At 68.1% G+C, this 57671-nt stretch carries 32 protein-coding genes and 1 tRNA gene (2 of these 33 running past the window's edge); 14 read left to right on the forward strand and 19 right to left on the reverse strand.

What is annotated here, in order from left to right:
* Both G6N18_RS12530 and G6N18_RS12535 read left to right on the forward strand, forming a co-directional pair.
* Positions 1–857, forward strand: partial view of an FAD binding domain-containing protein gene (locus G6N18_RS12530; RefSeq protein ID WP_083003174.1) — the 3' portion only. It extends 130 nt beyond the left edge of the window; only the last 857 of its 987 coding nucleotides appear in the window; the start codon falls outside the window, past its left edge; the stop codon is at positions 855–857.
* Positions 854–2944, forward strand: a complete 2091-nt coding sequence (locus G6N18_RS12535; RefSeq protein WP_083003170.1) for a xanthine dehydrogenase family protein molybdopterin-binding subunit — start codon at positions 854–856, stop codon at positions 2942–2944. The genes G6N18_RS12530 and G6N18_RS12535 overlap by 4 nt, the downstream gene beginning before the upstream one ends.
* Here G6N18_RS12535 and G6N18_RS12540 read toward each other — a convergent pair.
* Both G6N18_RS12540 and G6N18_RS12545 read right to left on the reverse strand, forming a co-directional pair.
* Positions 2941–3870: an NAD(P)/FAD-dependent oxidoreductase gene (locus G6N18_RS12540; protein WP_083003167.1), complete on the reverse strand. Its 930-nt coding sequence runs from the start codon at positions 3868–3870 to the stop codon at positions 2941–2943. The two genes, G6N18_RS12535 and G6N18_RS12540, sit on opposite strands and share 4 nt — an antisense overlap.
* Positions 3871–3895: 25 nt before the next feature.
* Positions 3896–4510, reverse strand: a complete 615-nt coding sequence (locus G6N18_RS12545) for a rhomboid-like protein (RefSeq protein ID WP_083003164.1) — start codon at positions 4508–4510, stop codon at positions 3896–3898.
* A 71-nt stretch (positions 4511–4581) separates the two neighbouring features.
* Here G6N18_RS12545 and ppk2 point away from each other — a divergent pair, with 71 nt between their 5' ends.
* Positions 4582–5472 (forward strand): polyphosphate kinase 2, encoded by an 891-nt coding sequence (ppk2, locus tag G6N18_RS12550; RefSeq protein ID WP_083003161.1) that lies wholly within the window; start codon positions 4582–4584, stop codon positions 5470–5472.
* 74 nt (positions 5473–5546) lie between these two features.
* Here the strand turns inward: ppk2 and G6N18_RS12555 are convergent, their stop codons facing one another.
* Genes G6N18_RS12555 through fdh form a run of 4 tightly spaced genes read right to left on the reverse strand, consistent with a single transcriptional unit; the run spans position 5547 to position 11991 of the window.
* Positions 5547–6899 carry an MFS transporter gene (locus G6N18_RS12555; RefSeq protein ID WP_083003157.1) on the reverse strand — a complete coding sequence of 451 codons (1353 nt, stop codon included), beginning with the start codon at positions 6897–6899 and terminating at the stop codon, positions 5547–5549.
* 6 nt (positions 6900–6905) lie between these two features.
* Positions 6906–7859 (reverse strand): NrfD/PsrC family molybdoenzyme membrane anchor subunit, encoded by a 954-nt coding sequence (nrfD, locus tag G6N18_RS12560; RefSeq protein WP_083003154.1) that lies wholly within the window; start codon positions 7857–7859, stop codon positions 6906–6908.
* Positions 7859–8743, reverse strand: a complete 885-nt coding sequence (locus G6N18_RS12565) for a 4Fe-4S dicluster domain-containing protein (protein WP_083003150.1) — start codon at positions 8741–8743, stop codon at positions 7859–7861. Before G6N18_RS12565 ends, nrfD begins: the two co-directional genes overlap by 1 nt.
* On the reverse strand, positions 8740–11991 hold the full coding sequence (gene fdh / locus G6N18_RS12570; protein ID WP_179962303.1) for a formate dehydrogenase: 3252 nt from the start codon (positions 11989–11991) through the stop codon (positions 8740–8742). The genes G6N18_RS12565 and fdh overlap by 4 nt, the downstream gene beginning before the upstream one ends.
* A gap of 202 nt (positions 11992–12193) precedes the next feature.
* Here fdh and G6N18_RS12580 point away from each other — a divergent pair, with 202 nt between their 5' ends.
* On the forward strand, positions 12194–13039 hold the full coding sequence (locus G6N18_RS12580; RefSeq protein ID WP_083003245.1) for a glycoside hydrolase family 16 protein: 846 nt from the start codon (positions 12194–12196) through the stop codon (positions 13037–13039).
* Positions 13033–14550, forward strand: coding sequence for a glycosyltransferase family 39 protein (locus G6N18_RS12585; RefSeq protein ID WP_083003242.1), 1518 nt, complete (start codon positions 13033–13035; stop codon positions 14548–14550). Before G6N18_RS12580 ends, G6N18_RS12585 begins: the two co-directional genes overlap by 7 nt.
* 3 nt (positions 14551–14553) lie before the next feature.
* Here the strand turns inward: G6N18_RS12585 and G6N18_RS12590 are convergent, their stop codons facing one another.
* From G6N18_RS12590 to selA, 5 genes are all read right to left on the reverse strand, one after another.
* The gene (locus G6N18_RS12590) at positions 14554–15108 is read right to left on the reverse strand and encodes a hemerythrin domain-containing protein (RefSeq protein WP_083003141.1); all 555 of its coding nucleotides are present in this window, start codon (positions 15106–15108) and stop codon (positions 14554–14556) included.
* Between the two features lie 63 nt (positions 15109–15171).
* Positions 15172–16515 carry a permease prefix domain 1-containing protein gene (locus G6N18_RS12595; protein WP_083003239.1) on the reverse strand — a complete coding sequence of 448 codons (1344 nt, stop codon included), beginning with the start codon at positions 16513–16515 and terminating at the stop codon, positions 15172–15174.
* Positions 16515–16877 carry a PadR family transcriptional regulator gene (locus tag G6N18_RS12600; RefSeq protein ID WP_083003138.1) on the reverse strand — a complete coding sequence of 121 codons (363 nt, stop codon included), beginning with the start codon at positions 16875–16877 and terminating at the stop codon, positions 16515–16517. Before G6N18_RS12600 ends, G6N18_RS12595 begins: the two co-directional genes overlap by 1 nt.
* Before the next feature lie 21 nt (positions 16878–16898).
* Positions 16899–18584 carry a selenocysteine-specific translation elongation factor gene (locus tag G6N18_RS12605; RefSeq protein ID WP_083003135.1) on the reverse strand — a complete coding sequence of 562 codons (1686 nt, stop codon included), beginning with the start codon at positions 18582–18584 and terminating at the stop codon, positions 16899–16901.
* Entirely contained in the window at positions 18572–19852 is a 1281-nt protein-coding gene (gene selA / locus G6N18_RS12610) for an L-seryl-tRNA(Sec) selenium transferase (RefSeq protein ID WP_083003132.1), read from the reverse strand. Before selA ends, G6N18_RS12605 begins: the two co-directional genes overlap by 13 nt.
* Positions 19853–19984: 132 nt before the next feature.
* Here selA and G6N18_RS12615 point away from each other — a divergent pair, with 132 nt between their 5' ends.
* Positions 19985–20509 carry a DUF488 domain-containing protein gene (locus G6N18_RS12615; RefSeq protein ID WP_083003236.1) on the forward strand — a complete coding sequence of 175 codons (525 nt, stop codon included), beginning with the start codon at positions 19985–19987 and terminating at the stop codon, positions 20507–20509.
* A 59-nt stretch (positions 20510–20568) separates the two neighbouring features.
* Here G6N18_RS12615 and G6N18_RS12620 read toward each other — a convergent pair.
* A tRNA-Sec gene (locus G6N18_RS12620) sits at positions 20569–20663 on the reverse strand.
* A 30-nt stretch (positions 20664–20693) separates the two neighbouring features.
* Between G6N18_RS12620 and selD the strand changes: the two genes are divergently transcribed.
* Entirely contained in the window at positions 20694–21707 is a 1014-nt protein-coding gene (selD, locus tag G6N18_RS12625) for a selenide, water dikinase SelD (protein WP_083003129.1), read from the forward strand.
* Positions 21708–21713: 6 nt separating this feature from the next.
* Here the strand turns inward: selD and G6N18_RS12630 are convergent, their stop codons facing one another.
* The 3 genes from G6N18_RS12630 to G6N18_RS12635 are packed head-to-tail and all read right to left on the reverse strand — an operon-like array spanning position 21714 to position 22749.
* Positions 21714–22190, reverse strand: a complete 477-nt coding sequence (locus G6N18_RS12630) for a DUF5994 family protein (RefSeq protein ID WP_067224258.1) — start codon at positions 22188–22190, stop codon at positions 21714–21716.
* Positions 22187–22327, reverse strand: coding sequence for a hypothetical protein (locus G6N18_RS24250; protein WP_165606488.1), 141 nt, complete (start codon positions 22325–22327; stop codon positions 22187–22189). The genes G6N18_RS12630 and G6N18_RS24250 overlap by 4 nt, the downstream gene beginning before the upstream one ends.
* Before the next feature lie 56 nt (positions 22328–22383).
* Positions 22384–22749, reverse strand: coding sequence for a hypothetical protein (locus G6N18_RS12635; RefSeq protein ID WP_163689751.1), 366 nt, complete (start codon positions 22747–22749; stop codon positions 22384–22386).
* Between the two features lie 270 nt (positions 22750–23019).
* On the opposite strand from G6N18_RS12635, the gene G6N18_RS12640 reads away from it, so the two are divergent.
* Both G6N18_RS12640 and G6N18_RS12645 read left to right on the forward strand, forming a co-directional pair.
* Positions 23020–24117 (forward strand): DNA topoisomerase subunit B, encoded by a 1098-nt coding sequence (locus G6N18_RS12640; protein WP_133052466.1) that lies wholly within the window; start codon positions 23020–23022, stop codon positions 24115–24117.
* A 124-nt stretch (positions 24118–24241) separates the two neighbouring features.
* The gene (locus G6N18_RS12645; protein WP_083003118.1) at positions 24242–24760 is read left to right on the forward strand and encodes a hypothetical protein; all 519 of its coding nucleotides are present in this window, start codon (positions 24242–24244) and stop codon (positions 24758–24760) included.
* A gap of 6 nt (positions 24761–24766) precedes the next feature.
* Here G6N18_RS12645 and G6N18_RS12650 read toward each other — a convergent pair whose 3' ends face one another.
* Complete coding sequence (locus tag G6N18_RS12650) at positions 24767–26146, reverse strand: cytochrome P450 (protein WP_083003115.1); 1380 nt, start codon at positions 26144–26146, stop codon at positions 24767–24769.
* A gap of 118 nt (positions 26147–26264) precedes the next feature.
* Here G6N18_RS12650 and G6N18_RS12655 point away from each other — a divergent pair, with 118 nt between their 5' ends.
* From G6N18_RS12655 to G6N18_RS12665, 3 genes are all read left to right on the forward strand, one after another.
* Complete coding sequence (locus G6N18_RS12655; protein WP_083003111.1) at positions 26265–28640, forward strand: lysylphosphatidylglycerol synthase transmembrane domain-containing protein; 2376 nt, start codon at positions 26265–26267, stop codon at positions 28638–28640.
* Positions 28641–28763: 123 nt separating this feature from the next.
* On the forward strand, positions 28764–29708 hold the full coding sequence (locus G6N18_RS12660) for a cyclopropane mycolic acid synthase family methyltransferase (protein WP_083003108.1): 945 nt from the start codon (positions 28764–28766) through the stop codon (positions 29706–29708).
* Positions 29709–29794: 86 nt separating this feature from the next.
* Positions 29795–30676, forward strand: a complete 882-nt coding sequence (locus G6N18_RS12665; protein WP_165757344.1) for a cyclopropane mycolic acid synthase family methyltransferase — start codon at positions 29795–29797, stop codon at positions 30674–30676.
* Here G6N18_RS12665 and G6N18_RS12670 read toward each other — a convergent pair.
* Entirely contained in the window at positions 30670–31920 is a 1251-nt protein-coding gene (locus G6N18_RS12670) for a KasA/KasB family beta-ketoacyl-ACP synthase (RefSeq protein WP_083003102.1), read from the reverse strand. The two genes, G6N18_RS12665 and G6N18_RS12670, sit on opposite strands and share 7 nt — an antisense overlap.
* An 89-nt stretch (positions 31921–32009) precedes the next feature.
* Here G6N18_RS12670 and G6N18_RS12675 point away from each other — a divergent pair, with 89 nt between their 5' ends.
* Together G6N18_RS12675 and G6N18_RS12680 are read left to right on the forward strand one after the other, a co-directional pair.
* Positions 32010–32396 carry a DUF2237 family protein gene (locus G6N18_RS12675; RefSeq protein ID WP_067224235.1) on the forward strand — a complete coding sequence of 129 codons (387 nt, stop codon included), beginning with the start codon at positions 32010–32012 and terminating at the stop codon, positions 32394–32396.
* Positions 32397–32444: 48 nt separating this feature from the next.
* Positions 32445–32927: a hypothetical protein gene (locus G6N18_RS12680; protein ID WP_083003099.1), complete on the forward strand. Its 483-nt coding sequence runs from the start codon at positions 32445–32447 to the stop codon at positions 32925–32927.
* Here G6N18_RS12680 and G6N18_RS12685 read toward each other — a convergent pair.
* Together G6N18_RS12685 and G6N18_RS12690 are read right to left on the reverse strand one after the other, a co-directional pair.
* Complete coding sequence (locus G6N18_RS12685) at positions 32872–33681, reverse strand: class I SAM-dependent methyltransferase (protein ID WP_083003096.1); 810 nt, start codon at positions 33679–33681, stop codon at positions 32872–32874. The two genes, G6N18_RS12680 and G6N18_RS12685, sit on opposite strands and share 56 nt — an antisense overlap.
* A protein-coding gene (locus G6N18_RS12690; protein ID WP_163689880.1) for a non-ribosomal peptide synthase/polyketide synthase crosses the window boundary here: on the reverse strand, positions 33674–57671 show its 3' portion. The gene runs 6029 nt beyond the window's last position; the window shows 23998 of its 30027 coding nt (coding positions 6030–30027); its start codon lies off the right edge, out of view; the stop codon is at positions 33674–33676. The genes G6N18_RS12685 and G6N18_RS12690 overlap by 8 nt, the downstream gene beginning before the upstream one ends.

Consider the following 57671-nt stretch of genomic DNA (forward strand, 5'->3'; position numbering starts at 1 on the left):
AGCCGTCGCTGATCGTCGATGTGAGCCACCTGTCGCTCACCGACGTCGACCAGCTGCCCGACGGGTCGCTGCGCGTCGGCGCCGACGTCCGCAACAGCGACCTCGCGGCCCACCCCGTGGTCCGCAGCCGCTACCCCGTCCTCGCCCGCGCGCTGCTCTCGGCGGCCTCCGGTCAGCTGCGCAACCTCGCCACCACCGCGGGAAACCTGTTGCAGCGCACCCGGTGCGTCTACTTCCAGGACGTCACCACACCGTGCAACAAGCGCACCCCCGGCGAGGGCTGCTCGGCGATCGGCGGTTACGTCCGCTACCACGCCATCCTCGGCGCCTCGGAACACTGTGTCGCCGTGCATCCGTCGGACATGGCGGTCGCGATGGCAGCGCTCGACACGGTCGTAGTCTACGTAGATGCCGACGGTGAACATCGCCTGCCGCTCACCGACTTTCACCGGCTACCCGGCGACCGCCCCGACCGCGACACCGTGCTACCGCAAGGCGCGCTCATCACCGCGGTCGAGATCCCTGTGCCGCCGAAGGGTGCCCGCTCGACGTACCGCAAGGTGCGCGACCGCGCGTCGTACGCGTTCGCGTTGACGTCGGTGGCCGCCGAACTCGTCGTCGATGACGGCACCGTCGCCAGCGCCCGCGTCGCACTTGGTGGCGTCGCCCACAAACCATGGCGCGCATCCCGCGCCGAGCAGGAGCTCACTGGTGCACCGGCCACCGAGGACTCCTTCCGCCGGGCCGCGGACGCCGAACTCGAGAGCGCACAACCGTTGCCCGGCAACGAGTTCAAGGTCGAACTCACCCGCCGCGCCATCGTCGCCACCCTGGCCGAGCTGACGGAGCAGCGATGACCACCCTGCAACCCCGCGCCATCGGCACCGCCGTCACCCGTCTCGACGGGCCCGCCAAGGTCACCGGCACCGCGGACTACGCCTACGAGTACGCCGTCGACAACGCCACGTATCTGCACCCGGTCCAGGCCACCATCGCCAAAGGCCGGATCACGACGATGGACACCTCCGCCGCCGAGGCGGTCGATGGAGTCCTGGCCGTGCTCACCGCGTTCGACAAGCCCCGGCTGGCCGACACCTCGAACGGCGACCTCACGGTGCTGCAAGGCCCGCAAGTCAACTACCGCGGCCAGCTGATCGGCGGCGTGATCGCGGAGAGCGCCGAAACCGCCAGGCACGCAGCGGCACTCGTGCACGTCGAGTACGACGAGGCGCCGCACGACGTCGCGCTGAGCGCCGACCACCCGAAGCTGTACGCGCCCGACGAGGTCAACGCGGGTTATCCGACCGACACGTCCGAGGGCGACGTGGAAGCCGCGCTGCGGGACGCGCCGATCGTCGTCGATCAGACCTACAGCACGCCACACGAGCACAACAATCCGATGGAACCGCACGCCTGTATCGCGCTGTGGGACATCGACACCCTGACGCTGTGGGACTCGACCCAAGGTGTGCACGCAGTCCGTAAGGAGGTGGCGACCACGTTCGGCCTGCAACCCGAGCAGGTGCGGGTGATCGCGAAAAACGTCGGCGGAGGCTTCGGCTCCAAAGGTTCACCGCACTCGCACAACATCCTCGCCGTGATGGCCGCGCAACGGGTTCCCGGCCGGCCGGTGAAGCTGGCGGTGACGAGGCAGCAGATGTTCGACTTCGTCGGGTACCGCACGCCGACAATCCAGCACCTTCGCCTGGCCGCCGAACGCGACGGGACGTTGACGGCGATCAGCCACGAAGTCGTCACCCAGACCGCGACCGTCAAGGAGTTCGCCGAGCAGGCCGCGGTCCCGTCGCGCATGATGTATGCCGGCCCGAACCGCAAGACGTCACACCGGGTCGCGGCGCTCGACGTGCCCGTCCCGTTCTGGATGCGCGCCCCGGGCGAGTGTCCCGGCATGTACGCACTCGAGGTCGCGATGGACGAACTCGCCGTCGCCTGCGGCGTCGACCCGGTCGAGTTGCGCATCCGCAACGAACCCGACGTCGACCCCGAGACCGGCAACCCGTGGTCGGACCGCCGCCTTGTCGAATGCCTGCAGACGGGTGCGGAACGGTTCGGCTGGACATCGCGAGACCCCGAGCCCGGAACCCGCTGCGAGGGTGAATGGTTGGTCGGCACCGGTGTCGCGTCGTCGGTGTATCCGGCGATGAACATGCCGGGCAACGGCGCTCGCATCGAATGCGTCGCACCGGGCCGCTACGCCGTCGGCATCGGGGCGGTCGACATCGGCACCGGCACCTGGACGGCGCTTTCGCAGATCGCGGCGGACGCGCTGGGCTGTGAGCTGGACGCGATCGACCTGCAGATCGGCGACACGGACCTGCCCGCCGCTTCGGTGGAGGGCGGCTCGTCGGGCATCAGCTCGTGGGGCCGCGCGATCGTCGCTGCGGCACAACAGTTCCGGCGCGACCACGGTGACGACCCGGCCGTCGGCGTCGCGACCACCGCCGAGGCGCCGGAGAACGAGGAGGCGCAGAACTTCGGAATGTATTCGTTCGGCGCGCATTTCGTCGAGGCGAGGGTCAGCCGACATACCGGCGAGATCCGGGTGTCGCGGATGCTCGGGGTGTTCTCGGTCGGGCGGGTGATCAACCCGGTGACGTTGCGCTCGCAGCTTATCGGCGGCATGACGATGGGCCTGTCGATGGCGCTGCACGAGGAGAGCGTGCGCGACCCGCGGTTCGGCCATGTCGTCACCAGAGACCTGGCGACCTACCACATCAGCTCGCACGCCGACGTTCCCGCCGTCGAGGCGATGTGGCTCGACGACGTCGACAAGCACTCTAACCCGATGGGATCGCGCGGTGCGGGTGAGATCGGCATCGTGGGGTCGGCCGCTGCGGTGGTCAACGCGGTGTACCACGCGACCGGTATTCGGGTGCGCGATCTGCCGGTGATGTGCGACGCGGTGCTCGTTGCGGGCGCCTAGGTCGGCGGGTACGGCAGGCCGAACTCGTCGGCGAGCAGGCTCTGCACGATGATCATCGCCGCCTTCGAGCCGGCGGCGATCGCGCCTGCGACATAGGGTTGTTCGCTACAGACGTCGCCCGCGGCGAACACGCCGCCGGTGACTGTGCGGTGGATCTCGTCGATGTTGATGGTGTCGGCGGCCAGCGGGCCGGGTGTGCATTCCGCGCCCAATTGTTGGGCCAGCGGCGAGCGTTGGCGCAGCGGCGCCTCGACCAGCAGGCCGTCGCGGACCAGACGGTCGCCGTCGGCGAATGCGATTGCGGTCAATTGGCCGTTGTCGCTGTGCAATTCGACGACACGGCGGTCATCGATCGTGACGTTCGCCGATTGCAGGACGTTGACGTCGGCGGGTGACAGGTCGGTGCTGCCGTCGGTCAGTAGCACGACGTCGTCGCTCCAGCCGCGCAGCATCAGCGCCGAGTGCATGGCCTCCTCGCCGGCGGCCATGGTGGCGAGCCGCTTGTCGCGCATCTCCCAGCCGTGGCAGAACGGGCACTGGAACACCGAGGTGCCCCACAGTTCCGCGAGCCCGGGCAGCTCCGGCGGGCAGTACTGCATGCCGGTGGCGAGCAGGACGCGCTTGGTGAGAATCGGGTCGCCGTCGTCCGGTTCGAGGACGAACCCGCTGTCGACGGGACGGCCGCTGCGTACCGTGCCGTGCCGGTACTCGACGCTGGGGTACGACGCCAGCTCTCGGCGCCCGGCGGCGTAGAGCTCGGCCGGTGGCCGCTGGTCATAGCCGAGAAGACCGCCGATGACGCTCGACACGCGGTTGCTCTGCTCGTCGGCGTCGATCACGACCGTGCGCCGCCGCGCCCGGCCCAGGACGAGGGCGGCGCTCAGCCCGGCGGCTCCGGCCCCGACGACGGCGCATTCCCATTGCATGGCGACAAGTTTCCCCGGGTCGCAGTTATGAAACGTCGGGTAGCCGCGGATAGGGCTTGGACTCGCGATCCGGCGCCAGCGGGACGGCTGTCAGCCCGATGAGGAACGCGGTCAGGTGCCCGACTTCGGTGAAGGTCGGGCGTGCGGCGGCGTTACCCGCCAGCGCCAGCACCGCCGTGGCCTGCGCAGGTGATCGCCACGGCTTTCGGGTGTAGCCGGACAGCGCGCCGGCCACGCCGAGGACGAAGTAGCTCACCCCGACGTCGCGGGCGTTTTCCAGCCGCTGCGGCGCGCGTCCTTTGCCGATCAGCAGCCGCAGGTAGCTCTGGCCGACGTAGGTGCCGACGACGTGCGCGCCGAGACCGACGAGAAGCCAACGCCACCAACATAATCGGCGCTCTGCCGGTGCGACCACGCCGGCGAACACTGGCACGTACGGCCACCATCGGTGGTCGTCGAGCCAGAACAGGCTGGTCGTGAGGACGCGCGACGGTTCGGTGCGCAGCCGACGCAGGTTGGTGGAGTTTCTGCGCTGGATCCGCCGCGACCCTCGATGGCCGGCCGAGCGCTGCACGCGGGTGGTGATGAGCAGGACGACCAACCACGCGAACGTGAGCGGCGCGCCGCGGATGAGCTGCACAACGCGACAGTACTGCCGAGCAGGTTTGTCACCCGCCCCTAGTGGGGATAGTGATCGTGCAAGGAGCTGGGATGACGACCGCAGATTCTGAGATTGATCTCGACGCCCTGTCGACCGACGACCATGGCTACACGGTCAACGACGAGGACGAGGACGACCCGATCCTGCTCGACCGCGATGGCAAGCCGATCCAGACCTGGCGCGAGCGCTATCCGTACGACGAGCGGATGTCGCGCGACGATTACGAGCGGGTGAAACGGCGCCTGCAGATCGAACTGCTCAAACTGCAGAAGTGGAGTAAACGCACCGGCGCCCGGCACGTGATCCTGTTCGAGGGTCGCGACGCGGCGGGCAAGGGTGGATCCATCCAGCGGTTCATGGAGCACCTCAACCCGCGCGGCGCACGGGTGGTGGCGTTGGAGAAGCCGACCGAAGAAGAGAAGTCGCAGTGGTACTTCCAGCGATACGTCAGGCATCTGCCGACGGCCGGGGAGATGGTGTTGTTCGACCGGTCCTGGTACAACCGCGCGGGAGTCGAACGGGTGATGGGCTTCTGTACGCCCGAACAGCACGCCGAGTTCATGCGCCAGGCGCCGGCGTTCGAGGAGATGCTGGTCAACTCGGGACTGCACCTGACCAAGTTCTGGTTCTCGGTGTCGCCGGCCGAGCAGCGGACGCGGTTCGCGATCCGGCTCATTGATCCGTTGCGGCAGTGGAAGTTCTCGTCGGTGGACATGGAAGCGGTCAACCGGTGGGAGGACTACACCAGGGCCAAGGAGGAGATGTTCGTCGCGACCGACACCGACTATGCGCCGTGGATCGTGGTGAAGAGCAACGACAAGAAGCGCGGGCGCATCAACGCGATGCGGTATCTGCTGTCGCGGTTCGACTATGACGACAAGGACGACGAGGTGGTCGGCGAGCCGGATCCGTTGATCGTCGGCCGGGCGCTGGAGGACTAGTTCATCACGGGTGTAGCGCCGAGATTGCAGTGAGGGTCGTGGTCGGCGGTACAGCCGTCAGTGCAATCTCGAGGTTAGGGAGCCCGCACGAAAGATGAGCCGCGCTCGCGGTCGAGGAAGGTCTCGGACTTGTTCTTCAGGAAGAACAGGTACACCACGAGGGACACCGCGATGCAGACGGTGACGTAGCCGATGAACAACGGGACCTGATCGCGTTCCCTGAGCGCCTGATAGATCATCGGAGCGGTGCCGCCGAACATCGAGTTCGCCAGCGCGTAGCCGACACCCACGCCCAGCGCCCGCACCCGCGCCGGAAACAATTCCGACTTGACCAGCGCATTGATCGAGGTGTAGCCGGTGAGGATCACGTAGCCGATCGCCACCAGAAGGAAAGACGTTAACGGAGAGCGTGTTTCGGGCAAGTAGGTGATCAGCACATAGGTGTAGATCACCCCGCCGAAACCGAACCACAGCAGCAGCGGTTTGCGACCGACCTTATCGCTGATCATGCCGCCGACCGGCTGCAGCAGCATCAGGAAGATCAACCCGATAAGGTTGATCCACGTGCCCGTCATGCCCTCACCCTTGTAAGCGGTCTTGACGATCGCCGGCGCGTTGACGCTGTAGGTGTAGAACGCGATGGTGCCGCCCAATGTGATCAGGAAGCACATCAGCAGCGGCTTCGGGTAGTGGGTGAACAACTCGCGTATCGAGCCGGCTCCCTTGTCCTGCCCGGTCTTGGCCGCTTCGATGACGTCCTCGCTGAGCGACTCGTCCATGGTCCGGCGCAACCAGAACACCACCACCGCAGCGACGCCGCCGACGGCGAAGCCGATCCGCCAACCGAATTCGCGCATCTGTTCGTCGACGAGGAACGCGTCGACGATCAACAGCGTGAGCTGAGCCAGCACATGTCCGCCGACCAGCGTCACGTACTGGAACGACGAGAAGAAGCCACGTCGCTCACGCGTCGCCGCTTCGGACATGTACGTCGCCGACGTCCCATACTCGCCGCCGGTCGCGAAACCCTGCACCAATCGCGCCAGGATCAGGATGACCGCCGCGGCCGCGCCGATGCTGGCTTGTGAGGGCACCAGCGCGACGACCATCGAGCAGCCCGCCATCAGCGACACACTCACCGTGAGCGCGGCGCGGCGGCCCCGTCGGTCGGCGAACCGGCCGAAGAACCAGGAGCCGACCGGCCGCATCACGAAGGTCACCGCGAAGATCGCGTACACGTACACCGTCGAGTTCTTCTCGGATTCGTCGAAGAACTGCGCTTCGAAGTAGGGCGCGAACACCGTGTAGATGTAGACGTCGTACCACTCGACGAGGTTGCCCGACGAGCCGCGGATCGTGTTCCAGATCGCCCGCCGGGTTTCGGCAGGTGTCGACCGCGGCGGTGGCGCTTCCGTCGTCGTACTCATCGACGGTCACAATAGCCGCGGGTTGGCGGATTCTGCGTTCAATCGCTCCCGCTGCGGGACGACGACGTACTTCGGGTCGCGGGTCGACGCCACGCCTGCCTCGAAGACGCCGAACCTCTGCAGCGCACTCCCCACCAGCAGCGCCGCCCCCGACGCCGCGACCGTCGCCCGGTTCCGTCCGATTACGGCCCCGACCGCACCGCCGACCGTCAGCACCTCCGACAGCTGACGCAGCCGGTGCACCTTGCCCGTCGTGTACGCCTCACCGGACAGCCCCAGCTGCCGCTCCATCACCCGCGACGCCGCCACTTCCATGCCCGCGCCCAGCACCGCCATCCGCCGCGCCGGACTTGACTCGTCCAACGGCGCCAACAGCATTCCCAGGCCGGCGCCGCTCGCCGCCGCCGAACCCGTGAACACGAACGGCAGATACGGATGCGCCTCCCGCCAGGCCGGAACCGCCGTCTGCGACAACAGAACCGCCGTGTACGACGCCACCCCCGGCGCCGTGGCCGCCGCCCACAGTCCGGCCGGTCGAGCCGCCCGGTCCACCACCCGGCCCAGCCACGTCCGCCGTAGCCGGCCCGGCATCAACTCCGCCACCGCCGCCAGGCCCGCGCCCGGCCCGTACGCCGACAGGATCCAGGTGCCCACGCTCATCGGCGAACTCGGCTTCGCCACCCTCAGCATGTGGTGGAACCGCTCCGGTCGCCCGAGATCGGCGATCAGGAAGTACAGGCTCGCCAAAATGCTTGCCAGCGAACCGATTCGGGACACCTTCCGGAGGCCGGGCCGTCCCGTCAGGTCCGCACCCGCAGCCAGCATCGCCGCGCCCGCCGACACGCCACCGCAGAACAGGTACGCCGCGATCATCCAGTTCCACACCGGGGTCTTGAGGATCTGCTTGCCGTAGTAGGACCGGAACTCGGCTTGGGGCACCGCCAGCTGTTCGCGCGGCATCAGCTTCTCTTCCCGAGGAACGACGACACCGCGAGGCCGACCAAAGCCGACGCCGCCATTCCCGCGTAGCGCCACATCGCGCCGGCGTCGCGCGTCGGCACCACCGGGTCCGGCGGCAGCCCGTACACCTCGGGCTCGTCGAGCAAGAGGAAGAACGCTCCGTCGCCGCCGACGCCGTCGTTCGGGTCTTCGCCGTACAGGCGCGCCGATGTCTCGCCACGGTCGTGTAACTCGTTGACGCGCAATGCCGCCCGGTCCCGCAACTCGTCCAGGACACCGAACTGAATCGAGTCGGTCGGGCACGCCTTCGCACATGCCGGCTCCAGCCCGTCGAGCAGCCGGTCGTAGCACAGCGTGCACTTGAACGCTCGGCCGTCGCCCTCACGCCGCTCGATCACCCCGTACGGACAGGCCGACACGCAGTATCCGCAGCCGTTGCAGATATCCTGCTGCACAACGACGGTCGCGAACTCGGTGCGGAACAGCGCGCCGGTCGGGCAGACGTCCAGGCACCCGGCGTGCGTGCAGTGCTTGCACACGTCGCTGCTCATCAACCAGCGGAAGTCCGTGCGGGTTTCGGGACCCGAAGCGTCGCCGGGCCGTTCGAAGCCGGGCATACCGAGGTCCACCGAGGCGGGTTGCTCGACGAACGCGACATGCCGCCACGAGTTCGCGCCCAGCTCGCCGGTGTTGTCGAACGACATGCCCAGCAAGTTGAACCCGTCCTCGGGCACGCCGTTCCACTCCTTGCAGGCCACCTCGCATGCCTTGCAACCGATGCACACCGAGGTGTCGGTGAAAAAGCCCATCCGCGGCGGATGCTCGGCGTAGCCGGCGTCACCCGCCACGTCGGCCAGCGGGCCATAGAAGCTGTTGGGGCTCATGGCTTCTCCTCGGTGTGGTCTGTCGAAGCCTCGGTGGTGTCCAGGTTGGTGCCCGTCTCGGGGGTGATGCGCGCCCGCTCGCGGTACATCGCGATGTACTCCAGCAGCGCCGGTCCACGCGGCCGTCGACCGGGCTGGATGTCGCATGTCGCGACCTTGCTCTCTTGGATGAACACGTTCGGGTCGGCGACCACGCCCACCAGGTCGTTCACCACGTCGCCGTCGATCAGCCCGACACTGCCCCAGTGGTAGGGCATCCAGACCTGGTGCACGATCCGGTCCTCGATCCGCAGCGGCCGCATCCGGTCCGTCACGAACACCCGTGCATCGACCGCCGACCGGCTGGTCACCACGTGCGCCCATTCCATATGCGTCAGACCGCGTTCGGCCGCCAGCTGCGGCGACACCTCCACGAACAAACCCGGCTGAAGTTCGCTGAGATAGGGCAGGTGGCGGCTCATTCCGCCCGCGGTGTGGTGCTCGGTCAGCCGGGCCGCGGTGAAGACGAACGGGAACACCTCGCCGTGCAACTCCGGCGGCGACGGGTTCGACGGGTTGTCCGCACGTCCGTACACCTTGCGCGCCGGATTGCCCTGCTGCTTGTAGAACGCGTTGGGCACCGGTGACTCGTGCGGCTCGTAGTGCGTCGGCAACGGCCCGTCGAGCACCCCGTTCGGCGCGAACAGCCAGCCCTTGCCGTCGGCTTGCATGACGAACGCGTCGTCACCGCGCAGCGCATCGACACCGACTGCGTCCGACGGCGGTTCGTAGTCCGGCGGTTTGGTCTTCTCGAAGTCGGGGACGTCGTAACCGGTCCACTCGCCCTTCGAGGCGTCCCACCACACCAGCTTCTTGCGCTCGCTCCACGGCCTGCCCTGCGGGTCCGCCGACGCGCGGTTGTAGAGCACGCGCCGGTTCAGCGGCCACACCCAACCCCACTGCGCGTCGTCGTGCGGCGCGCGCCGGGCGGCCTGGTTGACCTCGTCGGCGTAGACGCCGCTGTAGATCCAGCACCCGCACATCGTGGTGCCGTCGGCCTTGAGTTCCAGATAGCCGTTCACCGCACGACCCGTCGTCAGGTCGACGCCGTTGATGCGCCGCAGCACATCCTCGGCGGACGGTTCGTCGCCCTCCAGTTCGTAGTCCCAGGAGAGGTCGAGCAGCGGGCGGTCGCGCTCATCTGTTGAGCCGGCGAGCTTTTCACGCAGGATACGGCCCAGGTGGTAGAAGAACCACAACTCGGAGCGGGCGTCGCCCGGCGGTTCGACCGCCTTCTCCCGCCACTGCAGTTTGCGCTGCGTCTGCGTGAACGTGCCCGCCTTCTCCACATGCGACGCGGCCGGGAACAGGAACACCTCGGTGCGGCACGTCTGCGGTTCGATCTCCCCCGTTTCGATTTCGGGGGAGTTCTTCCAGAGCGTCGCGCTCTCGATCTCGACGAGATCGCGCACCACCAGCCAGTCGAGGTTGGCCATGCCGAGGCGCTGCAACCGTCCGTGGGCCGACCCGACCGCCGGGTTCTGGCCGAGCAGGAAGTAGCCGAACACGTTGCCGTCGACCATGTCCATCACTGTGCGGTAGGTGCCGTGGTCGCCGTTGATGCGCGGCAGATAGTCGAAGCAGTAGTCGTTGTCGGCGGTAGCGTGCTCGCCCCAGTACTCCTTGAGCAGCGACACCATGTACGTATCGGCGTTGTGCCAGAAGCCTTTCTGATTGTGCCCGATGATGTCGTCGAGATACTCCGACAACGTCTCCTGACCTGCGTGCGGCATCGCCAGATAGCCGGGTAGCAGGTTGAACAACGTCGGCACGTCGGTCGAGCCCTGGATGCTGGCGTGCCCGCGCAGCGCGAACACGCCGCCACCGGGTCGGCCGATGTTGCCCAGCAGCAACTGGATGATCGCCCCGGCGCGGATGAACTGCGCGCCCATCGTGTGTTGCGTCCACCCGACGCTGTACACCAGGGCAGACGTGCGCTCGCGCCCGGAGTTGGCGGCCCACGTCCGCGCAATGTCGAGGAAGTCCGATGCCGGTATGCCGCACACGCGTTCCACCATCTCCGGCGTGTAGCGGGCGTAGTGCCGCTTGAGGATCTGATAGACGCAGCGGGGGTGTTGCAAGGTCGGGTCTGATGGAATACATTGCGCCCCAACCTCGATCGGTGCGCCGCCCGACCCGTGCTGATCGGGCGCGGCGTGCTCCTTGGCGCCGGCGCCGCCGTATTCGGGATCGGTGCGTTCGTACTGCCACGTCGACGGGTCGTAAGAGGCAGTGTCGCGGTCGTAGCCGGAGAACAACCCCTCGAGGTCCTCCGCGTCGCGGAAGCGTTCGTCGACGATGAACGATGCGTTGGTGTACGCGGTGACGTACTCGCGGAAGTCAAGGTCGTTGCTCAGGATGTGGTTGATCACCCCGCCGAGGAACGCGATGTCACTGCCCGCGCGCAGCGTGAGATGCCGGTCGGCCAGCGCGCTGGTGCGGGTGAACCGCGGATCGATGTGCACCACCTCCGCGCCGCGCGCCTTGGCCTCGACGACCCATTGGAACCCGACCGGATGGGCTTCGGCCATGTTCGAGCCCATGATCACGATGAAGTCCGCATTGGCGAGGTCTTGCTGGTAGTCCGTCGCCCCGCCGCGACCGAAGGAGGCTCCCAGACCGGGAACCGTGGCGCTGTGTCAAATGCGGGCCTGGTTCTCGATCTGCAGTGCCCCCAACGCGGTGAAAAGCTTCTTGATCAGGTAGTTCTCTTCGTTGTCCAGCGTCGCGCCGCCCAGGCTGGCGATACCCATGGTGCGGCGCAGCGTGTTGCGGTCGGCGTCGAACTGCTGCCAGCCCTTCTCGCGCGCGTCGAGGATGCGGTCGGCGACCATGTCCATCGCCGTGTCGAGGTCGATGTCCTGCCACTCGGTGGCGTACGGCGGGCGGTAGCGCACCTTGGTCAACCGCTGCGGACCGGTGACAAGCTGCTTGCTCGCAGAACCCTTGGGGCACAGGCGGCCTCGCGATATCGGACTGTCCGGATTGCCCTCGATCTGGATGACTTTCTCGTCCTTGACGTAGACCTTCTGCGCGCAGCCCACCGCGCAGTACGGGCAGACGGAATGCGCGACCCGGTCCGCTTCGGTGGTCCGCGGCGTCAGCGTGGCTGAGCGCTTGGACTGCGCGGCCTGGCCCCGGCCCAACCGGTCCTGACCGGTGAGCTGGCGGTAGACCGGCCACGACTGGAACAGCCCCTTGATGTCCATAGCGCCTCCTTACCCGACGTCTCCCCCATCAAACCGCGTCGCGGCGCTGCTGTTGCGCAGTTGGCGCCATGTCGGCGTCGGGCCTCGTCAGGGCGCTGCGTCGCCGCCGGTCGTCCTCCTTCGCGGGCGACTCCGGGCGCCATGGTGGCGGGAACCGAACGCAACTGCTGCGCTCACCCTCTATGGTGCTGCTGTGGCCGAAATCGACCGTCGCACCCTGATGATGATGACCGGAGTCGCCGCGCTGGGCGCGGCGGCCATGCCCGCCCCCCTGGCCAATGCCTCACCGCTACGGCCATCCCCACCGGCGCAGCCGCCACCTGATGCGGCGACAGGCACCTACCTGTTCCAGGACGAATTCGACGGCCCGGCCGGATCGGCCCCCGATCCGGCGAAGTGGATCGTGCAGAACTGGGACGACCCGGTGACGCCCCCGATCGCTGGGCATTACCGCGACGACCGTCGCAACGTGTTCATCGACGGCAACTCCAACCTCGTGCTGTGCGCGACCCAGGAAGGCGACCAGTACTTCAGCGGCAAGGTGCTCAGCCACTTCCGAGGCCAGATCGGCACCACATGGGAAGCGCGCATCAAGCTCGACTGCATGCACCCCGGCCTGTGGCCCGCCTACTGGCTGCTCAACCAGGACCCGCTGCCCGATGGTGAGATCGACATCGTCGAGTACTACGGCAACGAGTCGTGGCCGCCCGGCACCACCGTCCACGCCGCCTCCAACGGCAAGACGTGGGAGGGCAAGTCGATCCCCCAGCTGGTGGACCCGGCGTGGCACAACTGGCGCACCGAGTGGAGCGAGGACGGCTTCCGCTTCTGGCGCGACTACGTCGACGGCGCTGACCCGTACTTCACCGTTCCGGCCGAGCCGATTCCCGTTCACGGCCGACCCGGGGACCTGCGGTGGCCGTTCAGCATCCCCGGCTACTGGCTGCAGGCGATCTTCAACCTCGCGGTCGGTGGTTCGGGTGGCGGCGATCCGCGTCGGGCCCCCTACCCATCGGTGATGCTCATCGACTGGATCCGCGTCTGGTAGACGTCCCCGGCCGCGGTCGGCTGGCGCGGCTGGAACCGCTGCTCGTCGCCGTCCTCGGCGCCGCGGTGAGCCTCGTGGGCGCCGGCCGTCCGTCGTTCTGGTACGACGAGGCGGCGACGATCTCGGCGTCCTACAGCCGGTCGCTGCATCAGCTGTGGCAGATGCTGGCCGACGTGGACGCCGTCCACGGCCTCTACTACCTGCTGATGCACGGCTGGTTCGCCGTCTTCCCGCCGACCGAGTTCTGGTCGCGGGTGCCGAGCGGCCTGGCGGTCGGCGCCGCCGCGGCGGGCGTGGTGGTGCTGGGCAGGCAGCTGTCGTCGCGGACGGTCGGGCTCGCGGCGGGCGTCGTCTGCGCGATCCTGCCCCGGGCGACGTGGGCGGGTATCGAGGCGCGTCCGTACGCGTTGTCGATGATGCTCGCCGTGTGGCTGGCGGTCCTGCTGGTGTGGACGACGCAGCGCGAATCCCGTTGGGCGTGGGCGGGTTACGGCGTGCTGCTGGCGGTGTCGATCCTGCTCGATGTCTACCTGGCGCTGTTGTTCTTCGTCCACGCCGTCTTCGTGATGGCGTTCCGGCGCACCCGGACGGTGGTGCTGCCGTTCGCGATCGCATCGGGAATCGCGCTCGGCGTGATGGCGCCGTTCGTCGCGGTGGTCGCCGGACAGGCCAACCAGATCAGCTGGATCACGCCGATCGGTCTGCGAACCTTCGAAGACGTTGCCGTACAGCAGTATTTCGACCGCAATCCGTATTTCGCGGCGCTGTCCGCGGTGGTGGTGCTGGTGGCGATCGCGGTGTGGGTGTTCGTGAGGCGGCCGAGCGTCGGTGAGCGGGAAGCGATCGTGCTGGCGGTGGCGTGGCTGGTGATTCCGACGGCGCTGATCGTGGCGTACTCGGCGCTGGCCGAACCGCTCTACACGCCGCGCTATCTGTGCTTCACCGCGCCCGCGATGGCCCTGCTGCTCGGGGTCTGCATCGCCGCGTTGGCGCGCTCGGCGTGGGTAACGGCGGCGGTCGTCGGCGTGTTCGCCGTGGTCGCGGCGCCCACTTTCGTTACGGTGCAACGCGGTCCGTATGCGAAGTACCACATGGATTACAGCCAGGTGGCCGACCTGGTCTCGACGAAGGCCGCCGCGGGCGACTGTCTTCTGGTCAACGACACCGTGACGTTCCATCCCGCGCCGATGCGACCGCTGATGGCCGCGCGCCCCGACGCCTTCCGTAAGGTGGTCGACGTCAGCCTCTGGCAGCGGGCGGTCGACACCCGCGAGGTGTTCGACACGAACCTCATCCCCGAGGCGTCCGTGGGGCCGCTCGAACATTGCGCGACCGTCTGGATCATCACGCAGGCAGACCCCGCCGCTCCGAAACGCGAAGAGGGAGTGGCGATTCCGCCCGGTCCGCTGTTCGGCGGCACACGCGCGTTCGCCGTCAGCCACGACATGGGCTTTCGTCTGGTCGAGCGGTGGCAGTTCAGCCTGGTGCAGGTGATCCGGGCGCAGCGGTAGGCGTCAGGTGTTGCGCCCGCTGAGGGCGTCGCGCAACCGGTCCACCAGACCCGCGCCCGGTGCGAGGATCTTGTTGGCCGGCGGGTGATCGGGCGCCAGCGGGTGCGGCCGTGTCGGCGCCATTGCCTTGGCGCGCTGGAACTTCTCACTCAGCTCGTGCAGCTCCTCGGGCGGGCAGGAATCGCGCAGCTCGGCGAGCATGTCGTTCTCCTCGTCCTCGATGTGATGGCGGATCTCGCCGATGAGCTTTCGCACCAGATCGTCGTACTCGGGGTCGTCGGTGCCGGCCTTCTCGATGGCCTTCATGATCTCCTCGGCCTCGGCGTGCTCTTTCAACTCGTGATCGGCGAGCTTGTCACCGTCGGGCAGCACACTCCTGGCGGCCGGATACAGGTACTGCTCCTCGGCGACGGCGTGCCGGACGATGCCGGCGATCACGTGCTCGACGAGATCGGGTTGGCTGTGCGGGTCACCGCTGGATTCGATCTCGGTGAAGACGCTTTCGAACTCGCGATGGTCGCTGATGATGTCGTCGACGATGTTTCCGGTATCAGCCATGGTCACCCTCCTCGACTGAGGCGGCTACCCGCGTGGTGGGCGGCCAAACCTGGCCGATACGCGCTATGCGAATCCGAACACCGGCGGGATGACGAGGACGACCAGCACCGCCCAGATCCCGAAGGTGGGAAGGTAGCGAGTCTGCCAGCGTTCCATGGAGGCGAAATCGCGCCGGCCACGCAGGAAACCGACGAGCAGGCATGCCGACCACGACAGGTTGACCAGCAGCACCAGGTTCAAGCCGAGCGCGGTCACCTTGTTCGGCGTGAAGCCGAATTCCGCTATGCGCGTGAGCATCGCGACCAACATCAGCACGTCGACCGCCAGTGCGCTGATCACGAGCACGAGCTGCAGTCGGTCGAACAGGTCCGCCGGCGCCAACGGGTCGCGGGCGGAGATCGCGTACAGAAGCAGACCGAGGACTAGAACCAGGATGAGGTCCATCAGGATCAACAGGTTCCGGTCGACGTCGACCAGGCTGCCGTTCGCGATGAACGACGCGAGCAGCACCAGCAGCATGATCGTGGTCAGCGGGGTGAACACCCGGGTCAGCACGGGCGCGATGTTCTCCACCACGTTCTGTTTGGCTTCGACGAGCCATGCGGCGACGACGATTCCGCCCGCCACGCCGATCGGCACGATCCAGTCCTCGATGGCCCACTCGACATCGGTGCCCAGCGCCTCGAACGCGCCGACCGTCAACGCGATCAGCACGCCGGCGCCGAGGCCCAGCAGGGTGAGGTACACCACCCACTCGCCGGTGAACCGGATGAAATCCATTCGCCGCCGGTCGGATCGCCACTTGCCACCGACGTAGGCGAACCCGACAGCGAACCACAACGCGATGGGCGCGTGGATCGTCGCGATCACCGCAGTCGCGCCATCGGGATCGAACGGGTACACGTTGAGCACGACGGCCGCCGCGACGAACGGCAGTGTCAGTGCCGCGATCACGCGCAAGCCCACCCGGCGTTTCCAGACGAAATAGCCGATCAGGAACGGAAGCACGAAAAGGCCGGCATTGCGGGCGAACACCTCCTCCGCGAGCACGGCCGATCCGGCCTTGAGCGCCACCGCGCCGCCGAGCGCGAGCGCCAGGACGACGAACAGTTCGCTCCGCTGCTGTCGCCCATCGGCGCCCGGTGCGCCCGTCAGGACCAACTGCTTCCACAGCCGGTCGGAATGTTCCTGCGCGAATTCGCGGGAGATGCTGTGCACGTTGCCCATGCGCTTGACCGCGACCAGAAAGGCCTCGTCGCTCATCAGTCCGGCGGAGGACAGATCGGCGATCTGGTTGCGCAGGTGGTCTTCCATCTCGTCGGCGTCTGCCGCCGAGATCGCCCGATGACGCTCGACGTAGCCGCGCCACTGACCGATCTGTGATTCCAAGCCGACGTCGACGTCCATCACGCCCATCCCTGGGCCGCGGTGGGAGGCAGCGGGACACTGCGCCACACCTGGTCGAGCATTTGCGCCACGGCCTCCCACTGAGTTCGCCGCTCGGCGAGCATGTTTCGACCGGCGTCGGTGATCGCGTAGTGCTTGCGCCGTCGCCCGCTGTCGGAGACGCCCCACGTCGCGGTCACATATCCCAGGCGCTCGAGCCGATGCAGCAGCGGATACAGCATTCCGTCCGTCCATTGGATCCGCCCGCCGGACAACTCCTGCACCCGCTTCAAGATCGCGTATCCGTAGGACTCGCCGTCGGCGAGGATGCCCAGCACCAGCGGCGTCGCCGAGGCCGCCACCAGATCCTTGTCGATATACATAGCGCCGCTAGCCTAGCAGCTCTAGGTATTGCGTGTCCCGTCTTCGTTACGGCGGGTGACCTTCAGCGCGTCGAGCCGTTCCAGCAGCGGCACCGCGACCCGTCGGGTGGTGTTCATCGCGCGCTTGGCCTCGGCGACGGTGAACGGCTGCGGCAACGCGTTGAGAACCGCTGCGGCGCGGTCGAATACGTCCGGGCCGAGCACCACGCCGTCGGCGATCCTGGTCAACCGCTTCGCGCGGATCGCTGCCGCGAGTTCGCGCGGTCCCAGCTGGAGGTCGGCCAACTCGTCGGCCTCCGGGGCCCGGAACGGCTCGGCGGCCAGCCACTCCTCCACCGTCCGCACCGCCTTGTCGACGCGCCCGGGCAGCCCCACACCGGGCTGGCGCACCACTCCGTCGACGACCTGCATTTGGGTGCCTTCCAACAGCGGAGGCAGCATTTCAGCGGCCGGCAGACCTGTCTGCTGCCGCAGCGTCTCCAGCGGCATGCCCGCCGCGACGTCGTGTTCGGCGGCCCACCGTGCGACGGCTGTCATCATCTGTTGACGCCGTTGCGCCCACCACTCGTCGTCGACGACCCAGTCGCCGACCCGGGTGCCGCCGGTATCAAATCCCATGGCGCGCAATTCATCAGCGCGAGCACACGTCGGCCGGCGCACGCGTCCGGTCGCCAGCTCCTCGCCGCGTTCGCGTGCCGCGCCACGACGCCGCAGCGCCGGCGGCCGGACGTCGAGCACCTCGACGCCCGCGACGATGCGGTGTTCGCCGGCGTCGCGTAGCAGCCCGATGTCGCCCACCCGCAACGGCAGCGGCCGCGCCAACCGCAGCCGGGCGCTCGCCGTGCCCAGCGGGCGTACATGCACCGGCACCGCCGCCGACCCGATGTGCAACACCAGCTGCCGGTGCAGTCGGTGCGATTCACTGGGCACCCGCAACAGCACGTCGATTTCGGCGGTGTCCAGCCACGCGCGCGGGGTCCGGACGGTGTCGCCGCGACCGATGTGCCGGTGGTCGACGCCGCGCAGGTTCACCGCGACGCGCGCCACCGCGCCGACCTCCGAGCGGTCTCGGCCCAGCGACTGCAGGCCGCGGACCGTGACCCGTCGACCCGCATGCTCGAGTTCGTCGCCGGCGCGCAGCGTGCCCGCCGCCAGTGTCCCGGTCACCACGGTGCCCGCGCCCCGGACGGTGAACGAGCGGTCCACCCAGAGCCGCACGTCGGCGTCGCGGTCGGGAGTAGGCAGTCCGTCGACGAGCGAGACAATCTGTGCACGAACGGCATTCAGGTCAGTGCCTATGACGACCGGCGCGTCGGCCAGTCGCTCGCGCACCTGTGCGACCGCGCCTTCGGGGTCGGCGAGGTCGGCCTTGCTGATCACCACCAGCAGGTGCCGGACCCCGAGCGCCCGCAACGCGTCGAGGTGCTCGTCGGACTGCGGCATCCAGCCCTCGGTCGCGGCGACGACGAACACGACTGCCGGGACCGGTCCGACCCCCGCGAGCATGTTCGCGACGAACCGCTCGTGGCCCGGCACGTCGACGAACGCGATCTCCCGCCCGTCGAGCGTCGTCCAGGCGAAGCCGAGGTCGATGGTCAGCCCGCGGCGCTGCTCCTCGGCCAGCCGGTCCGGCCACATGCCGGTGAGCCGTTCGACGAGCGTGGACTTGCCGTGGTCGACGTGGCCGGCGGTGGCTACGACGTACACGCCAGCACCGCCTCGGCGAGCAGGCTGTCGTCGGCGGGGGCGACGGTGCGCAGGTCGAGCAGGCAGCGGCCGGCTTCGAGCCGGCCGACCACCGCGGGCGTCCCGGTGCGCAGCGGCGCGGCGTAGGACTCGGGCAGGCTGACCGCGGCGCTCGGCAGCGCGACGTCGGGAGCGCCGCCGCCGCCGACCGCGGCGATGCATTCGACGGCCTTCGCGTCGGGCAGTTGCGCGGCGAGCGTCTGTGCACGCGCCCGGAGTTCGGCCACGTCGGCGTCCAGCGCCTGCAACACCGGTGACGGCGGGCCGACCAGCGTGGCCTCCAACGCTGCCAGCGTCAGCTTGTCGACGCGCAGCGCCCGCGCCGCAGGGTGGCGTCGCAGCCGCTCGATGAGCTCGGCGTCGCCGAGCAGCAGACCCGCCTGCGGCCCGCCGAGCAGCTTGTCGCCGCTCGCGGTGACGAGGTCGGCGCCGTCGCGCAGCATCGTGGTGGCGTCGGGCTCGTCGGGCAGCAGTGGATGCGGGGCGAGCAGGCCCGACCCGATGTCGGCGACCAGCGGCACGTCGAGTTCGGCCAGCTCGCGGACGCCGACCGTCGAGGTGAAGCCGGTGAGCGAGTAGTTCGACGGGTGCACCTTGAGGACGAACCCGGTGTCGGGACCGAGCGCGTCGGCGTAATCACGCAGGTGGGTGCGGTTGGTGGTGCCGACCTCGCGGATGCGCGAACCGGTCGACTCCAGCAGCTCGGGCAGCCGGAAGCCGTCGCCGATCTCGATGAGCTCGCCGCGGCTGACGACGATCTCCTTGCCCGGCGCCAGCGTCATCGCGGTGAGCAGCAGCGCGGCGGCGTTGTTGTTGACCACGTGCACGCCTTGGGCGGTTGGGACTGCCCGGGCCAGCGCGGTGAGCGCGCCGCGGCCGCGTCGGGCCCGGCGACCGGTTTCGAGGTCGAACTCGACGTCGGTGGCGCCGCTCGCGGTGACGATCGCGTCGACCGCGGCCTGCGACAGCGGCGCGCGTCCGAGGTTGGTGTGCACGACGACGCCGGTCGCGTTGATGACCGGACGCAGCGTGGCCGCACTCGTCGGCAGCGCCGCGACCGCGTCGTCGGCGACCCGCTCCGGCTCGATCTCACCGGATCGTGCCCGCTGTTGTGATTGCGCGACAACGGTTTTGACCAACGTACGGCCCAGCACCCGCGACGCCTCGGCGAGGCGCGGATCGGCGAGCAGGACGTCGGTGCGCGGCACGCGTCGGCGGGGATCGGTCATCGGGCGCCCCGGGGATTTCGGTGTAGTTGGTCGCGCTGACCGCGACTGCTTACACCGAAATCGCATACGTATGCGCCCCGCCGGCTCATGAGGCAATCATGGCCCATGGCCGCGATCGGGTACACCGATCACATGTTGATGTCGGTGGGGCACGGTGCGCTGGACAAATCGGCGCTCGCGCGGTTGCTGAAGGAGGCGGGCGTCGAGGCGCTCGTCGACATCCGTCGCTACCCGAACAGCAGGCACAACCCCGACGTGGAGACGACCGCGATCGCCGGGTGGACGCGGGAGGCGGGGCTGGACTACCGCTGGGATCAGCGGTTGGGCGGGCGCCGGAGCCTGCCCGCCGGCACCGAGACCGAGGACCCGTGGTGGCGGGTGAAGCAGTTCGCCGCCTACGCCGCCTACACCCGCACCGACGAATTCGCCGACGCGCTGGGCGACCTCGTCGAGCAGTCGAAACGACAGCACACCGCGATGATGTGCAGCGAGTCGGTGTGGTGGCGGTGCCACCGGCGAATCGTCGCCGACGTGGCGGTGCTGCGGCTGTCAGTGCCGGTCGGGCACCTCATGCACGACGGCCGGGTGGTTCCGCATTCGCCGTCGGAGGGCGCGCGGATCCGCGACGACGGGCTGGTGGTGTGGGACGCACCGTGATTTCGGTGTCGCCGGTCGCGATGGGCGCGACCCGCTACACCGAAACCACCGTCAAACGGTGGCGGAGGCGGACGGGAATCGAACCCGCCAGCGACAGGATCTGCCGCTCAGCGATTTTGAAGACCGCGCCGGTCACCAGACCGGATACGCCTCCCTGACCCACCGCCCGATCATGCCAGGCACCATGGAGGCCGTGACCGAGCAGACGACCTACCGGCTGACCCAGTACGCGCACGGCGGCGGCTGCGCATGCAAGATCCCGCCCGGCGAGCTCGAGGACGTCGTACGGGGACTGACCCACGCCGCGCCGCGGGATCCGGTCGGCGAACTGCTCGTCGGGCTCGACGACGGCGACGACGCGGCGGCGGTGCGTATCGACAACGGGGTCGCGCTGATCGCGACGACGGACTTCTTCACCCCGGTGGTCGACGACGCCTACGACTGGGGCCGGATCGCGGCCGCCAACGCGCTGTCGGATGTGTATGCGATGGGCGGGCGGCCGGTCGTCGCGGTGAACCTGCTGGGCTGGCCGCGCGACGTGCTGCCGTTCGAGTTGGCGGCAGAGGTGCTACGCGGCGGCATGGACATGTGCGTGGCCGCGGGCTGCCATCTGGCCGGCGGGCACAGCGTGGACGATCCGGAGCCGAAGTACGGGTTGGCCGTCACGGGCATCGCGGATCCGAATCGGTTGCTGCGCAACGACGCCGGTAAGGCCGGCGTGCCGCTGACGTTGACGAAGCCGCTGGGCGTCGGGGTGCTCAACAGCCGCCACAAGAACACCGGCGAGACGTTCCCCGCGGCCGTCGAGCTGATGACGACGCTGAACGCCGACGCCGCCCAGGCCGCTGTTGCTGCCGGCATCGAATGCGCAACTGACGTAACGGGTTTCGGGCTGCTGGGCCATCTGCACAAGCTGGCCCGCGCCAGCGGCGTCACGGCGGTGATCGACAGCACGGCGGTGTCCTACCTCGACGGCGCGCGGGATGCGTTGGCGGCCGGCTATGTCAGCGGCGGAACACGGCGCAACCTCGACTGGGTGGCCCCGCACGTCGACCTGACAGCGGTCGACGAGGACGAGGCGCTGCTGCTGGCGGACGCCCAGACCTCGGGCGGTCTGCTGATCGCCGGTGAGATCCCCGGTGCGGCGGTCATCGGGGAACTGGTGCCGCGCGGCGCGCACTCGATCGTGGTGCGCTGAGCGGCTTTACGTCCGACACACCCACGCGGAACTGTCGGCCCGGGCGTCGCGCACGACGGTGTCGGCGGCCTCGGTCCACTGGCCGTCCGGCGGCGAACCGTGATTCAACCGGCCCACCGCGCACCGCATGACCATCGCGCCGAGCGCGGGCGTCGTCATATGCGGAACCACAAGCAGTTTCGCCGAAGCGTCGCGACCGACGACCATCATCAACCGATGAGGCCGACGCGGGCCGCTGTTCTTCGACCGGGTGCTGGACAGAATCGAGTTGAAGTCCAGCGTGCCCTCGGTGGCCGCCCAGTTCACCCTGATGTCGATGATCTCGCCGAGCGTCTTGTGCAGCGTTTCGATGAGGTCGGGCAGTTCACCGGCCACCGAGCCGGTGTGGGGCCACCACGCGCCGTCGATATCCGAGCCGAGTTCCGGCGCCAGCACGAGGCGGACGGGCCGCGCCAGTCGACGCGCGCCGGTCAGGCCGTTCATGCGGGCGGTGTGGTTACAGACGAATCCCGGTCTGGCCGATCGGAGAACTCGGGGTTGGTCACGGGTTCGTCGGAGTCGTCCTCGCTGGAGACGAATTCGGGTTTCTGGGGATGGGAGAACAGGTCGTACGACTTCATGGAACAAGTCCTTCGTTACGTTCCGCTGCGGCCGATGTCGAACGTGGCGCGCGGTGTCAAATCGCAGGCTCATCGGCTTTCGAAAAGATCTTTCGATGGGCTGCTAACCGGAGAAGGTCTGCTCCCAGGTTACACCCCGCGGTGCCGACGTCGATGCTCAGCGGGTCGCGCCGTTGATCTGCGGCGGAAATCAGCCCCTTCTCGACACCCCACATGAGCGCGATCGTGCGGAAGCGCTGTTGGAACGTCTCGTCGGCGGCCATGCTGGGCGGCAACACCTTCAGCGCGACGATGCGATCGGTTCTGGTGTCGTAGGCGCGGTAGACCTCGCCCATACCTCCGCGGCCGATCAGCTGCTGCAGCTGGTAGTGCCCGAATGGCGTCGCATCCACCGTCTCTATTAGCCCCTCGACAGCGGCCAACCCCGCATCATGTGTCGATTGAAGTTACATCATGTTTGCCAGCGACGCTTTGCAATCGCCGCTACTGTGGTGGCTTTGCGCAGTTCAAGCCGGTAAAATGCGGTAGTGAAGCAGTTCTCTTCGGGGTGGCCCGTCTGCGGCCGATGTTGTGAAGTTGCAGTTTTCCCATGGCTGGGCGGCGCGCACCACTGTGTCGTCGCAAATCCGAAACCATTGGATTGGGCAAGCACCGTTTCCGGCGAATTGCTTGCAGACGATGACGATTACTTCGTGAGCCGTCCGCTCGACGATTTCCGATTCGAAGACGGGTTGCATCGTCTGGTCTGGGATGTCATCGCCCGCGCCGCCGAAGACGCGACGGCCAACGGCGGGACCACCGTCGCGGTGACGTTGCTCGCTGACGGTGGCGTCCAAGTCGTCGACGATGCTTCCGACTCGACCGCCGGCATCGTCATGTCCGCACTCCACGACGACTTCCTTTCGGAACTGGCGGGCAAGACCGCGTCGCCAGATCTCGCTGCCCCCTACGCCGACGAGCCTTCGGAGCGGAATTCCCTTCCCGCCTGGCTCGACGTTGAAATCCACCGCGACGGTTGTGTTTGGTTCCAGCGTTACGAGTTCGGGGTGCCCGGAGCCCTCGAGCGCCGAGGCGTAACCGCCAAGACAGGCACGACCGTGCGGTGCTGGGCCGAATCCTTGGTCTGCGAGATGACGGACGCCGACGTCATTGCGGCCGTGAGGCGACTCCAACAGATCGCGTTCCTGAGCAGGGGGCTGACCATCGATGTCGTCGATCAGCGACGAACGGGTGCTCTCAAACCCCGCACGTTTCGCTATCCCGGCGGATTGGTGGATTACGTCAAACACCTGAGCCGCACCAGGTTTCCGTTGCACCCGAACACTATTCATTTGTCAGGCCAGCGAGACGGTTTCGAGGTCGAGATCGCAATGCAGTGGACGGCGAGTTATAGCCGGGCAATCCACGCGTTCGACAACTTCGCGGGTTCGCCACGAGCCAGCGTGCACGAGGAAGCGATCACCGATGCCGTAACCAAGGCGGTGGCCGGTCCGCTGGTCAAGCATGTCGAGGATCGCGTCCGGCTTCGCGCCGCAGTCCCCGATCTGGTTCCCGATGACGTCTCGGAAGGGTTGGCGGCGGTGATCGACGTGAGGCACAGTGCCGCAACGCCCAGGAGTCCTTCCGAGCGACTCAGCCCGCAGGTGCTGTCGCTCATCTACGCGCTCTGTGATGGCCATCTGACTCATTGGCTGGAGGCCAACCCGCAGGCCGCCGATTCCATCGCCAACAAGGCAATCGCGGCGTATTACTCGGCCCGCATGCCGCGGCGGAGCCACTGTAGGGGTTGAGGTCGCTCGAGCCCCGACGAGCGTGCGCAAACTGCTGTTCTGGCGCGGCGTGTCTTGTGCAGACACGCCCGCTCGCGGAAAAAGGCAATGTTTGAAGCCTCTCGGTAGGGGTTAATGCACCGGCATGTTGATCAACGTGACGAAGTTTTCACCGCTTCTCGTGGCCGGCGCGGCCGCAGCCGCGATCGCTGCCGCGCCCGTGGGCTTCGCTTCGCCGTCGTTCCTTCCGACCGGTGGCTTGTCGGGCTGTGTCGACCCTGACGGCACGAGCTGCGCGGCCGCCCCACCAGCGCCGGCTCCCGCACCCGCACCAGCGCCCGCTCCGATGCCGGGCGCCTGGGTCCCGCCGCCTCCGCCGCCTCCACCGGGCGCGCCCGCTGTGGCCGGCGCCGTTCCGGGTGGACCTGGCGGCGCGGCTGGACCCGAGGGCGCGGCGGGCGCGATCCCCGGCGGCCCGGCGGGCGCAGCCGGACCCGAGGGCGCCGCAGGCACCATTCCCGGCGGGCCGGGCGGCGTCGCCGGACCCGAGGGCGCAGCAGGCGCAATCCCCGGCGGCCCCTCCGGCGCGGCAGGACCGCAGGGCGCCGCCGGCTGCATTCCGGGCGTCGGTTGCGGCGGCGTGCCCGCCACCGACATCCCCTGAGTGGTCCTACGTAGCCGATGACGTGTCGGCGGTGGCGGATCTGGATGCACCCTGACCCGCCGCCGTCGAACCGGCAACCTTCTTGGCCGCCACGGTGATTCGCGCGCCGCGGTGCGGCGTCATGATCACGTGCTTGAGCTTCTGGCGCTCGCCCGCCGCGGTGGTCGTCGCCAACTCGACCCGGCGCAGCACTTCGCGCAGCACCACCCGCATCTCCACCATCGCGAATCCCGCACCGAGACAACGCCGATTGCCGCCGCCGAACGGGAGCCACGTCGTCGGGCTCAGCGTCACGCCGACCATCCGGTCCGGATCGAAGCGGTCGGGCTCGGGGTAGATGTCGGCGTTGTCGTGCACGAGCGAGATGCTCGGCACCACCATGACACCCGCGGGCAGCCGGTACCCGCCGATGTCGACCGGCTCGGTCAGCGTCCGGCCCACGTCGGGCACCACCGGACGGATCCGCAGCGTCTCCTTGGCGATCGCGTCGAGGTATTCGTCGTCGCCGGATTCGGCCGCGCGCACCGCCTTTGCGAGCACATCCGGGTGGCGGGTCAACCGCTCCAGCGCCCACGACAGCCCGGTCGCGGTCGTGTCGTGGCCGGCCACCAGCAGCGTCATCAGCTGATCGCGCAGTTCCCGGTCGCTCATGCCGGCCCCCTCGTCGACGCCGGACCGCACCAACATCGCCAGCGCGTCGATGCGTTCGGCGAGGTGCGGGTCGGCGCGGCGGTCGGCGATCTCCGCATACAACAGCCGGTCGGCCTCGGCCATGTTGGCGCGCAACCGGTTCCACCACCGGTGATTGAGCAGCTTCGGCTTGGCGATCGCCAGCGACGCCCACGGCCCCACGCTCAACAGCTGCGGCATCACTTCGCGCAGCGCCGCCAACCGCGCCGGGTCGCTCGCGCCGATCACCGTCCGCAGGATCACCTCGAGCGTGATCTCCGACATCTTCGGTGCCACCGCGAACGGCTTACCCACCGGCCAACCGGCGATATTGTCCGCGGCGATCTCGGCCATCACATCCGCCTGCCGCGCGACGGCGTCGCGGTGGAACGGCGCCATCATCAGCCGGCGGCGCTCGCGGTGCACATCGTCGTCGACCACCAACACCGAGCTGTCCCCGAGCAGTCCGGCCAGCATCGAATTCGCCTCGCCCGCATGATAGATCCGCGGGTCACCGGCGAACACGGTCTTGATATCGGCCGGGTCGCCGAGGTAGACCATCGGGCCGACCATGGAGTTGGCCAGCGTGAAGACCTTGCCGTAGCGGCGCTGGCAGATCGACACGATCGGCGTCCACCACCGCATCATCAGCAACAGCATCGCGAACGACGGGAGCCGAGGCCCCGGCGGCAGTGCAGTCTCCTTTGTTGGACTCATGCCTAATAGAGTACGTCGGCAACGCGCTCGGCGGAATGGCTCATCGGCACAGGACACCGGTTAAGTTGTCGGCGGGTCGCTACCGACGTGGCCCCCAACTGGAGAAGATCGTTGACTCATGCGCGTTGACGGGCGGGACATCACCGTCTCGGGCAGCCTGCTGCAGCCTTTGACGAGGCGGACCAACGACATCGTCCGCGTCGTGCTGGCCGCGCTGTTCCTCGCGGTCGTCGTCACCAGCTCGCTGATCACCCGCAACGAGTGGGTCGCGCTGGAACGCTCGATCTCCGAGATCGTCGCCGTGTTGACCCCGACCCAGGCGGACCTGGTCTACCTCGTCTACGGCATAGCGATCGTCGCGCTGCCGTTCGTGATTCTCGTCGGCCTGATCCTGTCGCGGCAGTGGAAACTGCTCGGCGCCTACGCCGCGGCCGCCGCCATCGCCGGGTTGGCGTTGTCGATCAGCGGCTTCGGGCTCACGGCGCCGCGGTGGCACTTCGACCTGTCGGACCGGCTCGACACGTTCTCCTCGCAGTTCGTCGACGACCCCCGCTGGATCGCGATGCTCGCCGCGGTGCTCACCGTGTCGGGGCCGTGGCTGCCGACCCGCTGGCGGCGTTGGTGGTGGGCGCTGCTGCTGGCGTTCGTGCCGATCCACCTGATGATCAGCGCGGTGGTGCCGGCCCGCTCGCTGCTCGGGTTGGCCGTCGGCTGGTTCGTCGGCGCGCTGGTCGTGCTCGTCGTGGGCACGCCCGGGCTGGAGGTGCCACTCGACGGCGCCGTGCGGGCGATGGCCCGCCGCGGCTGCTCCGTTTCCGGCATGCATGTGGTGCGGCCCGCCGGCGCCGGCCCGCTGCTGCTCAACGCCACCTGCGAGGAGCAACAGTCGACGGCGGTGATGGAGCTGTACGGCCCACATCAGCGCGGCGGCGGCGTGCTGCTGCAACTGTGGCGCAAGGTGCGGCTGCGCGACCGTGAGACCGCGCCGCTGCACGCGTCGATGCGCCGCCTGGTCGAACACCGTGCGCTGATGGCCATCGCGATCGGCGAGCTCAAGATCGCGAACACCTCGACGATCGCCGTCGCAGCGCTCGACCGGGGCTGGACGCTTTATGCGCACACCCCACCGCGCGGCATACCGATCAACGAGTGCGTCGAGTCGGTACCTGACGGGCGCGTGTGGGAATCGCTACGCGAACTGCACGACTGCCAGATCTCGCACGGCGACCTGCGCAGCAGCGAGATCACCGTCGACGACGACACCGTGCTGTTCGGCGGGTTCGACTACGCCGAGTACGGCGCCACCGATGCCCAGCTACGCACCGACATCGCCCAGTTGCTGGTGACCACGACGTATCTGTACGACGCGAGTTCGGCGGTGCGCGCGGCGATCGACGCATTCGGCAAGGACGCCGTGCTGACCGCGTCGCGGCGGTTGACCTCGGCCGCGATGCCACCGGGCATCCGGCATTCCGTAGCAGACGCAAAAGCCGTGATCTCCGCCGCGCGCGACGAGGTCAAGCGCCAGACCCGCGTCGACGAGATCCGCACCGAGACGGTCACGCGGTTCACCCGCGGCCAGGTGATCCAGTTGGTGTTGCTCGCCGCGCTGGTCTACGTCGCCTATCCGTTCCTGTCCTCGGTGCCGACGTTCATCACCGAACTGCGCACCGCGAACTGGTGGTGGGCGCTGCTGGGCCTGGCGGCGTCGAGCCTGACCTATCTCGGTGCGGCAGCAGCACTTTGGGCGTGTGCGGACGGGCTGGTGAACCTGCGGGGTCTGGTCGTCATGCAGGTCGCGAACAAGTTCGCGGCCACGACGACGCCCGCCGGCGTCGGGGGGCTGGCGCTGTCGGCCCGGTACCTGCAGAAGGGCGGCGTCAGCCCGATGCGCGCCACCACCGCCGTCGCGCTGCAGCAGTCGGTCCAGGTGATCACCCACCTCGGTCTGCTCGTCTTCTTCTCCACCGCGGCGGGCGTATCGGCCGATCTGTCCCAGTTCGTCCCGAGCGCCACGCTGCTGTACCTGATCGGCGGTGTCCTGCTGGGGCTGATCGGCACGTTCCTGTTGGTGCCGAAACTGCGGAACTGGCTGGCGACGTCGGTGCGGCCGCGACTGCAGGAGATGATCGGCCACCTCGTCGCGCTGGCCCGCGAACCCCGCCGGCTGGCGGTGATCATGGCGGGGTGCGCCGCGACCACCCTCGGTAACGCGTTCGCGCTGTGGGCGGCGATCGAGGCGTTCGGCGGCGACACCTCGTTCGTCACCGTCACCGTCGTGACGATGATCGGCGGCACGCTGGCCTCGGCGGCACCGACGCCCGGCGGCATCGGCGCGGTCGAGGCGGCGCTGATCGGCGGATTGGCCGCATTCGGCATGCCCGCAGCGGTGGCCGTGCCGTCGGTGCTGCTGTACCGGGTGCTGACGATCTGGCTGCCGGTGTTCGCCGGCTGGCAGGTGATGCGGTGGATGACCAGGAACGCGAAAATTTAGGCTGGTGTCGACCCCTCCTCCGGTGCCGACCGACCGGCCACTGGAGGTAATGTCGTCACATCGTGTCGAACAGCCTGCGCGATAGTTGAACAGTCGATCCCTCGATTGCATTAAGGGCGGACCGTGACAGGAACATCAGGAACAAAGCACAGCTCGGCACCAGAGGCACAGTCGAAGTGGCTGTCGAAATCTGCGTCGGAGGCCCGGGGCTCGGACAAGAACGAAGTCCAGTTCCACTACGACATCTCCAACGACTTCTTCAAGCTGTGGCAGGACCCCACCCAGACCTACAGCTGCGCGTACTTCGAGCGTGACGATTACACGCTGGAGCAGGCGCAGCGGGCCAAGGTCGACCTGTCCCTGGGCAAGCTCGGCCTGCAGCCCGGCATGACGCTGCTCGACATCGGCTGCGGTTGGGGCTCGACGATCGCGCGGGCGGTGGAGAAATACGACGTCAACGTCATCGGCCTGACGCTCTCGGAGAACCAGAAGCAGCACATCGAGGACTTCTGGTTCCCCCAGCTCAAGAGCGACCGGAAGATGGAAGTCCGGCTGCAGCCTTGGGAGGAGTTCGAGGGCAAGGTCGACCGGATCGTGTCGATCGGCGCGTTCGAGCACTTCGGCTTCGGCAAGTACGACGACTACTTCAAGAAGACGTTCAGCTGGTTGCCCGACGACGGGGTGATGATGCTACACACGATCATCATTCCGGAGGATGAGGAGATCAAGGCCAAGGGCCTGCCGCTGACGATGTCCCGCGTGAGATTCATCAAGTTCATCATGGACGAGATCTACCCCGGCGGGCGTTTGCCACTGGCGTCGATGGTGCGGGAGCACGCAAACAAGGCCGGCTACACGGTGACCCGGGAACAGCACCTGCAGCCCCACTACGTCAAGACGCTGGACACCTGGGCAGCCAACCTCGAGGCCAAGAAGGACGAGGCGATCGCGATCACCTCCGAGCAGATCTATGAGCGATTCCGCAAATACCTGACCGGTTGCGCCGATCTTTTCCGGGAGGGCTACACGGACGTCGCACAGTTCACCTGCGAGAAGGCGGCTGCTTAGCCAGTTTAGGGAAAAGTGCGATATATAAGTTGGTCGTTACGCGGTCGTCGGGGTCACGTAACACCCGCATAGGAGGCCAATCGAAGATGTCGGATAGTTCGGGAACCACGATGAAGGTGGCTTACGAGGACGTTCAGGCGCACTACGACCTCTCGAACGATTTCTTCGGTCTCTTCCAGGATCCGACGCGGACCTACAGCTGCGCGTTCTACGAGCGCGACGACATGTCGCTCGAAGAGGCGCAGATCGCCAAGATCGATCGCGCGCTCGGCAAGCTCGACCTGCAGCCCGGGATGACGCTGCTCGACGTCGGCTGCGGCTGGGCCTCGGTGATGAAGCGCGCGATCGAGACCTACGACGTCAACGTCGTCGGGCTGACGCTCAGCCGCAATCAATGCGCGCTCGGCCAACAGGTCCTGGACGCGGTCGAGACGGACCGCTCGCGGCGGGTGCTGCTCAAGGGCTGGGAGGAGTTCGACGAGCCGGTGGACCGCATCGTGTCCATCGAGGCGTTCGAGGCGTGGCCCAAGTCGAAGTACAAGGCGTTCTTCGACACGTGCTACCGGCTCATGCCCGCCGACGGCCGGATGGTGCTGCAGACGATCATGGGGCACCCGCTCAAGCGCTGGCCCGAGCTGGGGATCCCGATCGTGATGTCGGACTTGAAGTTCATGCGGTTCATCGCCAAGGAGATCTTTCCCGGCGGCGCCGTGCCCTGCGACGACGACGTCTACGAGTTCGCGGGCAACGCCGGCTTCACCGTCGAGGAGCTCGACACGATGACCCCGCACTACGTCCGCACGCTCGACACGTGGGCGGAGAAACTGGAGGCCGCCAAGGACCAGGCGATCGCGGTGACGTCGCAGGAGGTCTACGACCGGTACATGAAGTACCTCGTCGGATGCTCCGACTTCTTCCAGCGCAACGTCAGCTACGTCGGGCAGTTCACCCTGACCAAGGCTCAGTAGGCGCCGAAGGCGAGCGCCACGTTGTGGCCGCCGAGGCCGAACGAGTTGGTGATCGCGTAGCGGTAGTCGCCGCGCCGCGGGCTTTCGGCGACGACATCGAGGTCGATCTCGGGATCGCGATCCTTGAGGTTGAGCGTCGGCGGGATCACCCCGTCGCGCAGCGCCTGGACCGTCAACACGGCCTCGATCGCGCCGGCAGCGCCCAGCGAATGGCCCAACGCCGCCTTCGGTGCATACACCGCGGGCGCGTGGTCGCCGAAAGCGTTGCGGATCGCGTGGGCCTCGGCCAGGTCGCCGAAGACCGTTCCGGTGGCGTGGGCGTTGATGTGGTCGATGTCCGTGGGTGTCAGCCCGGCCAACTCGACCGCCCGGGTGATCGCGTCGCCGGCCCGCAGGCCGTCGGGATCGGGCTTGACGTCGTCGTAGCCGTCGGAGGTGAGGCCCGCGCCCATCAGCCGGGCCAGGGGTTTCGCGCCGCGCGCTTTGGCGTGCTCCTCGGTTTCGATGAGCATCAACGCGCCGCCTTCACCGAACACCATGCCGTCGCGGTTCCGGTCGAACGGACGACACGCACCGGCCGGGTCGTCGTTGTTGGTCGACAGCAGGTCTTGCATGCAGAACGCCGCGACGGGCACCGCCTCGATGTGGGTCTCGACGCCGCCGCAGATCATGACGTCGGCCTCGCCGAGGATCAGGTGCCGCCACGCCTGGGCGATGGCCGCGGCGCCCGAGGAGTCGGCCATCACCGGTGAGATGATGCCGGCCTTCGCCTGACGGTCCAGTCCGACCGCGGCGGCCGCGCCGTTCGGCATGTACATCTGCACGGTCAGCGGGGAGACCGCACGCAGCCCCTTCTGCCGCCAGAGGTCGTGCTGCAGGGGGATCTCCTCGGTACTGCCCAGCGCGAGCCCGACCGAGACCGCCAACCGTCGGGTGTCGACCTCGGGCTCGCCTGCGGCCGCCCAGAGCCTGCGACTCAGGATGGTGGACATCTTCTGCATGTACGACGTCCGGCGCCGCTCCACCCGCCCGAGCTGTTCGTCGAGATCCTCCCGGATGGCCCCGCCGATTCGCACGGGCGAGTCGAACTCCTCGACGAACCACTTGTCGAGGGGCCGGATACCGCTTCGGCCCTGCTGTAGCTGCTGCCAGGTGTCCTCGGCGTCGGCCGCCAGCGACGTGGTCGAGACGACAGCGGTCACCACGACGTCGGGGAATGCGTCGCCAGTCTTGAGCGCGGCCACCCGGGTGCTCCTCTGTCCGTTCACACGCCAGCTGAATATGTTGAGGTATCACTGAATACCTTAGGACCCCCCGGACGCTTGGACGACTTGTGGTTGAACTCAATGTGCTCGGCGAGCCGCTTCAGCCGTGCGGCACCGACCCGATGACCGGTTTCTACCGCGACGGCTGCTGTTCGACGGGCCCCGAGGACCTCGGCAGCCACACGATCTGCGCGGTGGTGACCGCTGAGTTCCTGCGCCATCAGCGTTCGATCGGCAACGATCTGTCCACCCCGCGTCCGGAGTACCGCTTTCCCGGTCTGCAACCGGGCGACCGCTGGTGCGTCACCGCGGTGAACTGGTTGAAGGCCCATCAGGACGGCTTCGCCGCGCCGGTGGTGCTGGCGTCGACGCACGAGCGCACGCTCGAGGTGATCTCGCTGGAGGCGCTGCGCGAATATGCGGTCGACGTGCCCGACGACCTCGGGTCGTTGTAGCGCGCCGTTCCGGCGGCGGCCGCACGCGGCTCGGCATACCGTTAGCGCATGGCAGAACAATCGCAGGCGGTGACGATCTCGCATCCGCCGGCCGCAGTGCTGCGCGCCGTCAATCCGTTGATCGGCCGGTTGTTGCGCACGCCGCTGGCGGGGTCGTTGCGCAAGCAGATGATGGTCGTCAACGTCACCGGTCGAAAGTCCGGTCAGCGGTATTCGATTCCGTTGAGCGCACACCGGATCGACGGCAACCTCTACGCGTTGACCAGCGCGCCGTGGAAGCACAACTTCCGCGACGGGGCGACCGCCGATGTGCTGGTCGATGGCCGGATGACGACGATGCGCGGTGAGCTGATCACCGATCCTGGCGCCGTCGCCGACCTGTCGCACCGATGCGCGCAGTCCTACGGCGTGAGGCGGGCGCAGAGCATGATGGGGCTGAAGTTCCGCGACAACCGAATTCCGACCGTGGAGGAGTTCACCGACCTGGTGCGCCGGGAGCGTTATGTCGCGGTGCGGTTCGTACCGGCCTGAGGGGCCGGCTCGCGACCACGACTGTCGGGCCGAACCGGCGTGTGCGGAATTGGACGGTCATCTTCGGGTCGGCGTGCTGCGCGAGCACACGCAGCGCCGACGGGCTGTAGGCGCGCAGCGAGCTGATCACCCCGTCGTGCACCAGCGGGACGACCCGGGTGAGCGGCAGCGCGGCGGCCAACACCATCGCGTGGACCGGCGCGGGTGGTCGGCGCAGGTCGATGATCATCAGCTTCTTCGCCGCACGCGTTCCCTCGGCGAACACGCGAGTGGCCTTCTCCGGCGGCAGGTGATGCAACGACAATGCGAACACGGCGAGGTCGAAAGACCCATCGGCGGCATCGATTGCGGTGGCATCCATTTCGCGCACCGTGGCACGCGGGTGACTGCCGAGGTCACCGGCGGAGATGGCCGTCACGAACGCGGGGTCGATGTCGGTGACCGTCACCTCCGCGGCGGCGTGGTCCTCCAGCAGCTTCTCCGACAGGCCGCCGAGGCCGGCCCCGAGTTCCAGGATCTTCGGCGTCGCAACGTCGGCCACCTCGTCGAGCACGAGCCGGGCGCATTTACCGTAGACACCCAACCGCCGTCGCCTGCCGCCGCGGTCGAGTGCCTGCACGACTTTGCGTTTCAGGTCATCGACGTCGTCACGGTCGAGGTACTCCAGCCGCTCGGTCCACAGCCGCCGGTCCAACCAGGAGGCGTTCGGGCCGCCTCGGGGCATGCCGACAATGTCGAGGGTTTCGCTACTCATCGCGCCCCTTTAACGAATGCTGGAGTTGGGCAACGTAAGTGGTGAGCGCTTCCGCGGTCAACATCTGATGGTGAGCGCAGTCGACCGCATACGTCGTGATGTCGCCGGTGACATAGGGCCGCCAACTCTGCACCTCGCCACCGTCGGCATCGCGGGATGCGGTGAAGACGACGATGTCGCCCTCGAACAGATCGGGCACATGGTCCTGTAGGCACAGCTGGTTGTCGGTGACGCGTTGAACCATGAACTCCAGCAACTGCTCTGACGGAAGCGCGACCGCCGACCCGTCGAGTTGTCGGCGAATCATGTATGCCGCCTCCGCGGCCGTGATCGGCTCCGATCGTTGCGGGAGGTCAATACCGTTGAGCCGCAGGATCTCCGACAGTATGGAGCTCTTCTGGGAGGCTTGAGCCTTCGCGATGACCCGATTCGCGCTGATGGCATCGTCCAGCAGGACCACGTTCTCGACGACGCATCCGCGGCGGCGAAGTTCGATGGCCAGTGCTTGGGCCACCACTCCCCCGAGTGACCAGCCGAGTACGTTGTAGCGACCGGCTGGACGGACGGCTTGGATCCTGTCTGCGTAACGTGCCGCCATGTCGCGGATCGATCTCGGTTCCGCTTCGCCGACGATGGCGACCTGGTTGATCCCGATGATCGGACAGTCCAGGTGGTCGGCGAGGATTCGATAGGCCCAGCTGAGGCCGAAGCCATCGTGGATGCAGCACAGCGGGACACCGGTGCCCTCTTTGAGGATCTCGACGGGCACCACCTCGGTGGCGCTGTCCGGCGTACCCAGTTGTCGGCTCAGGTTTTTCACCGACGGCGAGCTGAACATCGTGCGCACGGCGAGGTGGGCGTCCAGCTTGGTGTTGATGGCGGCGACGGCCCGGATCGCGGCGAGTGAGTCGCCGCCGAGGTCGAAGAAAGAGTCGTCGACGCCGACCCGCTCGAGGCCGAGTGTCTGGGCATAGATGTCGGCGATGACCTTCTCGGTGTCGGATTGTGGGGCGCGGTAGGTCTTTTCGCTTCGGTATTCGGGCGCAGGCAGCGCTCGGGCGTCGAGTTTACCGTTCACGGTCAGCGGCAACACGTCGACGACCATGACGGCGGCGGGCACCATGTAACCGGGGAGTCGCTCGCCCAGTGCGGCGCGGATCTGTTCGGGATCGACTGTGCCGACGGTCGATTCGCTGACGTAGCCGACCAGGCGGATGTCACCCGGACGGTCTTCGCGGGCGATGACGGCCGCCTGTTCCACACCGGGCAAGTCGGCCAGCGCCGATCTGATCTCGCCGAGCTCGATGCGATATCCACGGATCTTGAGCTGTTCGTCGGCGCGCCCGAGATAGCGCAGTTGACCGTCGGTGGCCCACCGGACCAGATCGCCGGTGCGATACATCCGTTGCCCCTGCCCCCCGAAGGGGCAGGCCACGAACCGCGACGCGGTCAACCCGGTGCGGTTCACATATCCGCACGCCAGCCCGTCGCCGGCCACAAACAACTCGCCGACGACGCCCGGCAGCACGGGCCGCAACCATTCGTCGAGCACGAAGAACGCCGCCCCCGACACCGGTGTGCCGATGGGAACCTCACCCATTCCCGGAGTCAGCGGCGCGCTGAACGACGTGTACCAAGTCTCGGTCGGGCCGTAGCCGTTGACCATCGTCCGACCGCCTGCCCACCGGTCGACCAGGTCGGCCGGGCAGGCCTCCCCCGCCACCACCAACGCGACGGCATCCAGACCGTCGGGCGAAAGCAGCGCGGCGGCTGAAGGGGTTTGGTTCAACACGGTGACGTGTTCGTCGACCAGCAGGGCGTGGAAGTCGCTCGGCGACGAGGCCACCTCCTCGGGTACCACCACCAGGCGGCCACCGCGCAGCAGGGCACCGAAGATCTCCCACACCGACACGTCGAACGCCAACGAATGCCACTGCGTCCACACCCCTGCGCGCGGCAGGCCGTCATCGGTCGCCTGCAGCAACTGCGTCACCGTGCAGTGGGTGACGGCGACACCTTTGGGGGCGCCGGTCGTACCCGAGGTGTAGATGATGTAGGCCAGGTCGTCGGCGGCCGGCGGCGGCAATGGGTCGCATGATTGCAGGCCGACAAGGGGGTCCGCGATATCGACGACCGCGACGTCGCAGCCCGCCAAGCGTTCGGCCAGCCCGGCGTGAGTGATCGCAGCGACCGGCGCGGCGTCGGCGAGCATGAACTCGATCCGCGCGTCGGGATGTGCGGGGTCGATCGGCAGGTAGGCCGCGCCGGTCTTCAGCACGGCGATAATCGCCACGACGGCATCGGCCGAGCGTTCCAGCAGCAAGGCCACACACTCGCCGCGTCGCGCGCCGAGGCCGAACAACGTGTGCGCCAGGCGATTCGACGCGTCGTCGAGATCCCGGTATGTCATCGAACGACCGCCGCAGGTGAGCGCCTCGGCGTCGGGGATGCACGCGACCTGCGCGTCGAACAGCGCCGGGATCGATGCCTCGGGGCGGGCGGTCCGCGTCAGCACCGCTCGGTTGCCGACGTCATCCAGCAGGGCCTGCTCACCCTCGCTGAGGAGAGCGACCGAGGACATCCGGTGCTGCAGGCCAGTCGTCATCGCCACCAACACGCGCTCAAGCCGCTGGATCAGCGTTTCGATGGTGTCCGAGTCGAAGACGTCGGTGCGGAACTCGACCGCCCCCCGGATCCCGGCGGCCTCACCGCCGTCGGTCCAGTTCTCGGTCAGGTGGAACACCAGATCCATCCGCGCGGTGTGGATGTCCACCGGCTTCTGGGTGATGTGCAGATCGCCCAGGGCGAGCCGCGCAGCCGGATCGCTAGTCTCGCCGAGGACGTTCTGCCAGGCCACCATCACCTGGACCAGCGGGTGGTGGGTCAGGCTCCGCGTGGGGTTGAGCCGGTCGACGAGCACTTCGAAAGGCACGTCCTGGTTTTCGTACGCGACCAGGCTGCGCCGCCGCACCTGGTCCAGCACCTCGGCGAGGGTGGGGTCACCATCGAGGTTCACCCGCAGCACCAACGTGTTGACGAAGAACCCGACCAGGTCGTCCAAGGCTCGGTCGGCGCGTCCGGCGATCGGGAAGCCCACGGCGACATCGTTGTCGGCGCTGATGTTGGCCAGCAGCACCGCGAGGGCGGACTGGATCACCATGAAGGTGGTCGCGTTGTGCTCGCGTGCCACCTGGCGCAGCCGGTGCTGCAGTTCGGCGGGCCATTCCACCACGACGCTGGCGCCGCGTTGATCGGCCACCGGAGGGTAGGGCCGATCGGTGGGAAGGGCCAGCCGCTCGGGCAACCCCGCCAAGGCGTCCTGCCAGTAGTCCAGTTGCGCGGCGATGGGACTGTCGGCGTCGCGGAGATCGCCGAACTGAGCGCGCTGCCATACCGTGTAATCCACGTATTGGACCGGCAATTGCGCCCAGCTGGGCGCCTGTCCCGCAGACCGGCTGGCGTATGCCACGCCCAGATCACGTACCAGCGGGCTCACCGATGCGGCGTCGGCGGCGATGTGGTGCACCGCGGCGGCGAGCACATGTTCGTCGTCGGAGATGCGGAACAGCGCTGCCCGCAACGGAACCTCGCTTGTCAGGTCGAACGAGTGGCGCACCGTCCGTTCGACGGCCTGGTCCAGCCGGGCTGCCGGCCAGCCGTCGGCATCGACGACCTCCCAACCGAAGTCGATTCCCTGGGGTGGGATCACCAGCTGCTGGGGCACCCCGCCGGTGGCCACGAACAGCGTACGCAGGCTCTCATGGCGGCCGACGACGTCGCAGAGCGCTGCACTCAGCGCGTCGGTGTCGAGGTCTCCGCGCAGTTGCAGTACCACCGCCATGTTGTAAACCGGTGAGGGGCCCTGCAATTGGTCGAGCACCCAAAGCCTGCTCTGGGCGAACGAGAGCGGTACCACCGCGGGGCGGTCGACGGGAACCAACGGCGTGCGCCGGCCCACCGACCCGCTGACCCGCGGCGCAAGCTGTGCGACGGTGGGGGCGTCGAACACGGCGCGCACCGAAAGACCGGAGTCCAGCGCCGTGTTGACGGCCGCTGTCATGCGCATCGCCGACAACGAATCCCCGCCGAGGTCGAAGAATGAGTCGTCGACGCCGACCCGGTCGACACCCAGCACTTCGGCGTAGATGTCGGCCAGGATGTGTTCGACCGCTGCGCCCGGGGCGCGGTAGGCCTCGGCGCCTTGGTATTCCGGTGTCGGCAGGGCGCGGATGTCGAGTTTGCCGTTGACCGTCAGCGGCAGCGCGTCAAGCCGCACCACTGCCGCCGGCACCATGTAGGCGGGCAGCTCGTCGGCCAGCTGGGCGCGGATGCCGGCGGGATCTGCTGTGCCGGTGAAATAGCCGATCAGGCGTTCACCGCCGGAGCGGTCCTCGCGCGCGATCGCGGCGGCCTGCTCGACGCCGGCCAATCCGGCCAGCGCTGTGCGCACTTCGCCGAGTTCGATGCGGTAGCCGCGGATCTTCACCTGCTCGTCCGCGCGTCCCAGGTACCGCAGCTGCCCGTCGTCGCTCCAGCGCACCAGGTCGCCGGTCCGATACATCCGGCTCCCCGGCCCGCCGAACGGGCAGCCGACGAACCGCGCCGCCGTCAGCCCGGGTCGGCGCCAATATCCGACGCCTACACCGCGGCCGGCGACGTACAGTTCGCCGACCGCCCCGATGGGCACCGGTCGCAGCCATCCGTCGAGCACGAACAACGCCGCCCCGGCCACCGGCGCACCGATCGGCACCGGGCCCGGCCCGGGCGTCAACGGCGCGCTGACGGTCGCGTACACCGTGGTTTCGGTGGGCCCGTAGGCATTGATCAACACCTTGTCGGGCGCCCACCGATCGACGAGTTCCGTCGGGCATGCCTCGCCGGCGACCACCAACGCGGTCGAGTCCAGGCTCTCGGGTGCGAGCATCGCGGCCGCAGACGGGGTTTGGCTCAGCACGCTGACGTTTTCGGCGACCAGCAACGCGTGCAAGTCATCCGGGGAGGCTGCGACGCTCTCGGGCACCACGACGAGCCGTCCACCGCGTAGCAGCGCGCCCCAGATCTCCCAGACCGAGACGTCGAAGGCCAGCGAATGCCATTGCGTCCACACCGGCGTCAGCGGGATCCCCACGCCCAGCGAATCAAGATGCTGGGTGACGTTACGGTGCGTTACCGCAACGCCTTTCGGCATACCGGTGGTGCCCGAGGTGTAGATGACGTAGGCCAGGTCGTCTGGTGCGGGCGTCGGCAACGGCTCGCACGACCGGGTGCGGACCGCCGGGTCGTGCACGTCGATGACCGGCACCTCGCCGCCCAGCCTGTCGCCCAACTCGGCGGTCGTGATCGCGGCGACCGGTGCGGCGTCTTCGGTCATGAACGCGATTCGGGTAGACGGCAGCGCGGGGTCGATCGGCAGGTACGCCGCTCCGCTCTTGAGCACCGCCAGAATCGCCACAATCGCCTCGGCGGACCTCTCCAGCAGCAGCGCGACGCACCGCCCCGGCCCCGCACCGCTGTCAACCAGTCTGTGCGCCAACCGGTTCGACGTTTCATCGAGCTCCCGATAGGTCCACGAGGACTCACCGCTGCTCAGGGCTACCGCGTCGGGGGTGCGTGCCGCTTGGGCTGCCCACAGCTCCGGTATCGAGCCTTGCGTGGCGGGCTGGTGCAATACCGGGCGGTTGCCGAACCGGTCGAGCAGGTCGTGTTCGGCACGGTCGAGCAGATCCGTCGACGACAGCCGCCGGGCCGGATCGGCGGTCATCGCCTCGAGCGCCCGCCGCAACCGCTCGATGAGCGTGTCGATTTCGGCCGCGTCGAACAGGTCGGCGTCGAATTCGAGACGCAGGCGCAATTCGTCGCCTGAGCGGGCCTGCAGCATCAGCGGATAGTGCGTGGACTCGCGGCCGACGATTCCGGTGATCGCCAACTCGCTCACCTCCGCCAGCGCGCTGGCGTCGACCGGGTAGTTCTCGTAGACGAAGATGGTGTCGAACAGCTGGTCTTGGCCGGTGGCTTTGTGAATCTCGTTGAGCGCCAGTTGCTGATGCTCGAGTGTGCTGATGTGTGCGCGTTGTAGTGCACCGAGCAGACCGGCCGCGGTGGTTTCCGGGGTGATGTTCGCGCGCACCGGCACGGTGTTGATGAGCAGGCCGACCATCGTTTCCGCGCCGACCACATCGGTCGGGCGTCCGGACACCGCGGCGCCGAACACGACGTCGTGGTGGCCCGTCAGCGACATCAGCACCTGCGCCCACGCGGCCTGCAGAACGATGTTGACCGTGGTGCGCTGCGAGCGCGCCAGGTCGTTGAGTGCATGAGTGATCCGCTCCGGCAATGAGACTGATGTAGTGCCTCGCGGTCCCTGCCCCAGCCGGCCGGGCGAGCCGATCAAGGTGGGGGTGTCGAACCCGGCCAGCGTCTCGCCCCAGGCGGCGCGGGCGGCGTCGACGTCCTGCTCGGCCAGCCAGGCGACGAAGCTCCGGTACGGCGACGCCGCGGGCAACCGCTGCCCGTAGTAGCCGGCGAAGATCTCCTGCATCACGATGGGTAACGACCAACCGTCGAGCACGATGTGGTGATTGGTCAGCACCAGCCGGTGTCGGTCCGGCGCGGTGCGGACCAATGCCGCCCGGAAGGCCGGCGGTCGGCTGAGGTCGCACACCGCGACACGTTCGTCTGCGCACAACTGCTGGACGTGCTCGTCGGGGTTTCGACCGTTTCGGGTGAGATCGAGGTAGCGCCAGCCCGGTTCGGGGTCAGCGGGAATGATCTGGACCGGCTCGTCGAACTGCGTGCAGAATCGGGCGGCGAGGTTGGGATGACGGACGGCCACGGTGTGGATGGCGTCGCGGAGGCGGTCGGGCTCGAGTGAGCCGGCGATCGTGATGTCGAGCTGCATGGCGTAGACGTCGTCGTCTGCGTTCGCGGCGGTGTCGGCGTGGAAGAGCAGTCCCTGCTGCAGCGGGGTCAGCGGCAGGATGTCGGCGATGTGGTCGTGCGCTTGCAGCTGGTCGAGTTGCTGTTGGGTGAGCCGGGCGGGCGCGATGTCGGAGGGCGTCAGCCCGCCGCCGCCGCCCGCGACGTGGGCGCAGATGCCCTGCAGCGCCTCGAAGAACAGACGACCGAGTCGGCCGGCTTGCGCCGACTCGAGAACCGACGAAGCGAACGTCCAATTCGCCTGCAGCGCAGGACCGTCTCCGGTGTCGACGGCCGCGGCGTTGAGTTCGATGGCGTGGGTCAACGGCATGGGCACTGCCGCGGCGGCCTCTGCCAGCGCCAACCCGTCGCGGCTGACGCGCCACATGTCCTCGGACAACGCAGCGGCGCCCGCGCCGAGCCGGCCGAGGTAGTTGAACCCGAGCGACGGGTCGGGCTCGGACAGGTCGACGTCGGGGTTCAGGTAACGCAGCAGCCCGTAGGTCAGCGGTTCGGGGTGGGCGCGCAGTTGTTCCTTGAGGTCTTTGACGACCGGCCCCAGCGCGGCGTCACCGGCGATCACGTGCTGCCAGTTCAGTTTTCCGGCGATCAGGGCGACGGGGTGTTTGGTGGTGAACCAGCCCACCGTGCGCGACAGGTCGACATCGGCGGCGAGGTGTTCGTGGCGGCCGTGGCCCTCGACGTCGATGCCGACCGGCGCGGCGGTGCCCACGAATTCGCTGCAGGCCAGCGCGTAGGCGATCAGCAGGATGTCGGAAACACCGGCGTGGAATGCGGTGGGCACCTCACCGAGCAGCGCGCGGGTGCTGTGAACATCCAATGACACCGACAGATGGCCCGCGCTGGCATAGGTGTCGGCGCATGGTCGGGGCGCGGGCAGCGCGGGCGCCGTCGTAACGATCCGCTTCCACACGTCGGCGTGCGCGAGGACCGCGTCGGTGCGGGCGTGCTCGGCCAGCAGCGCGGCCCACTGCCGGAACGAGGTGCCGGTGGGAGGTAGCGCAATGGGCTGGCCGTGGTGGTGTTGGGCCCAGGCGATGTTGAGGTCTTCGACCAGGATCGGCCACGACACCGCGTCAACGGCGAGGTGGTGGATGATCAGCGCGAGCTGCCCGGTAGTGGGCACCCACAATGCGGCGACCGTCAGCCCGGCGGCCGGATCCAGTTGCGCGCGAGCGGTGCTCAGCGCCTCATCGCTGAACACGTCGGACATGCGTAAGCAGGCGTGGGCGTATACCGACCCGGGCTCGGGCACGGTCATCTGGTCGCCGGCGGCCCGCAGGCGCAGCATGGCGTGCCGGTCCAGCAGCGCCTGCAGCAGCGTGACGACGTCGGCGTCGGTGACGCCTGAGGGGGCCTGCAGCACCATGGTCTGGTTGAACTGGTCGATCGGGCCGTCGAGGCCGCGCAGCCAGCTCATGATCGGGGTGAGCTGCACCGGGCCGGTGCCGTCGTCGGTGGGGACGGTCTGACCGCCGGTCGCGTCGGCCACTCGGGCCAGTCGTGCCACGGTCTGTTCGACGAAGATGTCCCGCGGGCGGCACCGCAGCCCCGCGGCGCGGGCTCGGGCCACCACTTGCATCGACAGGATGCTGTCGCCGCCCAGGTCGAAGAACGAGTCGTCGACACCGACCCGCTCCAGCCCGAGGACCTGTGCGTAGATGCCGGCCAAGATCTCCTCGACCGCGTCTGCGGGGGCGCGGTATTGCAGCGTGTTCTGGTAGTCGGGTGCGGGCAGGGCCCGGGTGTCGAGTTTGCCGTTGACCGTCAACGGGATTGCCTCCACCATGACCACCGCGGCCGGCACCATGTAGGCCGGCAGCCGCTCGGCCAGCGCGACGCGGGCCGCAGCGGCGTCGACGGTGCCGGTGGCGTAGCCGACCAGACGCTTGTCGCCTGGACGGTCCTCGCGGACGATGACCGTCGCCTGCTCCACACCATCGACTTCGGCGAGGGCGCTTTGGATTTCCCCGAGTTCTATGCGGTAGCCGCGGATCTTGACCTGCTCGTCGGCGCGGCCGAGATACTGCAGTTGTCCGTCCGCGCGCCAGCACACCAGATCTCCGGTGCGATACATCCTTTGCGCTGGCGTTCCCGCGCCGACGAACGGACACGCCACGAACCGCGACGCGGTCAAGGCGGACCGGCCGAGGTAGCCCATTCCCACGCCGGCGCCGGCCACGTACAACTCGCCGACCACGCCGGCCGGCACCGGGCGCAGCCACTCGTCGAGCACGAACACCGCGGCCGTCGACACCGGCGCACCGATCGGCGCGGCCCCCGAACCCGCCGTCAGCGGTGCGCTCATCGACGCGTACACCGTGGCCTCGGTGGGTCCGTAGGCATTGATCAGCACCCGGCCCGGAGCCCACCGATCCACCACCTCGGCCGGACACGCCTCGCCACCCAGCAGGACCGCCGCCGACTCGAGTCCAATCGGACTCAATGCCGCTATGGCAGACGGGGTTTGGGTCAGCACGTTGACCCGCTCCCGCACCAGCAACGCGTGGAGGTCCTCGGGTGACCCGGCGACCGCTTCCGGGACGATCACCAGTCGTCCCCCACCGAGCAGCGCGGCCCAGACTTCCCACACGGAGAAGTCGAAGCCGTACGAATGACACTGTGTCCACACCTGATCCGTCGGCAGAGCCGCGGGAGTGGAAGCGGCGATATGAGCCAGGTTCTGGTGGGTGATCGCCACGCCCTTCGGGGTGCCGGTCGTGCCCGACGTGTAGATCAGGTATGCGATATCGTCGGCCGCGGGCGCCGGTAACGGGGTATCCGGCTGGTCGGCGACGGCCGCATCGGCGATGTCGACGACCGGGATGTCGCTTCCGTCCAGCAGCTCCGCGAGCGCGGCGTTGGTCAGCACGGCGACCGGGGCCGCGTCGGCGAGCATGAAATCCCTGCGCGCCGAGGGCAATGACGGATCGATCGGTAGATACGCCGCCCCCGTCTTGAGCACCGCCAGCATCGCGACGACCGCCTCGCAGCAGCGGTCGAACAGCAGCGCGACGCGCGAGCCGGGTTCAACATTGCGGCGGGTCAACAAGTGCGCGAGTCGATTCGCCGCGTCGTCGAGTTCACGGTACGTCAGGCAGTGGTCCGGCCCGGTGACCGCGACGGCGTTCGGGTGGCGCGCGACGTGCTCGGCGAACAACTCGGGAACCGACGCCACCGCCGGCGACGGCGCGCTCAGTACGGCCAGGTTGCCCGCCTCGTCCAGGCGACGGTGTTCGCCGGCATCGAGCAGATCTATCGCGGCGAGCGGTCGGTGCGGATCGGCGGTCATCGTCGTCAACACCCGCTCGAACCGGTCGACGAGCGCTTCGATGCTGGCCGGGTCGAAGATGTCGGTGCGGAACTCGACCGCACCCCGAATGCCGGCCGGCCGACCGGAATCGGTGAAGTGCTCCGAGAGCGAGAACGTCAGGTCCATGCGGGCGGTGTGGGTGTCGACCGGAAGTTGGGTGACGTGCAAGTCGCCCAGGGACAACTCGGCAGCCGGACCATCGCCGAGGCCGGGCAGATTCTGCCAAGCCAACAGCACCTGCACCAGCGGGTGATGTGCGAGCGATCGGGCTGGATTGAGCCGCTCCACCAGCAACTCGAACGGCACCTCTTGATGGTCGAACGCCGCCAAGCTGCGCCGCCGTACCTGGTCGAGCAACTCGGCGAAGCTGGGGTTTCCGGCCAGATCGACCCGTAGCACCAACGTGTTGACGAAGAAGCCGATCAGCTCATCGAGTGCGGGATCGCTGCGTCCGGCGATCGGAAACCCGACCGCCACATCGGAGCTCGCGCTCAGCCGCGACAGCAGCACCGCGAGGCCGGTCTGCATCACCATGAACGGCGTCGCGTTGTATTCCGCGGCCATCTTCCGCACCCGCTGCTGCAATCCGGCGGGCCAATCCACGGTCAGACTGGCGCCCCGTTGATCGGCGAGCGCCGGATAGGGCCGGTCCGTGGGTAGTTGCAGCCGCTCGGGCAGACCCGCCAGGACCTGCTCCCAGTGAGCCAGCTGCGCGGCGATGGGGCTGTCGCTGTCGTCGAGATCGCCGAACCGCGCCCGCTGCCACATCGTGTAGTCGACGTATTGCACCGGCAACGGGGTCCATTCGGGTGTCTTTCCGTGCCGGCGCGCTTGGTAGGCCTCACCGAGATCACGCATCAGTGGAGCCAGCGACCAGCCGTCGGCGGCGATGTGGTGTACGACGCCCAGCAGCACATGATCCTCGTCGCTGACGCGGAATACCGTTGCCCGCACCGGGATCTCGGTGGCCAGGTCGAACGTCTGCCCCGCCGCGTCGCCGACGGCCTCCGCGAGCCGGTGTTCGGACCATGCGGCGGCATCGACGACGTGCCAGCCGACATCGGCTTGCGTCCTGGGCACCACCAGTTGCCGGGCGGTGCCGTCGGGCGCGACGAAAAGCGTGCGCAGGGTTTCGTGTCGGTCCACCACGTCTCCCAGCGCCGCGCGTAACGCATCGGCGTCAAGTCGTCCGTGCAGTCGCAACGCCAGCACGATGTGGTAAACCGGCGAGGGACCGTGCAACTGGTCGATGACCCACAACCGGTTCTGGGCGAACGACAGCGGAATGACGGCGGGCCGCTGGACAGGCACCAACGGTTCACGACCGCCCGCGGCGCCGTTGACTCGCGGCGCCAACTGACCGACGGTCGGAGCGTCGAACAATGCGCGCACTCCGACATCGGCCTGCAGACCGGCATTGATCGCCGCGACGACCCGCATGGCCGACAGCGAGTCTCCGCCGAGGTCGAAGAACGAGTCGTCGATGCCGACGCGCTCGAGACCCAGTACGTGGGCGAAGATGCCGGTCAGGATCTCCTCGATGTGGTTGGTCGGGGCGCGGTAGTGATCGACACCGACGTATTCGGGGGTCGGCAGCGCGCGAGTGTCGAGTTTGCCGTTGACCGTGACCGGCAGCGCGTCGAGCACCACCACCGCCGCGGGCACCATGTAGGGCGGCAGCCGGTCGGCCAGCGCTTCGCGGGCCTGGGCCGCATCGATGCCACCGGTGACGTATCCGACCAGCCGCTTGTCGCCGGGGCGGTCTTCGCGGGCGATGACGACCGATTGCTGCACTCCGGCCAGTTCGGCCAGCGCGGCCTGGACTTCGCCGAGTTCGATGCGGTAGCCGCGGATCTTGACCTGCTCGTCGGCGCGCCCGAAATAGCGCAACTGCCCGTCAGGGGCCCAGCACACCAGATCACCGGTGCGATACATCCGCTGCCCGGGTTCGCCGAACGGGCACGCCACGAATCGTGCTGCGGTCAAACCTGTTCGGCGCCAATACCCGACACCCACACCGCGGCCCGCGACGTGCAACTCGCCGACCACCCCGAACGGCACCGGCCGCAACCACCCGTCGAGCACGAAGAAGGCCGCACCTGTCACAGGCGAGCCGATCGGCGGAGCGCCGGAGCCGGGCGCCAGCGGCGCGCTCTTGGACAGCCACATCGTCGTCTCGGTGGGGCCGTAGACGTTGATCATCACCCGCCCGGGCGCCCACCGATCCACCAACTCGGGTGGGCAGGTCTCGGCCCCGATCACCAATGCGGTCGAGCCCAGGCCGGCTGGCGTCAATCCCCGCACGGCAGAGGGTGTTTGGGTCAGCACGCTGACGTGTTCGCGCATCAGCAGGGCGTGGAAGTCGTCGGGGGCGCGCGCCACCGACTCGGGCACGATCACCAGCCGGCCGCCGTGTAGCAAGGCGCCCCAGATCTCCCACACCGAGAAGTCGAAAGCGTAGGAATGGAACTGCGTCCACACCTGGCCCGATGTCAACTCCAGTCCGGTGTCGAGGCGGTCGAACAGTTGCACGACGTTGTATTGCGTGACGGCAACGCCTTTGGGCATGCCGGTGGTGCCCGAGGTGTAGATGATGTGCGCGAGGTCGTCCGGTGCGGGCGTCGGCAGTGGTGTGGTGGGCTGCGTGTCGATGCGGGGGTCGGCGATGTCGATTACCGGCACCTCACACTCGGCGAGTCGGTCCGCCAGTTCGCCGGTGCTCAGCGCGGCGATCGGCGCGGCGTCGTCGATCATGAACCTGATCCGGGCGCTCGGGTGCGCCGGGTCGATCGGCAGATACGCCGCACCCGTCTTGAGCACCGCCAGAATCGAGACGATCGCCTCGGCGCAGCGCGAGAACATCAGCGCCACCGCCTGCCCCGGGCCGGCACCCTTGGCGGTGAGCAGGTGCGCCAACCGATTCGACGCCTCGTCCACTTCGCGATAGGTCCACGAACGACCACCACACACCAGCGCTACCGCATCCGGCGTGCGAGTCACCTGCGCGGCGAACACCGCCGGAATCGACAGCGGCGTCGCGGGCCGGGTCAAGACCGCCCGGTTGCCGATCTGGTCCAATTGGGCGTGCTCGTCCGCGTCGAGCAGATCGATCGACATCAGTCGCCGCGTGGGGTCGGTGGTCATCGCCACCAACACGCGCTGCAGACGGTGGATGAGCATGTTGATACCGGCCGCGTCGAACACGTCGGTGTCGTATTCGAGGCGAAGCGAGAGTTCCAGTCCCGGCATGGCCTGCAGCGTCAGCGGGTAGTCGTTGCGTTCGCGGGTGCTGAACTCTGTGACGGCCAGCCCGTCGACATCGAGAAGCGCCGAGGTGTCGATCGGATAGTTCTCGTAGACGAAAAGCGTGTCGAACAGTTGATCCTGGCCGGTGATTCGGTGGATCTCGCTGAGCGCCAGATGCTGGTGGTCCAGGGTGCTGGTGTGGCCGTATCGGAGTTGGTCCAGGACGTCGGAGGTGGTGGTGGCCGGCGTGAAGGTCGCGCGGACGGGCACGGTGTTGATCAACAGGCCGACCATCGATTCCGCGTCGGCCAGGTCGGCGGGGCGGCCGGACACCGCGGTGCCGAAAGCGACGTCGTGGTGACCGGTCAGCCACATCAGCAGCTGCGCCCAGGCGGCTTGCAGCACGGTGTTGACGGTGGTGTGCTGTGAGCGTGCCAACTCGCTGACGGCTCGACTGATGTTCTCCGCCAAGTGATGCGACGTGACGCCGCGGCAACCGACCTTACCGGGCGGGGCGACCATCGTCGGCGTGTCGAATCCCGCGAGCACCTCGGCCCATGCCGTCCGCGCGGATTCGAGGTCCCGCCCGGACATCCAGCTGACGTACCGGCGATAGGATCCGGCGGCCGGCAGCCGCTGGCCGAAGTAGCTGCCGAACAGCTCCTGCGCCAGGATCGGCAGGGACCAGCCGTCAATGACGATGTGGTGGAAGGTCAGTACGCACCGATGCCGGTCGTCGGCGGTGCGGAGCAGCGCCGCCCGAAATGCCGGCGGGTCGGTGAGTTGGCAGACCGCCTCGCGTTCGTCGGCGCAGATCCGCACGACCTGTTCGTCGGCGTCCTCGCCCACCAGGTCGAGGTAGCGCCACGCGGGTCTGGCATCGGCAGGGATGATTTGTACGGGCGGGTCGTACTCTGCGCAGAATCGGGCGACCAGGTGCGGGTGGCGGATGGCCACCGCGTGGACGGCCGCTTCGAGGCGATGCGGGTCCAGCGCACCGGTGATCGTGATGTCGAGTTGCATCGCATACAGGTCGTCGCCGTTGCCCTTCGCGGTGCTGGCGTGGAAGAGCAGTCCCTGCTGCATCGGGGTCAGCGGGAGAATGTCGGCGACGCCGAATCGCTCTTGTAGTAGGTCGATTTGGTGCTGATCGAGCCGGGCTGGCGCGATGTCGGAAGGGGTCAGGCCGCCGCCGCCCTGACGAACGTGGGCGCAGATACCTCTCAAGGCGTCGAAGAACAACCGGTTGAGACGACTGACCCGGGCCCGATCGAGGACCGACGGCGCCCACGTCCACCTGGCCTGCAATTGCGGGCCAGTGTCGGTGTCGACGGTGGCGGCGTTGAGTTCGGCGGTGTGCGCCAAGGGCATGGGAACCGCGGCGGCGACCTCGATGAGCGGCAGGCCATTTCGGCTTACCTGCCAGAGCCCGTCGGCGCCTTCGGCCGCAGCGGCGCTCAGGCGGCCGAGATAGTTGAAGCCGATGGACGGGTCAGGCGTGGCGAGGTCGACGTCGTTGTTGAGGTAACGCAGTAGTCCGTAGGTCAGGCCGTCGGGCGTGTCGCGGAGTTGTTCCTTGGCGTCTTTCACGACGGCGCCCAGCGAGGCGTCACCGGCGACGATCTTGGTCCAGTTCAGCTCGGCGATAGTCAGCGCAACAGGGTATTTGATGGTGAACCAACCGACCGTGCGCGACAGGTCGATATCGGCGGCGAGGTCGTCGTGGCGGCCGTGTCCTTCGACGTCGATGCCGACGGGGGCGCCGTCGGTGTCGAGGAATGTCGACCACGCAATCGCGTAGGCGATCAGCAGGATGTCTTGTATTCCGGCGTTGAACGCACCGGGCACTTCGCCGAGCAGAAGGCGGGTCGTATCGGTGTCCAGTGTTTCGGACAGGTGGCCCGCGTTGGCATAGGTGTCGATCCCCGGCTGCGGCGGCGCCAGCGTAGGCGAGGTCGCCGCCACCTGCCGCCACCTGTCGGCGTGACCCAATACCGCAGGGTCGTGGGCGTGTTCGGACAGCAGCTTGGCCCACGCCTTAAACGATGTACCCGTCACCGGTAATGTCACGGGTTGTCCGTTGCGGTGTTGTGCCCAGGCGATATTGAGGTCTTCGAGAAGGATGCGCCATGACACCGCGTCGACGGCCAGGTGGTGAATGATCAAGGCCACTTGGCCGGTGGCGGGCGCCCACAGCGCGCTGAGCATCCGACCGCTGGCCGGGTCCAGCCGCGCCCGGGCCGCTCTCACCGCTTCCTCGGACAGTTCGTCGACGGCGTGCACACACACGTCGGCGTCGACCGTACCCGGCTCGGGCGCCGTCAACGTGTCGGCTGCGCGTAGCCGCAGCATGGCGTGCCGATCCAAGAGCGCCTGCAGCACGGTGACGACGTCGGTGCGGGTCACTCCGTCGGGCGCTTGCACCACGATCGTCTGGTTGAACTCCGCGACGGGGCCGTCGATCTCGTGCAGCCAGCGCATGATCGGGGTGGGCGACACGTCGCCGACGCCTTCGTCGGCTGGGCCGCTGTCGACGGTCATCACCGCCGCGGCGCGGGCGAGGCGGGCCACGGTCTGCTCGACGAAGATGTCACGAGGCCGACATGTCACACCCGCTGCCCGGGCGCGGGCCACCACCTGCATCGACAAGATGCTGTCACCGCCGAGGTCGAAGAACGAGTCGTCGACGCCGACCCGCTCGAGACCCAGCACCTGGGCGTAGATACCGGCCAGGATCTCCTCGACGGCGTCGGCCGGTGCACGATACCGCTCACCCTCCTGGTACTCCGGTGTCGGAAGCGCGCGGGTGTCGAGTTTGTTGTTCGGCGTCAGCGGCATTGTCTCCAAACGCATCACCGCGACCGGCACCATGTATGCCGGTAGCCGCTCGGCCAGCGCGGTTCGCGCCTCGCCGGGGTGCGCCGTTCCGGTGATGTAGCCGACCAACCGCTTGTCGCCGGGACGGTCCTCGCGAACGATGACGACCGCTTGCTCGACGGCGTCCAGTTCGCCCAGCGCCGCCTGGATTTCGCCGAGTTCGATGCGGTAGCCGCGGATCTTGACCTGCTCGTCGGCGCGGCCCAGGTACTGCAGCTGGCCGTCGGCACGCCAGCGCACCAGATCCCCGGTGCGATACATCCGTTGTCCGAACCCCTCGAACGGACAAGCCACGAATCGTGACGCGCTCAACCCTGGCCGGCCGATGTAGCCACACGCCAGACCGGCCCCGGCCACATACAGCTCACCGGCCGATCCGGTCGGCACCGGTCGTAGCTCGTCGTCGAGCACGAAGAGCGCCGCCCCGGGCACCGGTGAGCCGATCGGCACACCCGACCCCGGCGTCAGCGGGGCACTGATCGCCACACACATCGTGGTCTCGGTCGGCCCGTAGGCATTGATCATCACCCGGCCGGCCGCCCACTGCTCCACCACCTCGGCCGAACAGGCCTCGCCGACCACCACCAAAGCCGCCGACTCCAACCCCTCGCGCGGCAATACCCGTACGGCGGAGGGCGTCTGCGTGAGCACAGTCACCTTCTCGGCCACCAGCACAGCGTGGAGATCGTCTGGCGAGGCGGTCACGTCCTCGGGGACCACCACCACTCGTCCACCGCGCAGGAGGGCGCCGAAGATCTCCCAGACCGAGACGTCGAAAGCCAACGTGTGACACTGCGGCCACACCCCCGGCCGCGGCAGGCCCGCGTCCAGGGCCGCCAGCAGCTGGGTGACGTTGTGGTGCGTCACCGCAACGCCTTTGGGAACACCTGTGGTTCCCGATGTGTAGATGACGTACGCGAGGTCCTGCGCAGCGGGCGCCGGTAATGCGGTGTCGGCTTGAGCTTCGACACCTGGATCGTCGACATCGACGATGTGCACGTCGCAACCACGCAGCCTGCCCCGCAGGGCCGCGGTGGTGACCGCAGCCATCGGTGCGGCATCGGCGACCATGAACTCGATGCGCGCCGACGGCAGCGCCGGGTCGATCGGCAGATACGCCGCCCCGGTCTTGAGCACCGCGAGAATCGCGGCGACCGCCTCGGCCGACCGGGTCATCAGCAGCGCGACGCATCGTCCCGGTCCCGCGCCGCGGCCGACCAGCAAGTGCGCCAGGCGGTTCGACGCCTCGTCAAGCGCCCGGTAGGTCCACGACCGATCCCGGTAAGTGACTGCAACCGCATCGGGTGCGCGCGCGACGTGTTCTGCGAACAACGCCGGGATCGAGACAGGCGCGGGCGGCGGTGCAGTCAACACGGCCCGATTGCCGCACTCATCCAGCCACGCGCGCTCTTCAACATCGAGCACATCCATCGACGACACCCGCTGTTCGGGATCGGTCGTCATCGCCGTCAAGACCCGCTGCAGCCGTGCGATCATCGTCTCGATCGTGGCCGCCTCGAACACGTCGGTGCGGAATTCGACTGTCCCACAGATGCCGTCGGGCTCGCCCGCCACGCTCCATTGTTCAGACAGGGAGAACACGAGATCCATGCGGGCGGTGCGGGTGTCCACCGGTAGGCGGGTGACCTCTAGATCACCGAGCGTCAGTTCCGCAGCACTGTCCTCGCCGCCGATGGACGTCTGCCAGGCCAACGCGGCCTGCACCAGCGGGTGATGGCTCAGGCTACGGGCGGGGTTGAGCCGATCGACGAGAACCTCGAACGGCACATCCTGATGATCGTAGGCGTTCAGGCTGCGCCGTCGCACCTGCGCCAGCAACTGCGCGACCGTCGGATCGCCGCTCAGGTCGACGCGCAACACCAAGAGGTTCACGAAGAATCCGACGAGATCGTCGAGCGCAGGGTCGCGACGGCCGGCGATCGGGAACCCCAGCGCGACATCGCGGTTGGCGCTCAGCCGTGACAGCAGCGCCGCCAGGGCAGCCTGGACAACCATAAAACTCGTCGCATTGTGCTGCGCGGCGACTTCGGCCACCCGACGCTGCAACTCGGCCGGCCAGTCAACGGGGACCGTGGCGCCGCGCTGATCGGCGACGGCCGGGTAGGGCCGGTCGGTGGGCAGCTCGAGCCGTTCCGGCATTCCGGCCAGGGTGTCCTGCCAATAGGCCAGTTGCGCGGCGATGGGACTGTCGCCGTCACCGAGATCGCCGAACTGCTCGCGCTGCCACAGCGTGTAATCGGCGTACTGCACCGGCAGTCGAGGCCAGCTCGGCGGCTGCCCCGCGCAGCGGCTGGCGTAGGCCGTGCTCAGATCGCGGACCAGCGGGGCGATCGACCAGCCGTCGGCAGCGATGTGATGTACCACGCCGGCCAACACGTGTTCGTCGTCGGCGGTGCGGAACAATGTTGCGCGCAGCGGGATCTCATCGGACAGATCGAACGCGCGCCGGACGCCCTCCTCGATGCCCTCGGTGAGTCGCTCCATCGACCAGGCGGTGGCATCGACGACCCGCCATCCGAAGTCGGCCCGGTCGGCGTCGACGATGCTCTGCAGCGGCACGCCATCGGGTGCCGGGAACAGCGTACGCAGAGTCTCGTGGCGGGAGATGACGTCACGGAGCGCCGCGCGCAACGCGTCGGCGTCGAGCCGCCCGCGAAGGCGCAACGCCACCGCCATGTTGAAAACCGCTGAGGGTCCCTGCAGTTGGTCGAGGAACCACAACCGATTCTGGGCGAACGACAGCGGAAGTTCCGTGGGCCGCGCCCCGGCGACCAATGGGGTGCGGGGGCTCGCCTCGCCGCTGATGCGGGGCGCCAACTGCGCGACCGTCGGCGCGTCGAACAACGTCCGCACGGACAGGCCGCCGTCGAGGCTGCTGTTGATCTCGGCGACCACCCGCATCGCCAGAATGCTGTCGCCACCGAGGTCGAAGAAGGAATCGTCGGCGCCGACGCGGTCGACCCCGAGCACCTGGGCGTAGATGTTGGCCAGGATCACCTCGACCGGGGAGGCCGGGGCGCGATAGTGATCGACGCCCTGATACGCGGGTGCCGGCAGGGCACGGGTATCGAGCTTGCCGTTGGGCGTCAACGGCAGCGCGTCGAGCACCACAACCGCCGAAGGCACCATGTACGAAGGCAACCGCCCGGCGAGAGTGGCACGCACGTCGGACGCATCGACTGCCCCGGCGGTGGTTTGGGTGATGTAGCCGACCAGCCGCTTGTCGCCGGGGCGGTCCTCTCGGGCGATCACCGCGGCCTGCCTGACGCCGTCGAGTGCGCTCAACGCGGACCGCACTTCGCCGAGTTCGATGCGGTAGCCGCGGATCTTGACCTGCTCGTCGGCGCGGCCCAGATACTGCAGTTGCCCGTCCGGACCCCACCGCACCAGATCGCCGGTGCGATACATCCGCGCCCCGCGCCCACCAGCTGGACAAGCGACGAACCGCGACGCGGTCAGGCCGGGCCGTCGCCAATATCCGACGCCGACACCAAGACCCGCCACATACAACTCGCCCACCACGGCGGGCGGCACCGGCCGCAGCCATTCGTCGAGCACGAACAGTGCCGCACCCGGCACCGGCGTCCCGATCGGCACGATGTCCAATCCTTGCGTCAGCGGCGCGCTGATCGTCGCGTACACGGTGATCTCGGTCGGGCCGTAGCCGTTGACCATCACCCGTCCCGGCGCCCAGCGATCCACCACCTCGGCAGGACAGGCTTCGCCGGCCGCCATCAACGTCACCCCGTCCAAGCCTTCGCTTGAAAGCGCCTGAACTGCAGAGGGAGTCTGGCTCAGCACGGTGACACGTTCACCGCGCAGCAGAGCGTGGAAGTCCTCCGGTGAGCCGGCCACCGACTTGGGCACCACCACCAGTCGTCCACCGAACAACAGGGCACCCCAGATCTCCCAGACCGAGAAGTCGAACGCCAACGAGGCACACTGTGTCCACACCTGGTGCGGCCCCAGTTCGAAGCCGACATCGAGGGAGTCGAACAGCCGGGTCACGTTGTGATGGGTGACGGCAACACCTTTCGGTAGGCCGGTGGTTCCCGACGTGTAGATGATGTGTGCGATGTTGTCTGGTGCTGGTTCGGGCAGTGCGGTGCTCGGCTGTGTGCTTATTGCAGGGTCGTCGAGTTCGAGGACCGCAACACCGGAGTCGCGCATCCGGTCGGCCGACTCGGCGGTGGTGAGTGCGATGACCGGTGCGGCGTCGGCGACGATGAAGTCGGTTCGCGCCTTGGGTACCGCCGGGTCGATCGGCAGGTAGGCTGCGCCAGTCTTGAGGACCGCCAGGATCGCGACAATCGCCTGCGCCGACCGCTCGGCCATCAACAGCACACACTGTCCGGGGGCCGCGCCCTGGTCAACCAGCCGGTGCGCCAGTCGGTTCGACGACTCGTCAAGCTCCCGATACGACATCGACTTGCTCTCGAACGTCAGTGCCACCGCGTCGGGATCACGCGCCGTCTGAGCGGCGAAGAGAGCTGGAATCGACACCGGCTTGGCGGGCCGGGCCAACACGGCGCGGTTCCCGCGCCCGTCGAGCTCGACGTGCTGGTCGCCGTCGAGCAGATCGATCGACGACAGCCGACGCGTCGGATCGGCGGTCATCGCCCGTAGTACCCGCTGCAATCGTCGGCTGAGGTCGTCGACCTCGGTCGCGTCGAAGACGTCGGTGTCGAACTCGATGCGCACGCTCAGTTCCTGGCCCGGCTGGGCGACGACGGCCAGCGGATAATGGGTGGACTCGCGGCCGTTCACTTCGGTGATGGTCAACCCGTTGCTGAGTAGCGCGCCGGTGTCGACCGGATAGTTCTCGTAGACGAAGACGGTGTCGAACAGGTGGTCCTGACCGGTGGCGCGGTGGATCTCACTCAGTGCGAGGTGCTGGTGTTCCAGTGTCTGGTTGTAGTTGCGTTGGAGTTGGTCCAGCAACTCGGCCACGGTCGTTGCGGGGCCGATGTCGGCGCGCACCGGCACGGTGTTGATCAGCAGGCCGACCATCGAGTCGGCGCCGACGACATCGGCGGAGCGCCCGGACACTGCGGTTCCGAATGCGACGTCGTGGTGGCCGGTCAGCGACATCAGCATCTGCGCCCAGCCGGCCTGCAGCACGGTGTTGACGGTCGTGTGGCATGAGCGCGCCAACTCGCCGAGGGCCGTCGTCGGCTGCTCGCCGAGGAGGAACGCGGCCGTGCCTCGCGGCCCGAGCGTCAACCGGTCCGACGGCGCGACCAGGGTGGGCGTGTCGAACCCGGCCAGCACCTCGCGCCAGGCGGCATGCGCTGCAGCGGTGTCTCTTTCGGCAAGCCACATGACGTACCGGCGGTATGACCCGGCGGGAGGCAGCCGGTGCCCGTAGTAGCTGGCGAAGATCTCCTGGGCGACGATGGGCAGCGACCAGCCGTCGAGAACGATGTGGTGGTTGGTGAGCACAAGCCGGTGCCGGTCCGGTGCGGTGCGAACCACCGCCGCACGGAAGGCCGGCGGCCGGGTCAGGTCACACACCGCGGCACGTTCGTCGGCGCACAACTGCGTGATCGCCTGCGCGACATCGACACCGACCCGCCGATATTTGGTGCCCATCGGCCCGGCTTCTGGCTGGGATCCGACAGGTGTCGGGACGGCGACCGGCATCGGGGGTCGGCTGCCCGCCGCCGCGGCGGAGCCCGGGTCGATGTCGATGTCTATGCGGTTTGCCTCCAGGTCGAGAAATGCCCAGGGAATCACGGGGGTTGCGGGAATGATCTGAATGGGTTGGCCGTAGCGGCTCTCGAATTGGGCGGCGAGGTTGGGATGACGATTGGCCACGGTGGCGATGGCGTGTCGGAGGCGCTGGGGATCGAGCGGGCCGGCGATGGTGATCTCGAGTTGCATCGCGTAGACGGCGTCGTCTGCGCTGGTGGTGGTGCCGGCGTGGAACAGCAGCCCGTCTTGAAGTGGAGTCAGCGGAAGGATGTCGGCGACGGGGTGTCGCTGTTCCAGCTCGTCGATCTGGTGTTGGTCGAGGGCGACCGGGGCGATGTCCGACGGTGTCAGCCCGCCGCCGCCGCGTTCGACATGCTGGCAGATGCCGGTCAGCGCGTCGAACCAGAGTTGGCTGAGCCGGTCCACCTCGGCTTCGTCCAGTGTTGACGGCGCCCAGGTCCAGTTTGCCTGTAGCCGTGGGCCGTCGGAGCTGTCGACGGTGGCGGTGTTGAGTTCGAGGGTGTGCGCCAGCGGCATGGGCACGGCTGCGGCGGCGTCGGCCAACGCCATCCCGTCGTAGCAGATGCGCCACATGTCCTCAGAAACCGTGGCGCCGGCGTCCAGGCGTCCGAGGTAGTTGAACCCGATGGACGGGTCGGCTTCGGGCAGTTCGACGCTGGTGTTGAGATAGCGCAGCAGCCCGTAGGTCATGCCGTCGGGCAGCGCACGCAGTTGTTCCTTGGCATTCTTGATCAGCGAGCCCAGCGCGCCGTCACCGGTCACAACGGTCCCCCAGCGCACCGCGTCGAGCGTCAGTGCCACCGGGTATTTGGTGGTGAACCAGCCCACCGTCCGAGACAGGCTCACCTCGGGAGCGATCTCTTCCTCACGCCCATGGCCTTCGACGTCGATGACGACCGGATCGCGCGTTGCGAGGAACTGTCGGCACGCCAGCGCGAACGCGATCAGCAGGATGTCCTGCACGCCCGCATGTAGGGCGGCGGGAACCTCGCCGAGCAGCGAGCGGGTCGTCTCCGCATCCAGCGATGCCGATGAGCGACCTGCTTCGGCGTAGGTGTCGGTTTGGGCTCGAGGTCGCGGCCATGCCGGGGGTGTGGCCGACACGTGTCGCCAGGTGTCGGCGTGCCCGGTGACCGCCGCGTGGTGGGCACGCTCGTCGAGAAGCGCGGCCCAGCGCTGAAACGAGGTGCCACCCGTCGGCAGCGCGATGGGCTGCCCGTCGTGGTGTTGCGCCCAGGCGATGTTGATGTCCTCGAAAAGGATTCGCCATGACACCGCGTCGACCGCCAAGTGGTGGATGATCAATCCGAGCTGGCCGGTGGCCGGCGCCCACAGACCGCTGAGCATCACTCCCGCGGCCGGGCTGAGCCGGGAACGCGCTACCGCCACGGCATCTGCGGACAACACATCGACGATGTGCAGGCACGCGCCCGCGTCGACGGAGCCGGGTTCGGGCACGTGTAGTGACCAACCCACGTCGTTGCGCTGCGCCTCAAGCCGCAGCGTGGCGTGGTGGTCCATCAGCGCCTGCAGCACGGTGACCACGTCGGTGTGGGTCACTCCCGCCGGTGCCTGCATTACCACGGTCTGGTTGAATTCGTCTACCGGGCCGTCCATCTCGTGCAGCCAACGCATGATCGGTGTCGCCGTGACGGCGCCGACGCCCTCGTCGGTCGGGCCGGATTCCTCGCCGGCTATGCCGGCGATCCGGGCGAGGCGGGCCACGGTCTGCTCGACGAAGATGTCCCGCGGGCGACACCGTAGCCCTGCGGCGCGGGCGCGGGCCACCACCTGCATCGACAAGATGCTGTCACCGCCGAGATCGAAGAACGAGTCGTCGACGCTGACCCGCTCCAGGCCCAGCACCTGGGCGTAGATGCCG

The organism is Mycolicibacterium celeriflavum (genome assembly GCF_010731795.1).
GTDB lineage: Bacteria > Actinomycetota > Actinomycetes > Mycobacteriales > Mycobacteriaceae > Mycobacterium > Mycobacterium celeriflavum.

Excerpts from the sequence above, each read along its gene's own strand:
- G6N18_RS12680 (WP_083003099.1), top strand. The coding sequence starts at position 32,445 with ATGGCAGAACAATCGCAGGCGGTGACGATCTCGCATCCGCCGGCCGCA.
- nrfD (WP_083003154.1), bottom strand. The coding sequence starts at position 7,859 with ATGCCGCGCGAACAGCTGGCGGTGCCCCAAGCCGAGTTCCGGTCCTAC.
- G6N18_RS12665 (WP_165757344.1), top strand. The coding sequence starts at position 29,795 with ATGTCGGATAGTTCGGGAACCACGATGAAGGTGGCTTACGAGGACGTT.
- selD (WP_083003129.1), top strand. The coding sequence starts at position 20,694 with ATGGAGGCCGTGACCGAGCAGACGACCTACCGGCTGACCCAGTACGCG.
- G6N18_RS12615 (WP_083003236.1), top strand. The coding sequence starts at position 19,985 with ATGTTGATGTCGGTGGGGCACGGTGCGCTGGACAAATCGGCGCTCGCG.
- G6N18_RS12685 (WP_083003096.1), bottom strand. The coding sequence starts at position 33,681 with ATGAGTAGCGAAACCCTCGACATTGTCGGCATGCCCCGAGGCGGCCCG.
- G6N18_RS12540 (WP_083003167.1), bottom strand. The coding sequence starts at position 3,870 with ATGCAATGGGAATGCGCCGTCGTCGGGGCCGGAGCCGCCGGGCTGAGC.
- G6N18_RS12595 (WP_083003239.1), bottom strand. The coding sequence starts at position 16,515 with ATGGACGTCGACGTCGGCTTGGAATCACAGATCGGTCAGTGGCGCGGC.
- G6N18_RS24250 (WP_165606488.1), bottom strand. The coding sequence starts at position 22,327 with ATGAAGTCGTACGACCTGTTCTCCCATCCCCAGAAACCCGAATTCGTC.
- G6N18_RS12535 (WP_083003170.1), top strand. The coding sequence starts at position 854 with ATGACCACCCTGCAACCCCGCGCCATCGGCACCGCCGTCACCCGTCTC.
- G6N18_RS12600 (WP_083003138.1), bottom strand. The coding sequence starts at position 16,877 with ATGTATATCGACAAGGATCTGGTGGCGGCCTCGGCGACGCCGCTGGTG.
- selA (WP_083003132.1), bottom strand. The coding sequence starts at position 19,852 with ATGACCGATCCCCGCCGACGCGTGCCGCGCACCGACGTCCTGCTCGCC.
- G6N18_RS12565 (WP_083003150.1), bottom strand. The coding sequence starts at position 8,743 with ATGAGCCCCAACAGCTTCTATGGCCCGCTGGCCGACGTGGCGGGTGAC.
- G6N18_RS12630 (WP_067224258.1), bottom strand. The coding sequence starts at position 22,190 with ATGAACGGCCTGACCGGCGCGCGTCGACTGGCGCGGCCCGTCCGCCTC.
- G6N18_RS12655 (WP_083003111.1), top strand. The coding sequence starts at position 26,265 with ATGCGCGTTGACGGGCGGGACATCACCGTCTCGGGCAGCCTGCTGCAG.
- G6N18_RS12590 (WP_083003141.1), bottom strand. The coding sequence starts at position 15,108 with ATGGCTGATACCGGAAACATCGTCGACGACATCATCAGCGACCATCGC.
- G6N18_RS12645 (WP_083003118.1), top strand. The coding sequence starts at position 24,242 with ATGTTGATCAACGTGACGAAGTTTTCACCGCTTCTCGTGGCCGGCGCG.
- G6N18_RS12555 (WP_083003157.1), bottom strand. The coding sequence starts at position 6,899 with ATGAGTACGACGACGGAAGCGCCACCGCCGCGGTCGACACCTGCCGAA.
- ppk2 (WP_083003161.1), top strand. The coding sequence starts at position 4,582 with ATGACGACCGCAGATTCTGAGATTGATCTCGACGCCCTGTCGACCGAC.
- G6N18_RS12650 (WP_083003115.1), bottom strand. The coding sequence starts at position 26,146 with ATGAGTCCAACAAAGGAGACTGCACTGCCGCCGGGGCCTCGGCTCCCG.